Annotated in this window: 73 protein-coding genes, 2 tRNA genes and 2 pseudogenes (2 of these 77 only partly in view); 9 read left to right on the top strand and 68 right to left on the bottom strand. The window is 48.3% G+C overall.

Annotation, left to right across the window (positions count from 1 at the left end; translation table 11 throughout):
- The 51 genes and pseudogenes from N5910_RS02580 to N5910_RS02330 form a co-directional block, all read right to left on the bottom strand.
- A protein-coding gene (locus N5910_RS02580) for an RNase J family beta-CASP ribonuclease (protein WP_074358606.1) crosses the window boundary here: on the bottom strand, window positions 1-901 show its 5' portion. 452 nt of this gene lie to the left of the window's left edge; 901 of the gene's 1,353 nt are visible here — the first part of the coding sequence; its start codon is at window positions 899-901; its stop codon lies beyond the left edge, outside the window.
- Window positions 902-903: 2 nt separating this feature from the next.
- Window positions 904-1,953 carry a type 2 isopentenyl-diphosphate Delta-isomerase gene (gene fni / locus N5910_RS02575; RefSeq protein WP_074358605.1) on the bottom strand — a complete coding sequence of 350 codons (1,050 nt, stop codon included), beginning with the start codon at window positions 1,951-1,953 and terminating at the stop codon, window positions 904-906.
- 114 nt (window positions 1,954-2,067) lie between these two features.
- On the bottom strand, window positions 2,068-2,868 hold the full coding sequence (locus N5910_RS02570; protein ID WP_074358604.1) for an isopentenyl phosphate kinase: 801 nt from the start codon (window positions 2,866-2,868) through the stop codon (window positions 2,068-2,070).
- A gap of 35 nt (window positions 2,869-2,903) precedes the next feature.
- The gene (gene mvk / locus N5910_RS02565) at window positions 2,904-3,830 is read right to left on the bottom strand and encodes a mevalonate kinase (protein ID WP_191216397.1); all 927 of its coding nucleotides are present in this window, start codon (window positions 3,828-3,830) and stop codon (window positions 2,904-2,906) included.
- 15 nt (window positions 3,831-3,845) lie between these two features.
- Complete coding sequence (amrB, locus tag N5910_RS02560; protein ID WP_074358602.1) at window positions 3,846-4,685, bottom strand: AmmeMemoRadiSam system protein B; 840 nt, start codon at window positions 4,683-4,685, stop codon at window positions 3,846-3,848.
- A gap of 9 nt (window positions 4,686-4,694) precedes the next feature.
- Window positions 4,695-5,291 carry a 30S ribosomal protein S2 gene (gene rpsB / locus N5910_RS02555; protein ID WP_074358601.1) on the bottom strand — a complete coding sequence of 199 codons (597 nt, stop codon included), beginning with the start codon at window positions 5,289-5,291 and terminating at the stop codon, window positions 4,695-4,697.
- Between the two features lie 26 nt (window positions 5,292-5,317).
- A complete protein-coding gene (gene eno / locus N5910_RS02550; protein WP_261599725.1) occupies window positions 5,318-6,574 on the bottom strand; it encodes a phosphopyruvate hydratase in 1,257 nt (418 codons plus the stop codon).
- Between the two features lie 51 nt (window positions 6,575-6,625).
- Window positions 6,626-6,805, bottom strand: coding sequence for a DNA-directed RNA polymerase subunit K (locus tag N5910_RS02545; protein WP_074358599.1), 180 nt, complete (start codon window positions 6,803-6,805; stop codon window positions 6,626-6,628).
- 50 nt (window positions 6,806-6,855) lie between these two features.
- A tRNA-Pro gene (locus tag N5910_RS02540) sits at window positions 6,856-6,979 on the bottom strand.
- On the bottom strand, window positions 6,980-7,147 hold the full coding sequence (locus N5910_RS02535) for a DNA-directed RNA polymerase subunit N (protein WP_074358598.1): 168 nt from the start codon (window positions 7,145-7,147) through the stop codon (window positions 6,980-6,982).
- Window positions 7,148-7,205: 58 nt separating this feature from the next.
- Complete coding sequence (locus N5910_RS02530; protein ID WP_074358597.1) at window positions 7,206-7,607, bottom strand: 30S ribosomal protein S9; 402 nt, start codon at window positions 7,605-7,607, stop codon at window positions 7,206-7,208.
- 18 nt (window positions 7,608-7,625) lie between these two features.
- Complete coding sequence (locus N5910_RS02525) at window positions 7,626-8,048, bottom strand: 50S ribosomal protein L13 (protein ID WP_074358596.1); 423 nt, start codon at window positions 8,046-8,048, stop codon at window positions 7,626-7,628.
- 11 nt (window positions 8,049-8,059) lie between these two features.
- Entirely contained in the window at window positions 8,060-8,425 is a 366-nt protein-coding gene (locus N5910_RS02520) for a 50S ribosomal protein L18e (protein WP_074358595.1), read from the bottom strand.
- A gap of 3 nt (window positions 8,426-8,428) precedes the next feature.
- Window positions 8,429-9,223, bottom strand: a complete 795-nt coding sequence (locus N5910_RS02515) for a DNA-directed RNA polymerase subunit D (RefSeq protein WP_074358594.1) — start codon at window positions 9,221-9,223, stop codon at window positions 8,429-8,431.
- A gap of 1 nt (window position 9,224) precedes the next feature.
- Complete coding sequence (locus N5910_RS02510; protein WP_074358593.1) at window positions 9,225-9,617, bottom strand: 30S ribosomal protein S11; 393 nt, start codon at window positions 9,615-9,617, stop codon at window positions 9,225-9,227.
- Between the two features lie 17 nt (window positions 9,618-9,634).
- Window positions 9,635-10,150 (bottom strand): 30S ribosomal protein S4, encoded by a 516-nt coding sequence (locus N5910_RS02505; RefSeq protein ID WP_074358592.1) that lies wholly within the window; start codon window positions 10,148-10,150, stop codon window positions 9,635-9,637.
- Between the two features lie 16 nt (window positions 10,151-10,166).
- Complete coding sequence (locus N5910_RS02500; RefSeq protein WP_191216395.1) at window positions 10,167-10,616, bottom strand: 30S ribosomal protein S13; 450 nt, start codon at window positions 10,614-10,616, stop codon at window positions 10,167-10,169.
- A gap of 99 nt (window positions 10,617-10,715) precedes the next feature.
- Window positions 10,716-10,800: transfer RNA gene (locus tag N5910_RS02495), tRNA-Ser, on the bottom strand.
- Window positions 10,801-10,891: 91 nt separating this feature from the next.
- Window positions 10,892-11,850 (bottom strand): annotated as a pseudogene (locus N5910_RS02490) (RNA-guided pseudouridylation complex pseudouridine synthase subunit Cbf5).
- Window positions 11,851-11,880: 30 nt separating this feature from the next.
- Window positions 11,881-12,108, bottom strand: coding sequence for a 50S ribosomal protein L14e (locus tag N5910_RS02485; RefSeq protein WP_074358590.1), 228 nt, complete (start codon window positions 12,106-12,108; stop codon window positions 11,881-11,883).
- Window positions 12,108-12,626, bottom strand: a complete 519-nt coding sequence (gene cmk / locus N5910_RS02480; RefSeq protein WP_074358589.1) for a (d)CMP kinase — start codon at window positions 12,624-12,626, stop codon at window positions 12,108-12,110. Before cmk ends, N5910_RS02485 begins: the two co-directional genes overlap by 1 nt.
- On the bottom strand, window positions 12,626-12,892 hold the full coding sequence (locus N5910_RS02475) for a 50S ribosomal protein L34e (RefSeq protein WP_074358588.1): 267 nt from the start codon (window positions 12,890-12,892) through the stop codon (window positions 12,626-12,628). Before N5910_RS02475 ends, cmk begins: the two co-directional genes overlap by 1 nt.
- 20 nt (window positions 12,893-12,912) lie before the next feature.
- The gene (locus N5910_RS02470) at window positions 12,913-13,476 is read right to left on the bottom strand and encodes an EMC3/TMCO1 family protein (protein WP_074358587.1); all 564 of its coding nucleotides are present in this window, start codon (window positions 13,474-13,476) and stop codon (window positions 12,913-12,915) included.
- A gap of 21 nt (window positions 13,477-13,497) precedes the next feature.
- A complete protein-coding gene (locus N5910_RS02465) occupies window positions 13,498-14,055 on the bottom strand; it encodes an adenylate kinase (RefSeq protein ID WP_074358586.1) in 558 nt (185 codons plus the stop codon).
- 31 nt (window positions 14,056-14,086) lie between these two features.
- Window positions 14,087-15,457: a preprotein translocase subunit SecY gene (gene secY, locus N5910_RS02460; RefSeq protein WP_084531149.1), complete on the bottom strand. Its 1,371-nt coding sequence runs from the start codon at window positions 15,455-15,457 to the stop codon at window positions 14,087-14,089.
- Window positions 15,458-15,475: 18 nt separating this feature from the next.
- Window positions 15,476-15,916: an uL15m family ribosomal protein gene (locus N5910_RS02455; protein WP_074358584.1), complete on the bottom strand. Its 441-nt coding sequence runs from the start codon at window positions 15,914-15,916 to the stop codon at window positions 15,476-15,478.
- Between the two features lie 16 nt (window positions 15,917-15,932).
- Window positions 15,933-16,391, bottom strand: a complete 459-nt coding sequence (rpmD, locus tag N5910_RS02450; protein ID WP_074358583.1) for a 50S ribosomal protein L30 — start codon at window positions 16,389-16,391, stop codon at window positions 15,933-15,935.
- Window positions 16,392-16,403: 12 nt separating this feature from the next.
- Window positions 16,404-17,048 (bottom strand): 30S ribosomal protein S5, encoded by a 645-nt coding sequence (rpsE, locus tag N5910_RS02445; protein WP_191216392.1) that lies wholly within the window; start codon window positions 17,046-17,048, stop codon window positions 16,404-16,406.
- Window positions 17,049-17,050: 2 nt separating this feature from the next.
- Window positions 17,051-17,629: a 50S ribosomal protein L18 gene (locus tag N5910_RS02440; protein ID WP_074358582.1), complete on the bottom strand. Its 579-nt coding sequence runs from the start codon at window positions 17,627-17,629 to the stop codon at window positions 17,051-17,053.
- 11 nt (window positions 17,630-17,640) lie between these two features.
- Window positions 17,641-18,087 (bottom strand): 50S ribosomal protein L19e, encoded by a 447-nt coding sequence (locus N5910_RS02435; protein ID WP_074358581.1) that lies wholly within the window; start codon window positions 18,085-18,087, stop codon window positions 17,641-17,643.
- 101 nt (window positions 18,088-18,188) lie between these two features.
- The gene (locus N5910_RS02430) at window positions 18,189-18,515 is read right to left on the bottom strand and encodes a 50S ribosomal protein L32e (protein ID WP_074358580.1); all 327 of its coding nucleotides are present in this window, start codon (window positions 18,513-18,515) and stop codon (window positions 18,189-18,191) included.
- A gap of 13 nt (window positions 18,516-18,528) precedes the next feature.
- Window positions 18,529-19,062: a 50S ribosomal protein L6 gene (locus N5910_RS02425; protein WP_074359710.1), complete on the bottom strand. Its 534-nt coding sequence runs from the start codon at window positions 19,060-19,062 to the stop codon at window positions 18,529-18,531.
- A 9-nt stretch (window positions 19,063-19,071) separates the two neighbouring features.
- The gene (locus N5910_RS02420) at window positions 19,072-19,464 is read right to left on the bottom strand and encodes a 30S ribosomal protein S8 (protein ID WP_074358579.1); all 393 of its coding nucleotides are present in this window, start codon (window positions 19,462-19,464) and stop codon (window positions 19,072-19,074) included.
- Between the two features lie 15 nt (window positions 19,465-19,479).
- Complete coding sequence (locus N5910_RS02415) at window positions 19,480-19,632, bottom strand: 30S ribosomal protein S14 (RefSeq protein ID WP_010875659.1); 153 nt, start codon at window positions 19,630-19,632, stop codon at window positions 19,480-19,482.
- 2 nt (window positions 19,633-19,634) lie between these two features.
- Window positions 19,635-20,141, bottom strand: coding sequence for a 50S ribosomal protein L5 (locus N5910_RS02410; RefSeq protein ID WP_074358578.1), 507 nt, complete (start codon window positions 20,139-20,141; stop codon window positions 19,635-19,637).
- Window positions 20,142-20,870, bottom strand: coding sequence for a 30S ribosomal protein S4e (locus N5910_RS02405; protein ID WP_074358577.1), 729 nt, complete (start codon window positions 20,868-20,870; stop codon window positions 20,142-20,144).
- A 3-nt stretch (window positions 20,871-20,873) separates the two neighbouring features.
- The gene (gene rplX / locus N5910_RS02400) at window positions 20,874-21,227 is read right to left on the bottom strand and encodes a 50S ribosomal protein L24 (protein WP_074358576.1); all 354 of its coding nucleotides are present in this window, start codon (window positions 21,225-21,227) and stop codon (window positions 20,874-20,876) included.
- Between the two features lie 10 nt (window positions 21,228-21,237).
- Window positions 21,238-21,636, bottom strand: coding sequence for a 50S ribosomal protein L14 (locus tag N5910_RS02395; protein ID WP_191216391.1), 399 nt, complete (start codon window positions 21,634-21,636; stop codon window positions 21,238-21,240).
- A gap of 1 nt (window position 21,637) precedes the next feature.
- Window positions 21,638-21,958 (bottom strand): 30S ribosomal protein S17, encoded by a 321-nt coding sequence (locus tag N5910_RS02390; protein ID WP_074358574.1) that lies wholly within the window; start codon window positions 21,956-21,958, stop codon window positions 21,638-21,640.
- Window positions 21,959-21,968: 10 nt separating this feature from the next.
- A complete protein-coding gene (gene rnp1, locus N5910_RS02385) occupies window positions 21,969-22,250 on the bottom strand; it encodes a ribonuclease P protein component 1 (protein WP_074358573.1) in 282 nt (93 codons plus the stop codon).
- A 10-nt stretch (window positions 22,251-22,260) separates the two neighbouring features.
- On the bottom strand, window positions 22,261-22,566 hold the full coding sequence (yciH, locus tag N5910_RS02380) for a stress response translation initiation inhibitor YciH (RefSeq protein ID WP_074358572.1): 306 nt from the start codon (window positions 22,564-22,566) through the stop codon (window positions 22,261-22,263).
- A gap of 12 nt (window positions 22,567-22,578) precedes the next feature.
- Window positions 22,579-22,773 carry a 50S ribosomal protein L29 gene (gene rpmC / locus N5910_RS02375; protein ID WP_074358571.1) on the bottom strand — a complete coding sequence of 65 codons (195 nt, stop codon included), beginning with the start codon at window positions 22,771-22,773 and terminating at the stop codon, window positions 22,579-22,581.
- A gap of 45 nt (window positions 22,774-22,818) precedes the next feature.
- Complete coding sequence (locus N5910_RS02370; RefSeq protein ID WP_261599724.1) at window positions 22,819-23,619, bottom strand: 30S ribosomal protein S3; 801 nt, start codon at window positions 23,617-23,619, stop codon at window positions 22,819-22,821.
- A 3-nt stretch (window positions 23,620-23,622) separates the two neighbouring features.
- The gene (rplV, locus tag N5910_RS02365) at window positions 23,623-24,084 is read right to left on the bottom strand and encodes a 50S ribosomal protein L22 (protein WP_074358569.1); all 462 of its coding nucleotides are present in this window, start codon (window positions 24,082-24,084) and stop codon (window positions 23,623-23,625) included.
- A gap of 12 nt (window positions 24,085-24,096) precedes the next feature.
- The gene (gene rpsS / locus N5910_RS02360) at window positions 24,097-24,507 is read right to left on the bottom strand and encodes a 30S ribosomal protein S19 (RefSeq protein WP_074358568.1); all 411 of its coding nucleotides are present in this window, start codon (window positions 24,505-24,507) and stop codon (window positions 24,097-24,099) included.
- A 15-nt stretch (window positions 24,508-24,522) separates the two neighbouring features.
- Complete coding sequence (locus N5910_RS02355) at window positions 24,523-25,248, bottom strand: 50S ribosomal protein L2 (RefSeq protein ID WP_074358567.1); 726 nt, start codon at window positions 25,246-25,248, stop codon at window positions 24,523-24,525.
- 22 nt (window positions 25,249-25,270) lie between these two features.
- The gene (locus tag N5910_RS02350) at window positions 25,271-25,531 is read right to left on the bottom strand and encodes a 50S ribosomal protein L23 (protein ID WP_191216390.1); all 261 of its coding nucleotides are present in this window, start codon (window positions 25,529-25,531) and stop codon (window positions 25,271-25,273) included.
- A gap of 23 nt (window positions 25,532-25,554) precedes the next feature.
- Window positions 25,555-26,319 (bottom strand): 50S ribosomal protein L4, encoded by a 765-nt coding sequence (gene rpl4p, locus N5910_RS02345; RefSeq protein WP_074358565.1) that lies wholly within the window; start codon window positions 26,317-26,319, stop codon window positions 25,555-25,557.
- Window positions 26,320-26,331: 12 nt separating this feature from the next.
- On the bottom strand, window positions 26,332-27,345 hold the full coding sequence (rpl3p, locus tag N5910_RS02340; RefSeq protein ID WP_074358564.1) for a 50S ribosomal protein L3: 1,014 nt from the start codon (window positions 27,343-27,345) through the stop codon (window positions 26,332-26,334).
- A gap of 4 nt (window positions 27,346-27,349) precedes the next feature.
- Window positions 27,350-28,171: a putative RNA uridine N3 methyltransferase gene (locus tag N5910_RS02335; RefSeq protein WP_261599723.1), complete on the bottom strand. Its 822-nt coding sequence runs from the start codon at window positions 28,169-28,171 to the stop codon at window positions 27,350-27,352.
- A gap of 375 nt (window positions 28,172-28,546) precedes the next feature.
- Window positions 28,547-29,182: an METTL5 family protein gene (locus tag N5910_RS02330; protein WP_074358562.1), complete on the bottom strand. Its 636-nt coding sequence runs from the start codon at window positions 29,180-29,182 to the stop codon at window positions 28,547-28,549.
- 159 nt (window positions 29,183-29,341) lie between these two features.
- On the opposite strand from N5910_RS02330, the gene N5910_RS02325 reads away from it, so the two are divergent.
- Both N5910_RS02325 and N5910_RS02320 read left to right on the top strand, forming a co-directional pair.
- Window positions 29,342-30,817: an acetyl-CoA carboxylase biotin carboxylase subunit gene (locus N5910_RS02325; RefSeq protein ID WP_261599722.1), complete on the top strand. Its 1,476-nt coding sequence runs from the start codon at window positions 29,342-29,344 to the stop codon at window positions 30,815-30,817.
- 4 nt (window positions 30,818-30,821) lie between these two features.
- The gene (locus tag N5910_RS02320; protein ID WP_074359709.1) at window positions 30,822-31,604 is read left to right on the top strand and encodes a biotin--[acetyl-CoA-carboxylase] ligase; all 783 of its coding nucleotides are present in this window, start codon (window positions 30,822-30,824) and stop codon (window positions 31,602-31,604) included.
- 158 nt (window positions 31,605-31,762) lie between these two features.
- On the opposite strand, the gene rtcA is transcribed toward N5910_RS02320, so the two are convergent.
- From rtcA to N5910_RS02290, 6 genes are all read right to left on the bottom strand, one after another.
- Window positions 31,763-32,719, bottom strand: coding sequence for an RNA 3'-terminal phosphate cyclase (gene rtcA, locus N5910_RS02315; protein ID WP_315901943.1), 957 nt, complete (start codon window positions 32,717-32,719; stop codon window positions 31,763-31,765).
- A gap of 96 nt (window positions 32,720-32,815) precedes the next feature.
- Entirely contained in the window at window positions 32,816-33,952 is a 1,137-nt protein-coding gene (locus tag N5910_RS02310; protein WP_074358559.1) for a TIGR03576 family pyridoxal phosphate-dependent enzyme, read from the bottom strand.
- A gap of 54 nt (window positions 33,953-34,006) precedes the next feature.
- On the bottom strand, window positions 34,007-34,525 hold the full coding sequence (locus tag N5910_RS02305; protein ID WP_261599721.1) for a TIGR00288 family NYN domain-containing protein: 519 nt from the start codon (window positions 34,523-34,525) through the stop codon (window positions 34,007-34,009).
- Between the two features lie 91 nt (window positions 34,526-34,616).
- Window positions 34,617-34,943 (bottom strand): hypothetical protein, encoded by a 327-nt coding sequence (locus N5910_RS02300; RefSeq protein ID WP_191216388.1) that lies wholly within the window; start codon window positions 34,941-34,943, stop codon window positions 34,617-34,619.
- A gap of 234 nt (window positions 34,944-35,177) precedes the next feature.
- Window positions 35,178-35,957 (bottom strand): DUF6282 family protein, encoded by a 780-nt coding sequence (locus N5910_RS02295; protein ID WP_074358557.1) that lies wholly within the window; start codon window positions 35,955-35,957, stop codon window positions 35,178-35,180.
- Between the two features lie 71 nt (window positions 35,958-36,028).
- Complete coding sequence (locus N5910_RS02290; RefSeq protein WP_074358556.1) at window positions 36,029-36,622, bottom strand: FumA C-terminus/TtdB family hydratase beta subunit; 594 nt, start codon at window positions 36,620-36,622, stop codon at window positions 36,029-36,031.
- Between the two features lie 110 nt (window positions 36,623-36,732).
- Here N5910_RS02290 and N5910_RS02285 point away from each other — a divergent pair, with 110 nt between their 5' ends.
- On the top strand, window positions 36,733-38,541 hold the full coding sequence (locus N5910_RS02285) for a DUF2070 family protein (RefSeq protein WP_315901942.1): 1,809 nt from the start codon (window positions 36,733-36,735) through the stop codon (window positions 38,539-38,541).
- A gap of 148 nt (window positions 38,542-38,689) precedes the next feature.
- Here the strand turns inward: N5910_RS02285 and N5910_RS02280 are convergent, their stop codons facing one another.
- On the bottom strand, window positions 38,690-38,980 hold the full coding sequence (locus N5910_RS02280; RefSeq protein ID WP_074358554.1) for an EMC6-like membrane protein: 291 nt from the start codon (window positions 38,978-38,980) through the stop codon (window positions 38,690-38,692).
- 132 nt (window positions 38,981-39,112) lie between these two features.
- Between N5910_RS02280 and rqcH the strand changes: the two genes are divergently transcribed.
- On the top strand, window positions 39,113-41,068 hold the full coding sequence (gene rqcH / locus N5910_RS02275; protein WP_191216386.1) for a ribosome rescue protein RqcH: 1,956 nt from the start codon (window positions 39,113-39,115) through the stop codon (window positions 41,066-41,068).
- A 129-nt stretch (window positions 41,069-41,197) separates the two neighbouring features.
- Here rqcH and N5910_RS02270 read toward each other — a convergent pair whose 3' ends face one another.
- From N5910_RS02270 to N5910_RS02250, 5 genes are read right to left on the bottom strand one after another with little or no spacing between them, the layout of a single operon-like run.
- On the bottom strand, window positions 41,198-41,473 hold the full coding sequence (locus tag N5910_RS02270) for a Zn-ribbon domain-containing protein (protein WP_074358552.1): 276 nt from the start codon (window positions 41,471-41,473) through the stop codon (window positions 41,198-41,200).
- Window positions 41,457-41,825, bottom strand: coding sequence for a DUF2073 domain-containing protein (locus tag N5910_RS02265; RefSeq protein ID WP_074358551.1), 369 nt, complete (start codon window positions 41,823-41,825; stop codon window positions 41,457-41,459). Before N5910_RS02265 ends, N5910_RS02270 begins: the two co-directional genes overlap by 17 nt.
- A 9-nt stretch (window positions 41,826-41,834) precedes the next feature.
- A complete protein-coding gene (locus tag N5910_RS02260) occupies window positions 41,835-42,455 on the bottom strand; it encodes an Era-like GTP-binding protein (protein WP_074358550.1) in 621 nt (206 codons plus the stop codon).
- Window positions 42,456-42,482: 27 nt separating this feature from the next.
- Complete coding sequence (locus tag N5910_RS02255; protein WP_074358549.1) at window positions 42,483-43,178, bottom strand: metal-dependent hydrolase; 696 nt, start codon at window positions 43,176-43,178, stop codon at window positions 42,483-42,485.
- Entirely contained in the window at window positions 43,178-44,476 is a 1,299-nt protein-coding gene (locus tag N5910_RS02250) for a phospholipase D-like domain-containing protein (RefSeq protein WP_074358548.1), read from the bottom strand. The genes N5910_RS02255 and N5910_RS02250 overlap by 1 nt, the downstream gene beginning before the upstream one ends.
- A 195-nt stretch (window positions 44,477-44,671) precedes the next feature.
- Here N5910_RS02250 and N5910_RS02245 point away from each other — a divergent pair, with 195 nt between their 5' ends.
- A complete protein-coding gene (locus N5910_RS02245) occupies window positions 44,672-44,851 on the top strand; it encodes a class III signal peptide-containing protein (RefSeq protein WP_074358547.1) in 180 nt (59 codons plus the stop codon).
- 27 nt (window positions 44,852-44,878) lie between these two features.
- On the opposite strand, the gene N5910_RS02240 is transcribed toward N5910_RS02245, so the two are convergent.
- The gene (locus N5910_RS02240; protein ID WP_191216383.1) at window positions 44,879-45,427 is read right to left on the bottom strand and encodes a hypothetical protein; all 549 of its coding nucleotides are present in this window, start codon (window positions 45,425-45,427) and stop codon (window positions 44,879-44,881) included.
- A gap of 155 nt (window positions 45,428-45,582) precedes the next feature.
- On the opposite strand from N5910_RS02240, the gene N5910_RS02235 reads away from it, so the two are divergent.
- Together N5910_RS02235 and N5910_RS02230 are read left to right on the top strand one after the other, a co-directional pair.
- Window positions 45,583-45,771, top strand: coding sequence for a Flp family type IVb pilin (locus N5910_RS02235; RefSeq protein ID WP_261599720.1), 189 nt, complete (start codon window positions 45,583-45,585; stop codon window positions 45,769-45,771).
- A gap of 22 nt (window positions 45,772-45,793) precedes the next feature.
- Window positions 45,794-45,967 (top strand): class III signal peptide-containing protein, encoded by a 174-nt coding sequence (locus N5910_RS02230; RefSeq protein WP_084531147.1) that lies wholly within the window; start codon window positions 45,794-45,796, stop codon window positions 45,965-45,967.
- 312 nt (window positions 45,968-46,279) lie between these two features.
- On the opposite strand, the gene N5910_RS02225 is transcribed toward N5910_RS02230, so the two are convergent.
- From N5910_RS02225 to N5910_RS02210, 4 genes and pseudogenes are all read right to left on the bottom strand, one after another.
- Window positions 46,280-48,349, bottom strand: a complete 2,070-nt coding sequence (locus N5910_RS02225) for a dolichyl-diphosphooligosaccharide--protein glycosyltransferase subunit STT3 (protein ID WP_261599719.1) — start codon at window positions 48,347-48,349, stop codon at window positions 46,280-46,282.
- On the bottom strand, window positions 48,349-50,460 hold the full coding sequence (locus N5910_RS02220; RefSeq protein ID WP_261599718.1) for a dolichyl-diphosphooligosaccharide--protein glycosyltransferase subunit STT3: 2,112 nt from the start codon (window positions 50,458-50,460) through the stop codon (window positions 48,349-48,351). The genes N5910_RS02225 and N5910_RS02220 overlap by 1 nt, the downstream gene beginning before the upstream one ends.
- A 16-nt stretch (window positions 50,461-50,476) precedes the next feature.
- Window positions 50,477-51,008: pseudogene (gene yjjX / locus N5910_RS02215) on the bottom strand (inosine/xanthosine triphosphatase).
- Window positions 51,009-51,015: 7 nt separating this feature from the next.
- The gene (locus tag N5910_RS02210; protein ID WP_074358541.1) at window positions 51,016-51,510 is read right to left on the bottom strand and encodes a phosphopantetheine adenylyltransferase; all 495 of its coding nucleotides are present in this window, start codon (window positions 51,508-51,510) and stop codon (window positions 51,016-51,018) included.
- A gap of 203 nt (window positions 51,511-51,713) precedes the next feature.
- Here N5910_RS02210 and N5910_RS02205 point away from each other — a divergent pair, with 203 nt between their 5' ends.
- Both N5910_RS02205 and gntC read left to right on the top strand, forming a co-directional pair.
- A complete protein-coding gene (locus N5910_RS02205) occupies window positions 51,714-53,264 on the top strand; it encodes a radical SAM protein (protein ID WP_074358540.1) in 1,551 nt (516 codons plus the stop codon).
- Window positions 53,265-53,358: 94 nt separating this feature from the next.
- Window positions 53,359-54,069: the 5' portion of a guanitoxin biosynthesis PLP-dependent (S)-gamma-hydroxy-L-arginine cyclodehydratase GntC gene (gene gntC / locus N5910_RS02200; RefSeq protein ID WP_145924508.1), read on the top strand. Its footprint extends 405 nt past the window's final position; 711 of the gene's 1,116 nt are visible here — the first part of the coding sequence; the start codon lies at window positions 53,359-53,361; its stop codon lies beyond the right edge, outside the window.

Raw genomic sequence — 54,069 nt, 5'->3', positions numbered from 1 at the left:
CCTTGGGGCTTCCGTATATGCTTGCATTTTCAGGTAACTTGAGTATGCCCATGGCCTCTGCAAGTCCACAGTAGCGCTCCATTGACCTTCCAAGGAGCAGCATCTGCCTGTCGCTCTTGGCGGCTATGTCACTTATGGCCTGGATACGTTCCATGTGGGAGGAGAAGGTTGTTACGATCATCCCTGTCTTCTCCTCGAGGGGGTTCTTCATTATATCCTCGAGGACTATCCTTGCAACCTTCTCTGAGTGTGTTTTGACCTCCTGCTTCTCTGTCGCCCTTGTGGTCTCAACGATCATTGCAAGGACGCCCTTCCTCCCGAGTTCCCTGAGGCGGTGGTAGTCAGGTGGAGGGGATATCTTCTGGTGATCATCGAATTTGAAGTCAAGGGCGTAGACTATTATACCCTCCGGTGTGTGGAGGGCTGCTATGACTGACTGGGGTATGCTGTGTGTTGACTGGATGAACTCCAGGGTTATGCCCGGGGATATCTGGCACTTCTCCCCTGCGTTAAGGACCTGGAGGGTGTTGAGGACGTTGAACTTCCTCTCGGCCTTTATGGTCCTCTCTATGAGGGCTATGGTGTAGGGCGTTGCGATTATCGGTGCCTGGTATCTGTGGGCAAGTTTTGCAACGGCCCCTATATGGTCAAGGTGTCCGTGGGTGAATACTATGGCCCTTACCTTACCATCAACGTCCTTCATCAGCGTGTCATCGGGTATAACCCCCCTTTCAATGAGGTCAAGACTGTGCATCCTTGCTATGTCCATGTCCTCATGTATATGGACCCTGTCAAGGTGGATCCCCATATCAAATATTACAACATCATCTCCAACTTTAACGGCGGACATGTTCTTTCCAACTTCCTCGTATCCACCGATTGCAATTACTTCAACGCTCAAAATTATGACCTCCTGGCGTATTTTGCTGTTTCAAAGCCCCTTTCATGTAGCCATTCTCTTGTATGACCTCTGATTATGATTGGTGATTTTTTAAGATCTTCAAGTGTCTCTGCACCTGCAAGGTACATGGCTATTCTGAGTGATTCATTGAATCTCTCTATGAGTCTGATAACTGACCGGTAACCGTGGCTGGCGGCCTCGAGGAGGGGCAGGGCTATTCCAACCATCTCGGCGCCGAGGGCTATTGCCTTTGCAGCGTCAAGGCCGCTTCTTATGCCTCCTGATGAGATCACAGGGATGCTGACTGACTGGGTGACCTCCACGGTGCTTGCAGCGGTTGGTATCCCCCAGTCCCAGAATATTTCTCCCTGGTACCTGTCATCTGCCCTGTAGGTTTCAACTGCAGCCCAGCTTGTTCCTCCGGCACCTGCAACGTCAATGGCTGACACTCCACGTTTTTCAAGTTCTATCGCGTCCTCAGAGCATATACCTGCACCTGTCTCCTTCACTATGACCGGCACGTCAACCGATTCAACTATTCCCCCTATTGATTCAAGGGCTCCCTCTGAATTTATGTCTCCTCCTGGCTGGATTGACTCCTGGAGGGGGTTTAGGTGTACTGCAAGGGCATCCGCGTCTATCATTTCAACAGCCCTTTCAGCGTATTCCGTATGGGAGCTTCCAATGTTACCTATGATCATGGCCTCAGGTGCCTCGCTCCTTGCAATGGAGTAGGTCCCGGCTAGTTCAGGGTGTTCAACTCCAGCCCTCTGGCTTCCCAGTGCAAGTGCAACTCCAAGTTCCCTGGCTGCCCTTGCAAGTTCCCTGTTTATTTTGAGGGATGCAGGGTGCCCCCCTGTAATGGCGCCTATCATTACCGGTGATGAAAGTCTCTTGCCAAGGAAATCAAGACTCAGGTCTATCTTCTCCTTGTTGATCTCGGGCACTGCCCGGTGCACTATTTCAATTTCTTCAAATCCTGTTTTCTTCCTGTACTCAACATCACAGTTGGCGCACAGTATAAGATGCTCCAGTTTTCTATCTGAAATCATTTTAACGCCCTTTATTTCCCTTTTTGATTGATAATCGTAAATGAATTAACCCTGGGGACTGTGCCTCCCTCAGTGATACCCATGATCTGCCAGGTCCGCCTGCTGCAGGTAACGCTAACCCTTAAGGGTTATCCTTGTCCCCCTTACCTCACGGCCCATGAGGGCTCCTTCAATGTTCCCCTTAACACTTGCATTGATTATCTCTGACTCCACACCCTTCTCTGCGAGGGCCAGGAGCTCCCTTATCTTTCCAGCCATTCCACCTGTTACATCGGTGTTTACGGTCCCCTCAAGGGCTTCAAGGTCATGGATGGAACCTATGACCTCTAGGAGTTCCGCGTCAGGGTATCTCCTTGGATCCCTTGTGTAGACCCCGTCAACATCGGTGCCGAGTATCACCCTCTCGGGCATGAGTTCCGCCGAGAAGTGGTTTATAAGCTGGTCCCCTGACACCACAGAGAACCTTCTTTTCCTGTTGAGGTCAAGTACAACGTCGCCGTAGCTTACCGGTACGAATCCCTCGTCAAGGTATGATCTTATAAGTGAAAGGTCAGGGTCCTTTATGCGGCCGTCCTCAGCCACCATAAAGGCTGATGGCTGCACCGATACAGCGGGTATTCCCTCATCAAGGAGGGCCTGGCATACATGGGTGTTCAGTCTTTTAACCCAGTTCTGTGTTATGCCGAATCCCATCCTCCTGTACCTGAATTCATCTTCATCCACTATTTCTGATCCTATCGAGTATTTCATTGCGAAGGGGTGTCCGAATGAACCGGCCCCATGAATTATTAAGAGTGATGACGGTGAAGCATTTGCTACTTCGGATGCTATCCTCTGAAGGTTATTCATGTCAATTCTGGGTTCATCAGAGTCCTTTCTGGTAATTACGCTTCCACCGAGTTTAAGAATTATCATTATAAGAGCCCCTTAATCACTGTGGCCAGAAAAACTTAAAGATGTAAAACTCCTTCACTGGAGAATTCCGCCCTGAGGGTGTTCCATTTCCTGCCAAGCGCCTCTGCAACACTCCCTGCAGTGCCGGGACAGAAGGCCACTATGCTGCCGCCTCCACCGGCCCCTGTAATCTTTGCTCCTGCTGCTCCTGCAGCCCTGGCCTCATGGACCATCATGGAGAGCTCGGGTGTTGAGACTCCCATGGCATCCAGCAAGCCATGGTTGATGTTCATGAGTTCACCCAGGGGTTCCAGGTTGTTTTCAAGGATAAACCTGCAGGCTGTCCTTGTTATCATTTCTGTTGCATCCATTATCATTGACATGACCTCAGGCAGCCTCTCATACCGTTCCCTCACCGAGGCAACCATCTCTGCCGTGTTACCTGACCTATGGGTGGATGAGATTACAAGGGAATCTCTGAGGTCGGCTGAGAGCCTCCTCACGGTCCTGTCAGGTGCAAGGTATATGAGGCCGCCGTAGGTGCTCACGGCCGTGTCCAGGGGGCTGGCGGCTCCCTGCACATCCAGCTCCACCCGATGGGCCCTTGAAGCCGTATCATCTGGGCCCGCTTCTCTTCCATGGTAAGCGTCAAGGGCTCCTATGAGGGCCACCGTGAGTGCCGCTGATGATCCGAGACCTGACCCTGCAGGTACCTCCATGTCCACCCTGACCCTGAGAGGTGAGCCGTCATGGTAGAGTTCAAGGGCCCGCATGATGTAATCAAGTATACCCCCCGCAGGGGTCCCTGACTCTCCTGTGAAGCTGATGCCGAGTGATGGTATATCTATCCTCATCTCACCGGAGTCCTCAAGGGTGACGGTGGTCCTCCTGTTGATGGCGACTGCAACTGCTGGTTTGCCGTATACGACTGCGTGTTCACCAAAAAGAATGACCTTGCCGGGTGCAGATGCCGCTGACCTCAAAGTTTCACCCTCAGATCATCTCAGGACCAGTGATGCGTAGCCCACAACTGAACTGTAGTCCCCGGTTATATCCCCGCTTGTGGCATGCTTGAGGAGTCTGCACCCAGCTGCACCCCTCAGCCTTGATGATATTATGTTTGCAGCCACCGGTCCATAACCGCACATGGTGGCGTTGAGTTCACTGATAACAGCATACATCCCTGTATCATCCATGGCCCTTATCCTCTCAATTATAAGGTTATCGTTTCGCACTGCAAGGTCCTGGGGACTGTAATGGGTGAAGTCCGTGCTTGCAACCACCACGGCGTCTATGCCCGTTCTCTCTATGGCTGATGCGACTGCATGCCCCACATCGGCTGCTGTTTCCTGGTCCTGCATCCACATGGTTACGGGTACTATGGAGAAGTCATCTGTGAAGTACTGTATGAAGGGGAGGTGGACCTCACAGCTGTGCTCCCTGCTGTGGGCCAAGGGGTCTGGGTCAATGATGCCCGATTCCCTGATCACCGCATCTGCAAGTTCGGTGTCTATCTCCACGGTGCCCAGGGGTGTCTCCCATGCACCCCTGTGCATGATTGAAACACCTGAACCCATCCCTGTATGGTTTGGGCAGATTATTATAACCGTTTCGGGTATGCCATCTGTGACAAGTTCGTGGTATGCGTGGGCTGCCACGGGTCCAGAGTACATGAAACCTGCGTGGGGGGCGATCACCCCCTTTATGGTTCTGCCGGAGCCCATGGAGGGTATGCTTCCAGGGCCGAGTTCATGGCTGAAGCACCACTCTATCCTCCTCTTCAGGGCCTCAGGGTCTGCCTCATAGAAGGCCCCCGCCACTGCAGGTCTTCTTATCATAGAACCACTCTAGATTTTCAGTTCAAATTCGGTTGGAGGTATATCCAGGTCCTCATCCTCCTTGAGAACACCCTTCTCCCTCAGGAACTGCCTTGCCAGTAACCAGTAGACCAGTGCTATGGCCTTACGTCCCTTGTTGTTCACAGGGATTGAAATGTCAACGTTACCCAGGAGGTTCTCGGTATCGCAGAGGGCGACGACCGGTAACCCTATCTGTTTGGCCTCGATGATTGCCTGTGAATCTGACCTCGGATCGGTTGCAACCAGGACCTCAGGTTCAAGGAACTTTGCATAGTTGGGGTTTGTCAGCGTACCTGGAATGAACCTCCCTGGTATGGTCCTTGCACCTGTAACCTCACCGAATTTCCTTACAGGCTCCTGCCCGTACTGTCTGGTTGAAACTGCAAGTATATCGTCTGGTTCGTACTTTGCAAGGAACTTTGAAGCTGCTATTATCCTTTCATTCGTCTTCCTTATGTCAAGGACGTAGAGTCCGTCTGACCTTACACGGTAGATGTACTTTTCCATGTCAGCTGTCTTCTGCTGTGTTCCTATGTGCAGTCCTGCTGCAAGGTATTTGTCAAGCGGTATGAGTAGTTCTGACAATCTATCACCTCTAATAAGTTTGAGTGTTATTCAGTGAATGGCAGTTCAGCCATCCTTGAGTATGGAATTTCTTCCTGTATACGTATAAGTTCGTTGAGTTTGGCTATCCTTTCACCGCCAATGGCGCCTGTCTTGATGAGGGGTGCTCCGAATGCCACTGCAAGGTGGGCTATTGTCTCATCGGTTGTTTCACCTGACCTGTGGGATACGACGGGTGTGTACTGGTTCTCCCTGGCGAGTTTAACCGTCAGGTAGGTGTCGGTGAGTGTACCTATCTGGTTGGGCTTGATGATTATTGCGTTGGCCGCGCCCATGGCTATGCCCTCGGCGAGTATCTCTCTGTTGGTCACGAATATGTCGTCACCGCAGATTATGCAGCTGTCACCGACTTGTGCTGTGAGCTCGGCGAAGCCCTCAAAGTCCCCTTCATGGAAGGGGTCCTCAACGTAGTACATGTCATAGGTTTCAATTATCTCCCTGACAAAGTCCACCTGTTCACCAGTATCCTTACTGACATTCTCCTGCTTGTAAACGTATTTTTCCTGTTCAGAGTCCCAGAATTCGCTTGCTGCAAGGTCCAGTGATGGTCTCACCCTGACTCCCAGTTCATCGGTGACCTCCTCACAGGCGGTTACCTGTATTTCAAGGGCGTCATGGTTTGAAATGTTTGGCACCCAGCCACCCTCATCACCCTTACCTCCGGTGAATGATGGGTCCTTCTTCTGTATCAGTTCCTTTATCTTCTTATGTACAGCTGCATTCGCGAATACCGCCTCTGATATGTCCTCCGCCCCTGTTGGGACAACAAGGAACTCCTGTATATCGGGGGCGTTTTTTCCTGCATGGGCGCCTCCGTTTATCATGTTACCCAGGGGGTAGGGTATGCATGTTGCAAGGTTTCCGCCCAGGAACCTGTAGAGGGGCATGTTGTATGATGATGCCGCTGCCTTGGCAACTGCCATGGAAACAGCAACCACGGTGTTGCCGCCCAGGGATGACAGGTTTTCTGTGCCGTCGATCTCCTTAAGAACAAGGTCTATGTCCTGGAGGTCCTCCGCGTCCATCCCTATGAGTTCTGAGGAGATTATATCCTCAACCTCTGTTATTATCTCATCCACCCCACCTGATGGGAAGGCAACAACCTCCCTTGAACCTGTACTGGCACCGCTCGGGGCTGCCGCCCTTCCAAAGCCATTCCAGGTTACAACATCAACCTCAACCGTGGAGTTTCCTCTGCTATCAAGGATCTTCCTTACTCTAACATCTTCAATGATACTTTCCACAAAAACACCTCACAATAAACTCTATCCTGAAAAATAGTGGTTTATTAGAGTTTATTTATCTCTTCTAACGTCCAGTGGTATAACCTTCTTTTCAAGTTCCTTCCGGGCTATGTCAACAGGGTCCAGTGACTCCTCAATATCAACGAGGGGCCTTGCACCCATTGATATCTGAAGTGCCCTGGCACCTATCAGCCTTGCCCTTTCAAAACGTGTAAGTTTTTTTGACGCCATATTCTGCCTCCAAGGAAAAACAATAAATTGTTCCTGGATTAAAAGTTTGATGGGACCGCCGAGATTTGAACTCGGGTCTCCAGCGTTCCGGTGCTGACCATCCCCGTTCCAGTTGAAGAGCCATGGAAACTTCTTCAATGGCTGGGAGGATGGACCAAGCTACCCTACGGTCCCCTACCATGTCTCAACGTGTGAAATTAACATTCTCCTGCAACAGTACCTCTTAAGACCCAGGTCATCAAGGACCTTTCCAGGGTCTTCGCCATCAGCCACTCTCTCCTGATACTCATTGAAATAGGCTGATACAGGTTTTCCGCAGCTTAAACATCTTACTGGAATCATACTGAATCATTCTACTCTTTAGTTTGTAAATAAAAAATATATAAAGTTATCGATGGGTTTACCTGTAACTCTTCTGTCTCCTTGCACGGGCTCCCCGGCCACCGTACTTTTTGGGTTCTGAACGCCTTGGATCCCCTACAAGCATTGTCCTGTCATACTGTACGAACCTTTCCTTGAGGTCCATGTCACCTGTCCACTCGACAAGGCCCTTGGCGATGACCATCCTTGCAGCCTCTGCCTGACCAACAACTCCACCGCCAACGACCCTGACGTTTATGTCGACGTCACCGGCAGCTTCGCCTGCAAGTTTGAGTGGCTCCATGATCTTGAGCCTTGCAAGTTCAGGTGTGTAGAGTTCCACAGGGACCTTGTTGATCCTTACCCTACCTTTACCTTCCCTGATGGTCCCCCTTGCAATGGCGGTTTTCCTCTTACCACTTGTATGAATAACCTTTTTCATGATTACACTTCCTAATGTCTAGAATTTTGCGCCCAGGAGCTTTGAGATCTCTCCGAGTTCCATTCCCTTCTTAACGTTACCTGCCTTTGCATCAGGTATCTCTGCAAGTTCTTCATCCTGGAATTCCCTGGGTACACCGACGTATGCCTTCAGACCCTTGAAGGCTTCTCTCCCCTTTGTTTTCCTGTAGGGTAGCATTCCCCTTACCGTTCTCCTGAATATGTCATCCGGTCGTCGGGGGTACTTGGGCCCCATCCTTCGGGGGTTGGATATGCTTGCCCTGTCGATCCTCTGTTTGTACTTCCTGTATGCCCATTCCTTTGAACCGGTTATTATGATCTTCTCTGCGTTTAAGACAACCACTTCCTCTCCCTCGAGGAGTTTCTGGCTGACCACGCTTGCCAGTCTTCCAAGGATATGTCCTTCTCCATTGATAATCATGAGCAACACCCTTATTCTATTATCTTTATGTTCTTTATGGCCTGGTTTTCCTCAACTACGCTTCCGAGGGTCAGGCACTCTCCACCGGCCCTTTCTATTTTATCCCTGGCTGCCTTTGAAAATGACAGGGCAACGACCTGGACACTGTGGTCAAGGCTTCCGCTGCCAAGAACCTTTCCAGGTACAAGTACTGTTTCATTTTCATCTGAGTGCCTGTTTATCTTTGACAGGTTGACTGCAGCCCTTCTGCGTGTAGGCCTCTCAAGCCTTCTGGCAACGTCCTTCCATATGGCTGCGCCTTCCTGGGACGACTTTTTCCTGAGATTACGTATGAGTTTTAGAAGATTGGGATTTGTTTTGGTAATCTGCCTTACCATAAGTTAGCCTCCTTCACAAAATGCTATAATATTCTCTGCCTTTTCCCTTAGGATATCGCATGCCTTTAAGAGAACATCCCTGGGGTCAACTGATCCGTCGGTCTCTATCCTGAATATGAACTTACCTTCCTCGTATCCCACATCTACTGCCCCTTTATCGCACGCCCTCAGACAGCTCTTACACATTGAACAGTTCTCAGTGTCAAGGACCGCTGGTTTACCATCTTCCTCTCCAAGAACTCCCCTTGGACATGCATCGACACATTCAAGGCATTCGTCACAGTTCTCCCTGAAAACTATCCTGGGGTAGTACTTGTATGCGCATGCAGTTGTTGGTTCCCATTTTGCATGTTCCCTTCCTGTTCCAAGCTGTGCGATTGCCTCAAGTTCAACCTCATCTTCATCTCCAAGTTTCACGAGGGGTATGTCCTTGAAGGCGGGTTTGACCGATGGTGTCTCCGGTGAGAGGTCCCCTGAGTAGACCACACCGGGCCCCTCCTTTTTGAGGGTCAGGGAGACGCTGCACTCCGGGCAGTACTCCTCACACTCACATTCCTCAGGCATGTTAAGAGTGTCCATGAGTTCCTGTTCGGCAGCGAGGGGTACGAGTCCAAGCCTGTGGGCAAGTACCTCGTCGAACATTTTGGCGTCGTTTTTGTACATGTTCACGTATTCAATTGCCAGCTTTGGGACCTCCATCATGCAGGTCCTTCTTATGGCATTTATGAATGGAACTGTGACGCCGGTTACCACAAAGACCATTTCGGTGTCAGTTTTTTCCTTAACAGCGATATCCATTTTAGACCCTTCTTCCCCTCTTACCTCCAGGTCTTCCTGTTCCATCGTGAGGTATGGGAGTTACATCCTCAATTTTACCTATCCTCATTCCAGCCCTTGCAAGGGCCCTTATAGCTGCTTGTGCACCGGGTCCGGGTGTCCTTGGACCGTTTCCGCCTGGTGCCCTGACCTTGATGTGTAGGCCAACTATGCCCTCCTCCTTTGCATCATCAGCTGCCCTTGTGGCGGCTTCCATTGCAGCGAAGGGTGATGATTCCTGACGGTCGGCCCTGACAACCTTACCACCTGACCACTGTGTGATGGTCTCTGCACCGGTTATATCTGTTATGGTGATTATGGTGTTGTTGAATGATGAGTAAATGTTTGCTATTCCCCATTTTTCCTTTTCAGCCATTTTATCTCTCCCTGAATTTATTCAGCGTCCTGGGCTGCTTCCATCTGTTTTTTCATTGGGGATGAGGGGTAGAATCCTATCTTATCCTCTTCTCCCCTTTTAACAAGGTAGCCTGGGGCGTCAAGTTTTTTTCCGTTCAGGGTTATGTGGCCATGGACAACCAGCTGCCTTGCCTCATTCACGGTCCTTGCAAGGCCCCTCTTGTGGACGATGGTCTGGAGTCTCCTTCTGAGCACATCCTCAACGGTGAGGTCCAGGACGTCTTCGAGTTTGGCTCCCTCATTGAGTATCCCTGCCCTTACAAGGTGGCCGAGGAGCTGCTCCCTTTCTGTCTTTGTGTGTTCGCCTGATAGACCAAGGAGGTACCTTGCGTCCCTCCTGTATCTCCTCACCATCGTCTCTGCCTTCCAGACTTCCTTCTTGTTTTTAAGGCCGTACTTTGATACAAGCCTGTTTTCTTCCTTTATCCTTTCAGCGTTCCATGGGTGAGGTGGAGTATCATATTTTTTTCTTGCTTTACGTGGATGTCCCATCTTAATCTCTCCTTATCTATCTCTTCTTCCTTCTTACACCGACAGATGAACCCTTCCTGAATGTGGATTTTGTCCTCTGTCCCCTGACAGGCAGGCCCAGTTCGTGCCTTCTTCCCTTGTAGCTCCTTGTTTTCCTCATCCTGTTAAGGTCCTCTCTGAGGCACATGTCAAGGTCTGACTCTATGAGGTGCTTGTCCTCACCGGTCTCATAATCGTTACGCCTGTTAACAATCCATGAGGGGATGTTGTACTTTGCAGGGTTCTTTATAGCCTCTTCAAGTCTTTCTATTTCCTCATCGGAAAGGTAACCTATTCTCTGGTTAAGATCGTATCCTGCTGACATGATTATTGCCCTTGAAAGAGCCTTACCAACACCCTTTACACTTGTAAGGGCATTTTCCATGGTCTTATTACCATCTATGTCCTTCCTGGCAATACGAACCATATGCTTGAATTCTTCTTCCATTCATTAACCTCCAGTAAGAGTGAATTCGCGGGACGGGGGTTCTGCGAATTCATAACATTTCATAAGAGTCGTAGGTGCAACCTCAGTTGCTTCAACCGACGCCGGGACTGGGATTTGAACCCAGGAGGAGCAGAGCTCCACAAGATTTCCAGTCTTGCGCCTTACCTGGCTAGGCTATCCCGGCATATGATGTATTCAGTTAAGTGTGTAATCTGACAGCTATTTAAGTATTGCTGATGGCATGTTTCAAGGGGATGTCTGCATCGATACCAGGGCTATCTCCACATACGGGGATAGGTGCCTGGTTTCATGAAGACTCTCCGGGTTTCAACGACGATGCCCTTCTCCGCCGCGATGATGTCCAGGGAGGACATTGTTGACTCTCCAACAGCCACCAGCTCCCCCTTGAGGGTCAGTACCGCAACTGTACCCCCCTTAACTATGCTGTCATCAAGGCCTGCTACGCCTCCTCGGGCAAGGTCTGCGCCGTGGCAGATGGCGTCGACCGCAGAGTCAAGGATAACCACCCTTGGCAGGTGACCTGCAGCCACCTCCATGGGCAGTATACATTCCCTCAGGAAGCTCTCGTCTCCATCCTCCACCCAGAACTGGTAGGCGTCCTTGAGGTCATGGAGTGTTACAATCCCCTCCTCGGTGAAGGGTCCGACCCGTGTACGTCGAAGTTCCGCCATATGGGCGCCCACACCCAGGCCTCGCCTATATCATGGCAGTACTTACGTACATAGGTCCCTGCCTCGCATGCAATCCTGAAGAGCACATCCTGACCATCCATCTCCAGGATGTCTGCACTGTAGACCGTCCTGACACGGAGCTCCCTTTTAACAGCGGATTTGAGGGGTGGTATCTGGAATATTTTTCCCTGGAACTCCCCGAACACTTCACGTACTCTGTCCTCATCCACCTTCCTGTGCAGTCTCATAAGGCAAACATATTCCTTGGGGGCCTCGAGGAGGAGCTGCATGACCCTTGTTGCCCTGCCTATACCCAGGGGTAGGACACCCGTAACCCCGGGGTCAAGGGTGCCTCCGTGGCCAACCTTCTCTGCATTGAGAATGTCCCGCACCCATGAATCCACCTGGTGGGATGTGGGGCCTGCGGGTTTGTCAAGGTTAATGACACCATGTGATATGTGTGTCTGGATATCCCTTTCATAGGGAGGACATCCATAGTCGGGGTCTGTCCGAGACTCCCTTAACTCGATGAAGTTTGCCATGAAAGATACCTGCAAAAATAAGAGGTGGGTTTATTCAAGGGATTCCAGTTCCTTCTTTATCTCCTCAACATCCTCTGATTTGATTTCAATCTTCTTTTCGGTGGGTTCAAGGTGGTTTATGTTGCACCTTCTGTTTTTAACGTTGACTCCCACCACTTCAACAAAGTTTTTGTCGATGATGTCGAGTATCACACATTTTTCACCGGCTTCTCTTCCTGCGGTTTTTATACATACTCTTCCTACTTCTATTGCTGCCATTAAATCACCTCAGTAACTTTTATTATGATCTCAGCCACCCTATCAGCGTCAAAATGGCTGGTGTTTATTACAATGTCATACACGTCAAGGTCATCCACATCGATTCCATGAATCTCCAGGTACCTCTGGGCTTCACTCTCCTCACGTATGCGGATCTCTTCCTTCACTGTTTCAATGTCCTTGGATTCCCTTACACTTATACGCTGCGCCCTGACATCAAAGGGGGCTATCAGAAGAACCTTGAGGTCCGCCCTGGTGAAGTGTGCCGAGAGCCTTCCCTCAAGGATGAGGTCCTCATTTTCATCTGCAAGTCTGGCCTGCCTGCGATCTATTTCAATATCGATTTCAGGGTTTTCCTCGGCTAGTTTACTGAATTCCAGGAGGTCCATGTTCTTCTCAGCAGCCATCTGCCTGAACACGTCCCCCGCAGAAACGCATGGAATTCCAAGCCTCTCAGAAAGTATCCTGGCAACGGTTGTTGTACCGGTGCCTGCCAGACCACCGATGGTTATGATCATCAGGACCTTGCCTCTCTCTTGAAGACTTTGCGGGCGCAGCTTGAACAGTAGTACCCGCCGTATGGCCTGTTGGGTCTCTTCTTGGATTTGGCGAGTTTCCTTATCTCGTAGGGTCTTCCCCTGGGAACACCATGTAGTGGTTTTCCACATCCGGCACAGACATGCTTTGATGGTTTTTTCCTTCGGTAATGGATAACCGTTCTTCCTCCAGGGGTTTTCTTGAAGATTCTCTTATATGATCTGGATCTGTATCTTAATTCTGGCATTTTTAATCTCTCCTTAGGATTTACATTCCTTTAAGTCCCATGAATTTTCTGAAGATCTGGGACATTGCAAAGGAGCATAATATGTACCATCCCAGCCAGCCGATGGCATAAGCCGGTGCGTTTGGTGGCATGCCATAGAACATGTGCCACAGTGGGACAAGGAGCACATAGTATGCCACCTGGGGCAGTATCACCAGGGTATTCACTATATGGGGCTCCTGCCCCATCCAGTAGAAGACAAGGATTATGGGAAGGAAGGTGACGATCATGGGTTTGAATGACATTGTCATCATTTCGCGCTGCTTATCCATAAACTCCATCTGTTTCTTCTGGATCTCCTCCAGCGCCTGGACGTCATTCTTCTTCCTTGCCTCCATCATTTCCTGCTGGAATTCCTGCATCTCAGCCTTCAGGGATTCCAGTCTCTCCTGATCCACCAGGAGTTTGTTGGCCAGTGTTATGACAAAGGCCACAATGGTGGATATCAGGAAAACCGTGAATATGGGGTTCTGGGGGTTCGGGTCCATTGCGATGAAGGGTCCGAATACAGCGTTCAGCGCCCCATATACAACCTCGAGTACCATCTTAGCTTCCTCGTAGATCTGTTACATCAGAACACTTTTCATCTCACCAACTGCAGACTCAAGCTGGTTGTTATGATTCTTAACTATCTTTACGGTCGCCCCGGTGAGGGTTGCATAGGCCATTGCAGCGGCCCTGTTCATCTGCTGATGGAGGTCTATCTCCTGAAGGGACTCCATGTCCCTGTTCCTTGTTTTATCACTTATTCTCCTTGTGAAGATTTCCTCTGCATCCGCCTCTATAAGTATGAACATGTCCGGTTCCAGTTCCTCAAGAACCCATACCGGAAGCCCTGGTAGAAAACCAGCAGGTGTCTTTATTGTGCAGTGTGTGTCAACGATTATATTATTTTCCCGTGACCTTTCTCTTATACTTTTCGCAGCAGCCCTCTGTATATCCTTCTGGATGTCGGGGGAGAGTGTCCTGATCTCATCCCTGTGTTCAACAAGCCCCTTCTCAATGACTATCTCCAGCATCACGTCCCCGTAATTCACGCTGATGTAATCCAGTTCTTCAAGTGTGTTTTCGAGGACCGTTGTGCTTCCTGAACCCGGTATGCCTGCAACTACAACAACCTTCATGGTACCACTCCCATTAATCATTATTCACTTATCAGTCGCCCAGGAAGCTTCTAAGTACTGGATGCATGTCCATGAGCTGTTCCTGGGCTATCTCCTCATAGAGCCTGTAAACTATACCCACGGTTAGAAGTACCCCTGTTCCTCCACCCAGGGCACCTGTGAGATCAGCCACAAATGCAAGAAGCCCCACGAAGGCCCCTCCAAGGATGGTTATTGCAGGTATGTAACGTTTGAGTATCCTTTCAAAGTGTCCCCTGCTGCTCCTGAAGCCAGGTATCTGCATACCCATCTGGTAGAGCTGTTTTGCAACATCCTTGGATCCTATATTACTTATCTCAACCCAGAGCCATGCGAACAATACGCAGAGCCCTATGAACACGACAGCATAGAATATAACCCTGAAGGGGTCGAGGATTATTGCATCGAAGGACCTTGGTGCCGTAAGCAGGTATGCGAGGCCATTTACTGGCTGCCCATTAACCACGGTTCCCAGTATGGGGTACCCCAGTTTCTGGAATACGTTCGCCATTAACTGGACGTTGAGTAGCAGGGCGCTTGTGAGGATAACCGGCATGTTACTTGCATACACGAACCTCAGGGGGTACTTACCAACAGCACCCCTTGTGAGCCTCTTACCCCCTCCCATAGTGATGGGTATCTCGACGCGCATACTCTCTGCATAGACAACCACAAGGAAGACTGCAATAAGTGCAACCACAGGGAGCACATAGTACTGGAGGTCAGGGGCCTGTCCTGTTGTCAGAAGATATATCAAACCAGGTATCCTACCTGCAGGCACTCCTGGCTGAACCGGTGAAGAAAGCGGGTTGAAGGCACCGACTATGATCTCCTGAGACACCCCCGCTGCGATGAAGAGTCCCACACCACTACCGAAGCCCCACTTGGACACCACCTCATCAAGGAATATTATGAGTATTCCTCCAATGGTGAGCTGTAGTATCAGGATCCAGGTGAATGCAGGGGCTGCCGGTGCAAGTGAACCCGTCACCACAAAGATCAGTGCCTCGAAGAAGGTGAAGACAATGGCAAGGAGTTTCTGCAGTCCCTGGAAAAAGGCCTTATCCTCATGTTTCGAAAGATCCAGTTTAAGGATATTACCACCAACCAGGAGCTGGAGGATAATGGATGCTGAAACGATGGGTCCTATACCAAGGGTCAGTATTGAACCGAAGTTCCCTGCAAGCACCGCCCTCAGCTGGGCGAACTGGTCAACAGCCCCTGGGCTCAGCCCGTAGAGTGGTATCTGGGCCAGGAAGAAGTAGAGGATGAGTATTACTCCTGTCCATTTGAGTTTCTCCCTGAAGGGAACCCTGTAGCCCGGTGACTTGACCTGTGGTATTAATGAGAATATGGGGTCAAATTTTTCCTTCAACTGCTTCACTCCCTGCCTGAATCAGAGTTATTCTATGATTTCAGCCATTCCTCCGGCTTCCTCTATCTTCTCAGCAGCACTCTCTGAGAACTCGTATGCCTTCACATGCACAGGTCTTGTGAGCCTGCCGCTTCCAAGGATCTTTTCAAAGCCGAGCTCTGTAACGTCTATGACGATCATGCCGTTTTCTTCAACTGCAACGCCACTTTCAAGGAGTTCAGGTATCTTCTCATCAAGGTAAGCAAGGTTCACTGTTTCAGGTCTCTTTATGAGTTTCTGAGGCTTCTTGAACCCGTATTTTCCAAAGTGTTTGGGGTCGTACTTGACTATCCAGGACCAGTGGTGCTTGTGTCCGCCCGCCTGTCCTCTACCACCGCGGTGACCTGCTCCCCTTCTCTTCTTGGAGCATCCTCCGCCAACGGTTCGTGAACCCCTCATCCTTGTGATCTTTCGTCTTTTTCTGATCATCGGTAATTCCTCCGGATTAGATCATCCTTTTTAAAAGGTTGTTTATCTCTTCACCACGGTAACCCAGACTTCCACCCTCATTGAAGGCCTTCTTTATTGCTTCATAACCCTTCCTTGGGGGGTGCAGTCTGAATACAGGCTTTATACCTGCGTCTTCCAGTTTAACATCGCCCTGGAAGACTGCTTCCGCGAATTCCTCCACGGAATCGTAGTCTGTCTTTTCCTTTATGTAGTCGTCGGTTATTTTATCTCCGCCGATGATTCTTCCCCTTTTCATTATCATTGCCTTGAGGGTTTCCTGGTCGATTTCACCCCATGTTATGTAGTCCTTGGCCTTCTGGAGCATGCCAAGGTAGCTGGGTGTTTCCTCAACCAAGACGGCGTGGTTGATCCTGTTGAGCCTTAACATTTCCATGGTATCAGCTATGTCCCTTCGGACGCCTGCTGATCCCCTTACCCTTACTACTGCGAACATCTGCCATCACCTTCAGGTACTGCAAACACCAAGGTTTTTAAGGTCCTTTTCGCTTGCCTTTACTTTACTCAGCTGTTTAAGGGCGTCGAAGGTTGCCCTGGCAAAGTTAACCGTTGTCTGTGTCTGTCCACGGGTGTGTGACCATACATCGTCTATGCCTGCAAGCCTCATTATGGTTTTGCCCACGTCACCGATGGCCAGTCCAACACCACCGGGTGCCGGTATGAGGGTTACGCGGACGCTTCCGCTCTTACCTGAGACCTTGAAGGGTACCGTGTGTTCCCTTCCGCAGACACAGCCCCAGTCACCGCAGCCCCTCCTTACCTTTATTATATTGAATTTTGCATCGTCAACTGCCTTTCTGATTGCAGGTCCGACCTCTCTTGCCTTACCCTGGCCAAGTCCAACGTATCCGTCCTTGTTACCCACTGCAACTATGACCCTGAAGTTAACCTTCCTTCCTGATTTGTGCATCCTCTGGACAAGGTTAACATCAATCACTTCCTCTTCAAGGTCAGGAAGCAGGGCGTCAATTATTTCGAGTTCCATTATAGGGTGTCCCTCTTCAAAGATCTCATCGATGCTCGTTATGACACCCTCCTTGACAAGGCGTCCCAGGTTGGTCCTTGGCTCCCATTCCTCCATGTTGAAGTTCATAATCATACCTCTTCATCTATCCTTTTTTTGATTTCATCAAAGTGTTCTGGAAGGTCCACAGGGGAAAGACCCCTCTCAAGGTACCTTGAAAACCTCTTCTGCATCTCTTCATCATCAAGGGATTCCGCGTATTCCTTTATGTGTTCGCCCCTGATCCTGGATTCGTCAGGAAGTATTGCCTCTCCATGCGGCACGTTGAGTCCTGCGTCAACAGCTCCCTTGAGTGCAGCGAATACCTTTGAACCCCTTATGGCAGGTCTCATGCCTATGTCAAGCACAGCCTCTGTTATGCCTGCCTTCAGGGCTCTTTTACCGCACAGGTATCCTGTGAGGTATGCTGCTGCTGTGTTGGCTGTTGCTCCCTTCCATCCCATCTTCTGGAGCTGCTTTGAGTGGGCTGAAACAAGTGTTTCATCGCCCTCCATACCAACATTGATGATCTGTGCAATGACATGATATGTGGTTATCCTGACAACAAGCCTGGGCTTGCCTGTTTCTATCATCTTGTAACGGGCCCGGTAATCAGTTTTACCTTCCCTTCGTCTTCTGAATGCCATCTTATATCTTGGTCCATGTGCCAATCAAATCCCTCCTACCTCAGCATGTCATGGTCCCGGGCGTAGGTTTTCATGTAAGATTTGCTCTTAAATGCTCCACCCTTCGCCATCTTGTAGAGTTTACGGTAGGTGCTCCTGTTTATTTCACGGTTGTCCCTCATCTCCTTGAGGTCCTTCCTCAGGGCCCTTATGGTTGTCATCCATTCCTCTTTTTTAGGCCTTCTTGCGCCCTTGGCACCCTTTATGCTGCCCGGTCCTTTTCTTCTACCTTTCTTTTTCTGCTGGGCTATCTTCTTGGATCTGTAACTGCTTATACCCTTTTTTAGTTTAGCCCTTATAGCTCCGTCTTTTATTAGCTGCTTGACACCATCCCTTGTTATGGCCCCTGAAACCTCATCGATCCTTTCAGGGTCTATCCATATCCTGTTAACCCCTACTTTGAGTATGTCTGCAGCTAATCTTTTCTGAGTAGTAAGATTCATTCAAGAAACCTCCTTGTATTCAGCATTTTGCTGATAAACCTGAAAAAATTCAGGTTTCCCCTTAAATTTTTTTAGCCTGGTCTGTGAACCCTTTGACCAGATTATGGGTTGAGTACATTGATGCCGAGTTCCCTTGCCTTTTCAAGCATCAGGGTCTTTTTTCTGGCCCCTACTGTTGAGGCTATCCTCGCTGCCTGTTTCTCAGGTTCCAGTGCCTCAAGTTCGCTGAGGCTGGATATCAGGACATCCTCATACCCTGATGGATGGAGACCCCTGCCTGCCCGGGGTTTTCTGTAGCCTATTGCAGGCATTGCTGGTTTTCCCTTTTCGTATCTCCTCATTTTGCTTGTTCTTCCCCTGGGCCTCCTCCATTTTTCCCCTAGTTTTTTGTATCGGGCGTATTCCTGTCTTTTAAATTTTTTCTTCATTGAATCACCATCCCTATTCCTTGCTCACAAGGTATATGCCGTCCTGGAATACCCTTGGGTCCCTTCCCTTAATCCTTGTGGCCTGTTCGATGTTTGCCATTGTCTGACCAACGTCTTCCTTGTTGATGCCGCTTACTTCAACCTCATCTCCCTTGACCTGGACCTTTGTATCTCCAACTATCCTGGCCCTTCTTGGGTGGCGCTCACCAAGGAAGTTTTCTATTACAACACTATCCCCTGCCACCTTCACGCTCATCGGGAAGTGGGCGTAGACTATCTTCATACGGTAGGTGAAGCCCTCGGTAACACCCTTTATCATGTTGTTTATGTGGGCCTTCACCGTTCCCACCATTGCCTTGTCCTTCTTCTTTGGGAAGTTAACTTCAAGGACAATCTTATCGTCTTCCATTGACATTGAAATCTCTGAATGGTTGAATTTTCGGGAAAGTTCACCCATGGGTCCCTTAACACGGACTTCACCATCAATGGTGACGTCTACATCCTCAGGGATAGGGATTTCCTCCCGAATTAGAGCTGCTAGAACCATGTTTATCACCTAGTAGACGTATGCCAGCAGTCTGCCGCCGATGCCCCTGTCCTTTGCTTCCTTGTGGGTCATTATACCCTCAGGGGTTGATACTATTATTATACCGAAGTTCTTGGCTGGCAAGTACCTTTTTTCAAATTTCTCAAATTCGTCCTTTTTAACAGCGTGCCTGGGCTTTATAACTCCGCACTGGTTTATGTTTCCTTCCAGTTCAACGATGAATTTCCCTGCTCTGCCATCATCAACGTATTCGAATTCCCCGATGTAGCCTTCCTTCTGCATTGTCCTTAACACACGCCCTATCAGCTTTGAGGCAGGGGTTATCCTGCACCTGACGTTACCCCTTATCTCATTGTTCCTTATGTTTGTCAGGGCGTTTGCAAGAGGATCCATAAGAGTCACGGTAAACACCTCTGATTAGTTATACTTTTTAAATCCGATCTTCGGGGCAAGTTCCCTGAAGCACTGCCTGCACAGCATTAACCCGTATCTTCTGACCAGGGCAGAGTGGTCCCCGCATCTTGAGCATTTCCTTGATGCCTTTCCATATTTCCTTGGCAATACAATCACCTTCAAACTATTTTAACCTGGAATCTGTTCTTCATGAATTCCATTGCCTCTTCACGGCTGACCCTGTGCTTTTCAGGAACCTTCCTGCGCTGTATTCGTCTCCTCTTTATCCTGTGACCTGGTTTTTCAAATGTCACAGAGAGGTTCATACCGAATATCCCTATTTCCGGGTCGTACTTCATCCCAGGTATGTCAATGTGTTCATCAATTCCCATTGAAACATTACCGTACTCATCAAACTGTCTGGCCTTTAACTTGTTCCCTATTCCTTCAAGGAACATTTTAAGTATCCTTTCGGCCTTTTCACCACGGAGAGTGACCTTACATGCAATGGGCTGTTTCTTCCTTATACCGAACTCGGGGTTTGTGACCTTTGAGTGTGTCCTCACGGGTTTCTGGCCTGTCATCTCCTCGAGGAGTCTCTCAGCCCTTGCAAGCCTTTCACCCCCTTCACCTACACCTATGTTGAGGGTGACCTTGAATATCCTTACTTCCTCCATCGGGTTCATCTATTTCCCTCCTGGAAGTGAAATCACTGATTCATCCCTTCCGATGACAAAGACGTAATCCTTGAGTGTTAGGAATGTCTTCTTATCAGCTGTCTCAATAACGGTGGTATTTGGCATGGATGACCTTGTTATGTTTATCTTCTTGATCCTGCCGATCTCACCTGTGTGCCTACCGCCTGTAACAAGTCCTAGGCTGCCCTTCTCGAAGGGTATCCTTTCAAGGATCTCCTGGTCAGGTATGGATAGTTTAACAACATCTCCAACCCTGAATTCATTCTCTGAAAGGCAGTTTCGACCGTCGTGCATGTTCAGCTGTGTCCTACCACCCTTGAGGGTTGTCTTGTTGATTATCTTGCACAGTTTAAAGGAAGCCTTCTCCTCGTCGATCTCATGGAGAACCAGCCTTCCCCTCTCATCAGGCAGGACCCTGTACATTCCACCTGTTTTAGGTATGGTCACAACGTCCATGAACCCGACCGGGAACTTGTAGTTCTTCCTTGGCCTTCCATCCACCAGGATCTCACCGCTGTTTATGATCTTCCTTGCTTCCCTGGCATTGTCTGCAATTCCAAGAATATCCCTTACAATCACAAGGAGGGGCAGTGAGCTTTCAATGGCGTGGGGCCCGGGTGATGGTTTAACCGTCCATTTGTACTCCTTGGGATGAATGGGCCAGTGACTTGGTGCTTTGAAACGTTTAAGATGTTTTCGTGATGCCATTATTGCCATTTTTTATCCCTTCCGTTCTAAGATTTGAATCCTCTTTTCATCATCAAGGTTAAGATCCACTATCCTCAGGTTTGAGGGGTGTATCGGAAAGTAAACTGATGTCCCGTCAACCTTCTGGATTGTTGCTCCCTCAACATAAACCCTGTATCTCTTGAGATCCACCTTTTCCACTTTGCCTTCGTGTCCCTTGAAGTCGCCGCGGAGGACTTCAACCTTGTCCCCCTTCCTCAGTGGCAGGGACCTTCTACCGTATTCTTCCCTCAGTTCCCTGCTGAGGTTAGCGCTCATCATCTTGCGGCGAGCATGTAACGGTGCTTCATAAATATATTTCCTCTGTTTTCTGGGCTGTTTTGACATTATATCACCCTTACACTATTATGCTGGCTGCGCTTCCCACACTGGGCCACCTGTCTGCTGCCTCCTTTGCAACAGGACCCCTTATCTCTGAACCCTTAAGGACACCCTCAGGGCTCACTATAACTGCAGCGTTGTCCTCGAATTTCACCCTTAAACCATCAGGTCTCCTGTATTCCTTTTTCTGTCTTACGACAACAGCGTTGAGGACTTCTCTCCTCATGTCAACCGTTCCCTTCTTTACAGAGACCACAACCATGTCACCTACACCGGCTGCTGCCAGTCTTCTGCGGACACCCTTGTATCCCCTGACAGATATTATCTCAACTTCCCTTGCACCGGTGTTGTCAACGCACTGAAGTCTGGCGCCTACAGGTAATGCACGGGTAACCTTGGATGTAATTGCCTTCATTTCAGTCTTCCCCCTTAACCTCAACAACCACAAAGTTCTTTGTCTTGCTCAGGGGTCTGCACTCAGCAATCTTTACTGTGTCCCCCAGGTTAACCTCTATACAGTCAGGTTTGTGGGCTTTAATCTTGGATTTTCTCTTTTCGTATCTCTCATATTTGCGTATAAATTTGTAGAAACTCCTTTCAACCGTAACTGTCCTTTCTGCCTTGTCACTGACTACAGTTCCTTCCAGTATCTGACCCCTCAGAGGGAGGTCCCCATGGAAAGGACAGTTAGGATCACTACATTTAGATTTAGGTTCTGGAACATCAATGCCAACCATCATATCACCACTATGGTTTTCTAAATTTCTTCTTTATTCTCTCCTCAGGACGAGCCACCAGAGCTCTACCATCAATTTCAACCACTTCACCCTGCGGTGTTATGAAATGGAAGATGGCTATTTTCTTTGGAACCGTTATTTCCCTGCCATCCCCCATCTCAATTCTAAGGGTATTCCTGGTTTCATCCACGACTCTTCCAGATATCCCCTGAATGTCCCTGTGAACACTTCTAGCTACCGTAACAGAAAGGCCAATAAGTTCATGTCTGAAAATATTCCGGGGGGTTATCAAAGGGGACCCCCTACCTTATCTCGATTGTATCTGATGAAAAGCCCATTTCAGCAAGAACTTCCTTGACCTTCTTCTTATGGTCCCCCTGAAGTTCTATCTGGCCCTTCTTGGCGGTGCCGCCACAGGCACATTTTGCCTTGAGTATCTTTGTAAGTTCCCTTATGTCTATATCGTGTTCGTCGATGCCCTCGATGATGGTCATCAATTTACCGAATCTTCGTCTTACTGTGTAAACCTTCAGTGTCTGAACTTCGCGTGCTATTTCCTCGCATACGCAAAGTTCTTCCGGAAGACCGCATACATCGCAGATTTTCATTTATTTCTCCTTCTATTTTTCATTCATGATGGTGAGAACACGGGCTATTGTTCTTCGGATTTCCCTCATCTTGCCGGGGTTCTCATGAACACCGGCGGCGGCGCTCTTGGAAATGTATCGGGCGTATTCTGCTTTGAGTTCATCCAGTTTCTTCTGGATTTCCTCCCTTTCCATTTCCCTTATCTCTTCGCTCCTAAGTATTGCCATTTCAATCCCTTTCTATTATCATTGATATGAATCTGCAGATATATATTATTTTTCAGATTCTTCACCATCTTCGTCCTGTGTCTCTGCTTCCTCTTCGGCCTCAAGTTCCTCTTCAAGTTCCTCAATGTCCTCAAGCTCTTCAAGTTCCTCAATGTCCTCAAGCTCTTCAAGTTCCTCGATATCCTCAAGCTCATAGACCTCTTCAAGGTCCTGGATCTCATCCACAGGTTCCTCTGAAGGAGCTTCCTGAACCTTTGGGGCTTCTATGTCCACCTTGTCTGGAAGAACAACATCTGGAGGCATTATGCGTACGTATACTCCAAGAACTCCTGGTTTAAGCTGCACAGTGGCGAATCCTTCCCTTACATGCTTTGTTGATGGTTCACCGCATTTCTTTATGTATCCATCAGTGAACTTTGCTGTTGCTGAACGGGCGCCCCTTATCTTACCTGAAATGGTCACTTCAACTCCCTGGGCGCCTGCGGCCATTATCCTCCTCATTGTGGTGTAGGCAACCCTCCTGAAGTGCATTCCCCTCTGGAGCATGGCTGCTATCTTGTGGGCCATTATCTTGGGGTTGAGTTCAGGGACATCAACCTCCTTGACCTCAACCTGGGGGTTTTCGAGGTCGAACTTGTTTTTGAGTTTCTGGGTTATGGTCCTCACTGTCTTACCTCCACGACCTATGACCATACCAGGCCTTTCAGCGTAGACCACGACCATGGTACCCATGGGTGTGACCTGGACGTCCATGCCACCGTAGCCGGCCCTTTCAAGCTCCTTTTCCAGGAATTCATCTATCCTTGTTCTTCTGAGACCCTCGACGACAAAATCCTTTTCTATCAAAATCTACGCCTCCCCCAGAACTATCTGAACGTGTGTTGTTGGTGTGTTGAATGGTGTTGCTCTTCCAAAGGCCCTCGGTATCCAGCCCCTTATCACAGGTCCTCTGTGGCTGGATATGTGGATTATCCTTAGCTTCTCTGTGTCAAGTCCCTTGTACTCTGCATTTGCCTCGGCATTTTCCAGGACCTTCAGTATATGGGTCGCTGCCTTTACAGGGTAGCGGCCGCTGGCCCATCCTGTAAGGCCCCTCCTGTGGCCCACCTTCCGGTTGTATCTCTTGAATGCCACCGGTCGCTCCATGTTGATGACCTCTTCAAGGTACTTCCTTGCCTTCTCCACTTCCATTCCTCTGATCTCCCTGCAGATCTCCACTGCGTGCTTTGGTGAAATTTTAAGCTGAGTTGCTGACGCCCTGGCTGTTCTGGACTTATCTTCATCTTTATAAGCGTATTTAACCTTAGCCATTGTCTAGTCTCCTTATTTAAGAGGCACGAACATTGATGATCTGGTAGCTCCCATACCGGGATCTCCGTGCTCAACCTTCTTCCTTGTGGGTGCGAATTCACCGAAGTAACAGCCGATCATTTCAGGCTGGATTGTGACCTCAACGAATTCATTGCCGTTGTGGATTCCAAAGGTCATGCCAACCATTTCAGGCAACACTATCATGTCCCTGCAGTGTGTCCTGATTACAGGGGGTCTTCCCTCGGTTTTTCCTTCCTTCTTTATTTTCCTTATCTTCTCGAGTACCTTCTTCTGCCTTGGCAGGAATCCCCTTTTAAGGGACCTTCTCTGCCTTGATGGGAACAATTTTATAACATCGTCAAGTGGCATCTCCTGCAGTTCTTCCAGGGTGTAGCCACGATACCTGAATTCTTTACGTGCCAATAGGTCACCTCCTATTTATCTCCTTTTCCCTGTTCTTCTGGCAGCTATTGAACCAACCTTTCTTCCTGGAGGAGCATGCCTTGAAACAGTTGTTGGCCTTCCTGGGTGCTGTCTGTTTCCACCACCATGAGGATGGTCGACTGCGTTCATTGCAACACCCCTGACCCTGACAGACTTCTTACCCTTTGCCCTGAGGGCATGGTACTTCTTACCGGCCTTCAGGAATGGTTTCTCCCTTCGTCCTCCTCCAGCAACAACACCAACGGTGGCCCTGCACTGGGGGTTCAGTGCCTTGAGTTCACCTGATGGGAGTTCAATCACTGCCTTGTCAGCATCATGGGTGATTAGAGAAGCATATGTACCTGAGGACCTCACAAGTTTTCCTCCGTCCCCTGGCCTGTTCTCAATATTGTATATGGGTGTCCCCTCAGGGATCTGGCTGAGTGGAAGTGAGTTCCCGGGTTTTACCTTTGCCCCGGCACCGCATTCAACTTCATCCTTGAGTACAAGTCCTTCAGGGGCAAGTATAAGGTTCTTCTCACCATTCTCAAATTTAACAAGGGCTACAGGGGCTGTTCGGCCCGGGTCGTGCATTATGTCAACAACACTCCCCTTAAGGCTTCCCTCACTCTCAAGGGAGTCGTAGGCCCTGTATTTTATTTTCCCCTTGAAACGGTGGGATGCGCTTCTGTAAGTAGGAGTCCCCCTTCCTCTCCTCTGTGATATTAATCTTTTTCCCATTCAAATATCCTCCAGATAGTTTTTAGAATACTCCCAGTTTAACGGCTATGTCCTCTGCACTGTGTTCCTTTGCCAGTTTTATGTAGGCGAGTTTATGGCCCTTGGGGGTTACCTGTGTGTTAACCCTCTCAACCTTAACCGCGAAGAGTTCCTCAAAGGCCCTTCTTATGTCCTTCTTTGTGCTTTTCCTCATAACCACGAATGCCAGTTCATTGTTCTGATCTATAAGGTTCATGCTCTTTTCTGTGACATGTGGTTTTACAATAACAGCATATGGATCCATATTTACACCCGTAATCTAATTTTTTACTGGAACAGTCCCTCAAGTTTTTCTATCGCTGATCTTGTAAAGATGGTGAGCCTTCCAGGGTGGGTTCCGGGGGCAAGGAGTTCTGCATTGAGGTTTTCAACCGTTACAACATCGACGCCGGGGTGGTTTCTTGCACCGAGTGCTATACCCCTATCCTCACCGACCACTATGAGGGGTCCTTTTGGTGACCTGTATTTCCTTCCCCTCATCTTTCCCTTACCTGCGCGGATCTTTTTACCTTCCTTTGCCTTTACTATGTCATCCATGATGCCCAGCTTCCTGAAGACTTCCCTTGTATCAGCTGTCCTTTTAATCTTTGAGAGTTCATCGTTAACCACCAGGGGGACCTGGGGCAGGTTCTCTATCCTGTGACCCCTTGCCTCAACAAGGTCCCTTCGTGCTGTTGCGGCTATTGCTGATCTTATGGCCAGTCTCCTTTCCTTCCTGTTTATCCTTTCATGGTAGTTCTTCTGTGGTCTTGGTGGATGGGCCCTTCTACCTCCAACGGCCTGCGGGACGAACGCTGCCCTTGAACCGTTCTTTATACGTGGAACCATGGCAACACCGCGTCCGGCACCGTAGGACTTTGCTGAAGTCCTTTTACCTGCCATCGGGTCAGGTCCCCAGGGCTGTACCCTTGCTGTCTGTGCCGAGATAACAGCCCTCTTTATCACGTCTGGTCTGAACTCTTCATTGAATATTTCAGGAAGTTCCATTTCGTCTATGGCTTCACCTTCCAGGGAATAAACCTTGATCTTCATTTTAAACCACTCTTATACTCCTTGTTTTGATGCTGTGCTGATGTAGTTGATCTGGGGTGCCTCCTCCTGTTTACCGGCAGCCCTTATTGCCTTCCTGAGTACCACAAGCCTCTTGGTCGGGCCCGGTACTGACCCCTTAACCATAATATAATCGTTCTTCACAAGACCGTACCTTACAAAGCCTCCCTTCGGGTTTACATGGTCTGCTTCTTCAGCATCTCCTATCTTGAGTATCTGTTTGTTGTACTCTGTCCTTCTGTGGTAACCCATCTGACCGGCCTGGGGGACGGTCCACATTGTCCTTGATGGTGTCCATGGACTCAATGAACCTATGTGTCTTCCCTTACTGCTCCTTGCAGCCTTACCGTACTGTATCCTTATACCCCATCTCTTAACAGGGCCCTGGAATCCTTTACCCTTTGTGACTGCTATTGCATCAACAAAGGCTCCCTCTGTGAATATCTCTGATGCCCTGATGTCCTTTCCAAGGACTTCGAGGGCGTATTCAAATTTCTCTTCAGGTGTCTTTCCTCCGAGACCGCATTCGAATACTTCGGGTTTCTTTTTAGGCACGCTTGCAAGCCTGGGGTTTGTGTGAACTATAACCCTTACGTCTGCCACGTGTTCCATGTTTGACCTTATCTTCTCAATTGCAGCTTCCTGGTCATAGTCCTCTGCAGGCGGGGTGAGTTTCCTCCTGAGATCATCCTTGGTACTCTTTGCAAGGACTTCCCCGAGGGTTTTAAGTCCTCTGCTTGTCTTTTCATAGGCCCTTACAGCCATGACGGTAAGTGGCGGTACCTCAAGGATGGTTACAGGTGTGGAGACTTCCATTCCCTCTGTGGGGGAATTCTTTCTGTTGTCAATCATCATGACATGGGTCATCCCTGCCTTGTAGCCTGCCAGGGCAAGCAATCCCGGCTCATCCACACTGGGCCATGACTTGACCCTAGGGGTTTCCCTTGCCGCCCTTTTTCTTGGACTGAATGCAACTGATCCTTTTCTTGGTTGATGATGTCTAGCCATAACTTTACCTCCTTACATCATTTCCTATGGGTTCATCAATCTGAGTTAGCATGTTAAATATTGAAAGAGTAGCCATAACGGCCTCTTCAGTCCTTACAGTCTCCGTGCACTGTCCTGGAATGGTGTTGACATTTATGTCTGCCCTGACCTCTGGTAATCCCCTGTAAGGACCGCCAAACAGGATGGTCACTTTCCGCGCCCCATCCATCTTTGACTTTACTTCATTAAGAATAGAAGTAATGGGCGAAGCATACCTGGATGTTGCGATCACAACATCCGCGTCTACTGTTTTAAGGCTTTTTGCGATATCCCTGCGGGTATCCAGTACCTCATATCCCCAGTAGGTGTCCTCTGGTTCATCTGGCTCTATCTGTATTTCCTTACCCATCCTGGTGATCCGGAAACTCATTACCCTGTTTACGCTGAGTTTTTCTCTGCACAGTGCAAGTTTATCTGCGCCGATATCCACAAGAGTTCCTTTTTTTACCCTTTTAACTGTGAGACCCTGTCTGTACTCTCCCGTAACCGGCTTTCCAGTTGGGTGATGAGGAGTTCTCAGAGGTGGGAGTATCCCCACATGTTTCAACTCCTTCATTATCGGGAAAACCTTCCTTCGAAGGTATTGAGGTGTATCCATATAAGATAGGATATCCCTAATAAACCTTGCCTCTCCATCTGCACCATCGCGATAGATCACAATGCGCTTAACCCCGAATATTGAAGCGGCCCTTGCAATAAGACCCACCTTGTAGGTCTTAAGTTTAAGATCCTTTGTTTCCGCTGTCAGTGAATCCGGGATGAATATGGACAAATCTAATTCATTCATTTATTAATCTTTGTCCCGATCTTTTATAAATATTTTCATAATGCAGACTGGGCAAGTAAAGCCACAGACCACATCATATACTCCTGTATACAATGCGAGCGGATTCACCGCAAATTTGCAATAGGTACTAAAAATTGTACGGTGGGGGTATTTAAAGTTTCCGTTATCATGTCACATGCGGATGGAAGGGAGCAGACATCTCCACGGCAGGGAACCATCCGTGACCGTAGAGGGTTCATGGTGTGTAAAGAGGGAGTTATGGAATCATATAGGATGATATGGTTTATCCACATTTTCTAGGAGTTATGGAATCATATACGATGATATGGTCCAAATAAGAGGGAAGCCCCCATGATGATCTAATATCTTATGAAATCATATACTCTCAATCCTGAGAACAACCACATTAACAGTGGAAACTTCCTCCCTGTGGAAGCTGTAGGTCCTCGGTATCGGGAACCTGAGGGGCATCCTGTGGGTGACCCTGCCTCCAAGCTTCTCATAGTATCGGCATACAAAGTCCTCTGCCCCTGCCATGTGAAATGAGTATATCACCCTGCCAAGGGACAGCGCAGTCTCCATGAAGACCCTGTCAGCACCCCTCTCAGCCCTCTCCTGGGAACCGAAGGGAGGGTTCTGAATTACGGTATCTGCCGGTTCAATGCCCGGAATGTCCTGGCCCATAGACCGGATGTCCGCAGCGATGAAGGTCATGTTCTCAAGTCCAAGATCATCTGCCATTGCCCGGGCCACTTTCAGGGCCTCCTCATCAATATCAACACAGTAAACATGTTCTGCACCCAGAAGGGCCGCTCCGATCCCCAGCATCCCTGTACCGCAGCCAAGGTCAATCAGGCGCCTCTTCTCAATATCCCCCATGCTCCTTGCCGACCACAGAACCTCAGCGGCGATGGGGGCTGGAGTCAGGTACTGTTCAAGTTCAGGATCGGGTCCAGGATGTGGGGGGATTTTTTCAAGAAGCATCTCAAGGTGTCTTTTCCTCTTTATCATACAGTCACCATCTCCAATAAGACCATATCATACAACAAAGCAGATCAACCCCCTCCAGGCATAGAACCCCCGTATATATAATATAATAACTGGCTTTACAGTTAAAAAGAGGTAGCTCCATATATACTTGTATGATATCCAACTACAGGATGCGGTCACATGTTCAGTAAAATCCTTGTTGCAAACCGTGGTGAGATAGCGATAAGAGTTATGCGTGCATGCAGAGAGCTGGGAGTCAAGAGTGTGGCGGTCTACTCAGAGGCAGATAAGAACGCCCTCTTCACCAGATATGCTGATGAGGCCTATGAAATAGGAAAACCCGCCCCCTCCCAGAGTTACCTCCGTGTGGACAGGATCATTGAGGTTGCTGAAAAAAGCGGTGCAGAGGCAATACACCCCGGTTACGGTTTCCTTGCAGAGAACCCCTCCCTGGGTGAGGAATGTGAAAAACATGGCATCAAACTCATAGGGCCAAGGAGTTCAGTTATAGAGGCTATGGGTGATAAGATAACCTCAAAGAAGCTCATGGAAAAGGCCGGGGTTCCGGTGATCCCCGGGACAGAGAAGGGTGTTGACAGCCCCGACGATGCTGCCAGGATAGCTGATTCCATCGGCTACCCGGTCATCATAAAGGCCTCTGCCGGTGGAGGGGGTATAGGTATGAGGGCCGTCTATGAGGAGGACGAACTTGTAAGGGCCTTTAAGTCCACAAGATCAGTTGCTGAATCCGCCTTCGGAGACCCCACCATCTACATAGAAAAGTACCTTGAAAAACCAAGGCACATCGAATTCCAGGTAATGGCAGATGAATCAGGTAAAGTTATACACCTGGCGGACAGGGAGTGCTCAATACAGAGGAGGCACCAGAAACTCATAGAGGAGGCACCATCACCCATCATGACCCCTGAACTGAGGGAGAGGATGGGTTCAGCAGCTGTCAGGGCAGCTGAATACATCGGGTATGAGAATGCTGGAACCGTTGAGTTCCTCTACTCAAAGGGGGACTTCTATTTCCTGGAGATGAACACAAGGATACAGGTGGAGCACCCCATAACCGAGGTGATAACCGGTGTTGATCTTGTTAAGGAACAGATAAAGGTTGCTGCCGGTGAGGAGCTGGAGTTCTCACAGGAGGATGTGAGTATAAGGGGCCATGCCATTGAATGCAGGATAAACGCAGAGAACCCCCTTGCAGACTTCGCCCCGAATCCTGGTAAGATCACGGGTTACAGGTCCCCCGGGGGTATAGGTGTCAGGGTTGACAGTGGGGTTTACATGAACTATGAGATACCCCCATTCTATGACTCCATGATATCAAAACTCATAGTCTGGGGCATGACCCGTGATGAGGCAATAAACAGGATGAAAAGGGCCCTCAGCGAGTACATAATCCTGGGGGTTAAGACAACCATACCATTCCATAAGGCGATAATGAGGAATGAAGCCTTCAGAAGGGGGGAACTCCACACCCACTTCGTCGATGAGCACCGGAGAGGAATAGACGCTGAGATGGAAAAAATCGTTAAGGAGGATCAGGAGATGGTTGAACGCCTCCAGTCAACATTCCTGCCATCAAAGAAGGTGGCTGCCATATCCGCAGCCATAGGAACATACATGCATGCCCGGAGGGGGTGATGTTATGGGAGATTATGATCCATGCAGCGTTAAGGCAAAAACGAGTTACATAGGTCATAGAATTGAATGCTTTGATGAGGTTGACTCCACAAACAACGTGGCGAAGCGCCTGGCTGAGGAGGGTGCCTCTGAGGGCACGGTTGTAATTGCAAAGACCCAGTCCCGTGGTCGTGGCAGGAGGGGGAAACCCTGGATATCACCAGAGGGCGGTATCTGGATGTCAATCATCCTGAGGCCTGAGGTACATCCATCAAGGGCCCTCCTCCTCACCCTTGTAACCGGAGTTGCAGTTGCAAGGACCCTGCAGGATGAATGTGGCCTTGAAGTTGGTATAAAATGGCCCAATGACATCCTTATAGGGGACAAAAAGGTCTGCGGAATACTTACAGAGGCCCATGTCCGTTTCAACACCCTGGAATATGTTGTTGTGGGCATCGGTATAGATACCAATGTGGATGTGAAGGCATTCCCTGATGACCTCAGGGAAGGGGCGACTTCACTTAAAAATGAGCTCAAAAGGGACATAGAATCCGGTGCATTGATAGAAAAGTTCCTTGAAAACTTTGAGGATGTCTATAACTCATTTAAAGATGGTGAAATTGATGAGATTCTATCCGAATGGAGGAAACTGTCCAAAACCATCGGCAGTAGAGTTGAAATAAGAAAACAGCTCGGTGAGATTGTATATGGTGAGGCTGTTGGTATAAACAGTGAGGGGGCCCTTATCCTTGAACTCGATGATGGTACCCTGAGGAAGATAATATCAGGGGAGTGCATACACCACTGATAAACAATTACTTCTATTTTTTAAGAGGCAGAGCTGCCCATTAAATCTAATTAAGTAAATTACAGCCTAATAAATACCTCCGGAATCTTGCAGCACGCCTTAATAAAATCTAATTCTAAATTAGGCATTTAATCAGTTAAAACGAAATTTTGAGGACCTTATGCTGTTTCTATGATGGCGGGCTTTCCAGACGCCCCCTGTACTTTGAAGGGCCTTCCAGTTATCCTCTCGGCCAGGAATATGTTGGTCTCTGCGTGAAGGGTTAATTCATATGTCCCCACCCTTGAAGATCCGGCCATTGCAATGTAGGGTACTATCTGATCACCCATGTACCTGTCAAGGGGGCTTCCAGCTTCAATAAACCCCAGGAGCTCCTTTGCGGCTTCTGATCCTACCAGCTCAGCCCTTTTACCCGGCCTCCCAAGTGATGTTGCGCCAAGTCTCGTGTTACCCCCCGCCCAGAGGGTTATCCCCGAGCCCCTGCCCAGGGGACAGTCGGCTTCCTCTACAGCTATATCAACATCAAGACCCGTCTTCCTTAAAACCCTGAGGGCTTCATCTGCCTGTCTTTCAGCCACATGGAGCGGCAGGTTTCCTGCGTGGGAGATACCGGCTATGAAGTCAATTTCTGCATCCTCAAGGATGATGGGTTTTAGTTCTGACGGTTCTATAGTTGCCCTCACCCTTCCGCCGCCGCGGGGATAGTAGCCCCTCTGAATGAGTTCCAGCCTGGCACAGTAACCCATCTTCTCCAGTAGTGGCAGGGTTACCTCTGAAAGGTAATCGATTGTGGGGGCCCAGAGAACATCGGTACCCCCTGATACCGTGACATCAAGTCTGCCATCAGCTGCCGCCCCTGCAATCAGGATGGCCTGGAGTACCAGGCCCGTGCTTCCTGCTGTTTTAACGTCGAAGGTGAAGTTCCCGCCGCCTATGGTTCCCGGTGAAAATTCAAGTTCCTGGGATCCGAGTTCATCCCCCCTAAGGGTTCCATCACTGATTTCTGCAATGGCCCTTACAGCTGTAAGGTGCTGATGTGAAAGGCCTTTACGGGGCCTTCTGGCCCTTATACTGTGTATCCGTATCCTCCTGGAGGTTACCGCTGCAAGTGCCACCGATACCCTTACAACGGCACCCCCTCCCTCACCGTAGGATCCATCAATAACTATCAGATAAGATACCTCCCAATTAAGCTACCAGGAGATGGAAAATCAGCCGAATATGGTTCTCCTCATTGCCGAAGCATCATCGATGATCCCTGCAAGCTTCCTCATTGAATCAGTGAGCGCAGACTTTATGGCCTCTGCTCCAAGTCTTCCTGCATCCGCGGCTGCAAGGTCCAGCCTGATGGTCATTGATGCCCCCGGCATTCCAGCCGCAGGTATTGTGATTATCCCATGGTCCTCAAGGAGTATCATTGCAAGGGCCGCGGAGAGATCCTCACCGCTCCATGTTGAGCCGTATCTCCTCCTTAGGGACTCTGTTCTGATCATGATACCTGTCGGTGTCTCCTCAATGTCAGGGTCATCCATCATCTCAAGGAGCTCCCCTTTCCTTTCAAGGGCTTCAAGGATATCTGAAGGATCAAAATCCTCAAGGGCCCTTACCATTGCAGCTATAAGGGGGGGCTGCGCCTCAAGTCCAAACTGATACGCCTTTGACTTCACCCTGTCAATGAGGTCAGCCCTGCCTGCCATCAATCCTCCCCGCGGACCATGCATGAGTTTATCCGTGCTTGTAACTGCAAGGTCAGCGCCCAGGTCGCAGGCCCTCCTCTGATTAAATATAACCGTCCTCAGCCTGGCTCCCGATGCATCGTCCACGAGGACAGGAATGCCTGCATCACCGGCCCTCCCTATGATGTCCTTGAGAAGTGATTCTGAGATGACCCGGTGGTCCATTGTGGAGCCTGTTACAACAACAAGGCTGGTGTCTTCAGGGAAGGGTTCTCTGAAATCATCGGTTTCATGGTACCTTACAGATGCAAGCTCGGCGCTCAGAGGGACCGATGGATGGGATGGCATCTCAGGGAGATAGTGTATCAGCGCTGAACCTGGCTCTGTGATTGCAAGTACGGCTGCAAGTATTGCGCTGCTTGTCCTGTTGAATGCAGCAACCTTCTCCCCTCCAAGGTGCCTTACACCCGCCTCCTGGAGTCTTTCCTCGAAGACTGCCGGCCCCACATAGGTTTCAAGGAGGGCCATGTCATCCTCATCAAGGGAGAATCCGCCTGAGAGCCCTGTAAGGTCATAGATGCCGCTGCGGCCATGATCACCTATACGTTTCCTTATTATTTCAAGGGCGTGTTCCCTGCGTTTAACCTCATCCATGATGTCTTCAGTAAGCATCCCTTCACCTTTTAAAGTTCACACACAGCAGTTCCAGTATATGTCCATCTGTTCCTAATGTTCCTCAGATGGCCGGGGTCTTTTTGCCCTGCTGTTCTCTGATTTCAGGATTATTGCATGGTCTGCAGAATTCTGAAGTGCAGCGCTGAATCCTGGTTCAGCCCCTATAACAAGGGTGTTCTTGCCATTTTCCTTTGCCTTGTTGATTATGGGGAGGAAATCAGCATCACGGGTCATGAGGGCTATTATATCAATATTAGGGTTGTAAATCAATTCCATGGCTTCAACAGCCATGTAAACATCGGTATCTCCTGCAACAACAATAGGTGTAAAGCCCTGGTTAACGATTGCCTCTATAAGTTTATCAGAGGCGTACTGGTTTAAAAGAACCTTTCCAACCCGCATGTTTCCGTATTCAGATAATATTTTCCTTACAAGGTCAAGGTTGAGGCTGAACTCCTTCCTCAGCATGTTAGGTCCATCAACAAGGAGGCCTATGTTTTTCTCCCCGCCCTCCTTCTTCTTTATAGGGATGTATTCCTTAAGGAAAGTCAGTTTCTCAAAACTTCGCATGGTATTGAATCCTCCACTAAAAAAATTCAGTCATGATAATTATCGAACTCATTATAAATAAAGTTAAGTAATAGGGGAAGGAAGGCGCCAGTTACTCTATTTCAAGGGACAGCTCATCCTCAAAGAGATCCTTCACAAGCATGAGGGAATCTTCATCCAGCTGTTTAACCGCAGCATCACCGCCCTCATTGTAGTAGTACTCGGCATTAACTATTTTACCCTCATCATTGAGGTAGAGGAAAAGACCATCATAGTATTTATCAGGATTGGCTGATGGAAGAAATATTTCAATCCTCACAAGGATCTCTGAACCGCATATGCTGTTATAGAAGTTTTCTCTTTCTTCATCATTCTTCAAAAGTTTTTTAAAATGATTTATCCTCTTTTTAAGTTCCCTTTCAATCTTTTTATCAGACATTATATCACTCGCAGAGTTAATCCCAAGAATGAGTTGTTTTTACCCTTAATTTGATTTCTCATATATAATTTTTGCATGCCTTGGAGGCATCAGATAAACCATCAGGGATGTATCGTTCCATGCCCTGATGAAGACCGCTGGGAGGATTTCAAAGACCTGAAAAGAAATGGGGCGACCATCCACTGCCTCATCCGCCATTTAATATGTATCGGATGCTCCCATCAGGACAGTGCCTCAGGATATCAGTTCCAGGGGGTTGTCCCTGCACATCCTGATAATATCCTCATCCCTGAACCCCTCCATCCTCATGAGGTGTATGAATTGCTTCAGACCATCCATGGGTGATGGGTTGTGTCTCTGTCCAAAGTCAGTGGCTAGGATGCACCTCTCCGGTCCAACATACCTCACGGCTTCAGTAATCCTCCGGAAGTCGAGTCCATCATGCCGTGGCATGCAGGCGACAAGGCAGTGCTCAAGGTAGGCCCTTCCTGACATCTCCTTCTGCTCCTCAAGGCTGGCTCCAACCACTCCGGTGAGGGGATGATTGACTATAACCTTCCTGATACGGTACTCTGCTGCAATGTCAAGTACATGGAATATCTCATCCGGTTTGAGGTGTCCTGTCCCCAGGACCATGTCATGTTCCCCTATTATTCCCATTATCTCATGGAGGTCCCCTGTCACGTTTCCGGCTGAAACCGTTGGGAGCCAGACAAACCTGCCCCCCATCCGGGCCGCTGCCCTTACCGCATCAGGGTTCAGTCCCCCCACAGAATCATTGAGGGTGACACCGCCAAGAACCCTCATACCGGTTGCCTCCGATGCCAGCCTGGCCCTTCCTGCAGTTGACTCAACATGGCTCTTGATCACAACAGCCTCCATGCCCTCCCTGAGGGCTGCCGATGCAAGCTCAAGGTCATTCAGAAGCCTCTCCCTTACATCGGGGGCTGTGTGGATGTGGGTGTCCACAAGGCCATCCAGTTTAATATGGAAAGAAGATTCGAAATCAAACATGGATCCACGTCCCGAACAGTGCACATGATGGTTAAGACTTCAGTGAAGGATTTTTGATGGTTCTTGGCTTCCTAAAGTATCTTCTGGACTTCAAGATCAGGTTCGCTGACTGTATCACTGTAAAGGCTCCTCCCCCTTGAGTCCATTGCAACCACCAGGGGTCCAAAGTCCTCCACCTCAAGTTCCCATATGGCCTCGGGGACTCCCAGGTCAAGCCAGTGAACAGCCTCTATCCCCTTAACCGCGGCACCGTAAAGGGCTGCGCATCCACCAACCGCTGCAAGGTAGACGGCCCCGTGCTTCATGAGGGCCCTTCTTGTATCTTCATCCATCCCCCCCTTACCTATAACCGCCTTCACACCCATCCCTATAACCTCCGCCTGGAATGGGTTCATCCTGCTGCTTGTGGTTGGACCCACAACAACCATCCTGGCAGGGGGCTTCTCTATGGTCCCTTCAGGGTTTTCTATTTCACCCTCAAACCTTATGATGGGGCCCGCATGGAATATCACGGATCCCTCAATATCGAAGGGCGCACCCCTCTCGATTATCCTTTTATGGGCTCTGTCACGTGCTGTGAATATCTTTCCTGTGATGTAAACAACATCCCCTGCTTTGAGTTGGGCTGTCTCATCTGCAAGTGGTGTTTCAAGTTTAAGCTCCATGAGAAACATCTCCATAACGTATAAATGATCCTGAATAAATTAATAGTGAGCATCTCTAATTAAATTTTCCAGGATACCCAGAATCATGATAGAGGTAGAACATGTCAAGTATGAAGAATGTTACGGATCTCTCAAAGTACATCATGACACTCCCTGAAACCAGGGTGTCGCTCCTCTCAATGATTTTTATAAGTTTCATTGTTGGTTCCCTTGGTTTTCTCATTGACCTTGTGCCCGGGACCAGCGCCCTCCATGACATACTCTATGGTGGTGCCAACGGTGTCCTTGTGCTGGGCTTCAGTTCAATAATGGCCGGTGCCATCACACAGCCCTGGGTGAACTCCCTTGGCGGCAGAAGGATGAAGATGAAGCAGTCCATGTTCCTTGCATTCTTCTCAATGATGATATTCTCCCTAATCTATCTTGCAGGGTGCATCATTTCATCCCTGGTGAAGAGTGACCTCATACTTGACTCAATAATACTTGGCTCCGCGGTTATATTCGCATTCCGCCTCCTGGTCATCTGGGGCACATCAAACATAAGCTTCATGAATTCAACCCTGGTGTCCTCGGTTCAGCCGTTACTCATCGTAAGCATGAACATAGTTGTGGCCTTTCTCAGTTTAACCACGAATATTGGCTACTTCAGTGTCATCGGATTCCTGCTGAAGATAATCATAGCCTCGGCGATACTCATCCTTGCAATCTACTCCTTTGTAATGGTTGTAGAGTCCCCCATGAGGAGGAACCTGGGGGTTGGTTCGCTGGAATTCCTGAGCCTCTTCCTCTCACATATAACCGAGGACTCACCGGAACTTGAGGGAATCTTCACTGAGATAGGTGAACCCGTGGACACCCTTGCAGGTGTTGTGTCCTTTAAAACAGCTTCGGGATTAAAGGCCCTCCTCATAAGCCCCTCGGTGCACCCTGGACCCATCGGGACCATCGGCGGGGCTAACATGCCAACCATCCTTGGAGAGAGGTTCGGTGTATTCACCATGGTTGCCCATGGACCCTCAACCCATGACTTCAACCCTGTATCTTCAAGGGAACTGGTGAAGGTTGAAAATGCCGTTAAAGGCGCCCTTAAAGACATGGAGTATACTGATGAGGTGAGTGAGTTCAGGCGTTCGGTGAAGAACCATGCCACCGTGGGTTTCCAGTTCTTTGGAGAGGACCTTCTGCTCCTTGCAACCATGGCCCCAGAGGGTTTTGATGATATAGAATTCGGGGTGGGGCTTTCAATGATGAACCTTGCAAGGAGCCGGTGCGGGTCACGGAACGTGGTTATGATTGACTGCCATAACTCCTTCAGGGGCGAATCAGGCCGCATACTCCCTGGGAACCCAGAGGTCTTTGACTTCCTTGACGCTGTTGAGTCAATTGAATGCCCACCCGAAAGGTACTCTCTGAGGGTGGGGTGCGCCCACAGGCCAATGGATGGGCTTTCAAAGGAGGATGGTGTTGGCAGGAGCGGTGTCAAGGTCCTGGTGGTTGAAGCGGGTCCGCAGAGAACCGCCTACGTGCTCCTTGACTCCAACAATATGGTGATGGGGTTTCGTGATGAGATCATATCCGCGGTGAAGGGGCTTGGAGTCAGTGATGTGGAGGTTATGACAACTGACACCCACTTTGTGAACACGCTGGCAGGTGGCCACAACCCTGTTGGTAGGAGAAAAAGGGAGGAGATTATAGGGGAGATATCCCTTGCTGTTGAGGAGGCCCTGGATGACCTTGAGGATGCCATGGCAGGTTGCAGGGTTGTCAGGATAAACGGCCTGAACACTCTTGGCCCTACAAATTCAACAGAGCTTGTCTCGACCATAAGCTCAATAGTCGCGGTGAGCCGGGTGATAGCTCCACTGATATTCGTACTTGCCATCATATTTGTCCTCGTATGGATCTTCTACTGGGCATGAATCTGATCAGCAGCAAGCCTTCTGAAAACCTGAAAAAAGATTTTTTCCTGTCCTGAAATAAGCATACAGGATTGGGTGGAATAAAAAACTAAGTTATGGTCACCGAGGTTATCAGCACAGACTTACTGCAGGAAAAAAATAAAAAAGACTAAGTTATGGTCACCGAGGTTATCAGCATGGCCCATACGACAAACCATATAAAGAGAAATGGGACTATGCCACTCCAGAGCCACCCCTTGAATCCTCCGGCTTCCTCCTTTCCAATTATTCTCTCAGCAATGTTTCCTGTGATCAGAAGGATCACAAGACCTAAAAATGTTCCCATCGCCTGATTTTCGCCTAAGGTAGGTATTGAACCGTTTGAAACATAAAATGAAGCCACAGCCGCGATTATACCTGCAGGAACGTGAATTGCAGTCATCTTAGCATCAGCATCCATATTGAAACCTCCATGGTTTAATCTGCCCCGATAATTCATCATAAACTGAGGACAGCACAAGATATTAATTAGCCATTTGTACCATATTATATTTAAGCTTATAAATTGCTGATTCTAGGAGAGGTGTTGGAAATGAAGACAATGTCAAACGTTGATGTATTCGCGGTCACCAATGAACTCAATGAGCTCCTCACCGGCGCCAGGGTCGATAAGGCCTACCAGCCCCTTAAGGATACGGTGATAGTCAGGTTCCATGTACCAGGGGAGGGAAGGGTTGATATTGTTATGCAGGCAGGTGTAAGGATTCACAGGACGCGCTACCCCCCGGAGAACCCCCGGACCCCGCCATCATTTCCAATGCTCCTCCGGAAATACCTCAAGGGAGGTATAGTAAGGTCCGTCAGGCAGCATGGATTTGACAGGATAGTTGAGATAAAGGTTGAAAGGGACCAGGAGTACACCCTGGTTGTTGAACTATTCTCAAAGGGAAACATCATACTCCTCAACCAAGAGGGTGAAATAATCCTCCCCCTTAAAAGGAAAACCTGGAGTGACAGGAGGATAGCCTCCCATGAAAAATACGCCTACCCCCCATCAAGGGGCTTGAACCCCCTGAAATATGAACTCCATGAGCTCACAGAGATCCTGAAAAATTCAGATACTGACCTTATAAGAACCCTTGCAAGGAGCGGCTTCGGGGGTCTCTATGCCGAGGAGATAGTGCTGAGAACAGGCCTCGATAAGGAGACTCCAGCCAGTGACCTGTCCTCCGAGGATATTCAAAGGATCCATGAAGCAATAAGGGAAACATTCAGTCCACTTGAAAGCCTGGACCTCAAACCCCACATCATCAAAGACGGGGAAGAAGACGTGCTCCCCATTGAACTCAGAATATACAAAAAAAGGCCAAGGGAATACTTTGAAAGTTTTAATGATGCTGCAGATGAATTCTTCAGCTCAGTATTCAGGGAGGAGATAAAAAGGATCCATGAAGAGCGGTGGGCAAAGGAGGTTGGCAGATTTGAAAAGAGGCTCAGAATACAGAAAGAAACCCTTGAAAAGTTCAGGAAAACAATTGAAACATCAACAAGGAAGGGGGAACTCATCTACGCCAATTATCAGAGGATCCAGGAGATACTGGACAGCATAAGGGATGCCCGTGAAAGGTACTCATGGAAGGAAATAAGGAAGATAATAGCCGACGCCCGGAAAAGGGGGCTCCCTGAGGCCCAAGATATAATTGAAATTGACCCCATGGGGAGGATAACCCTTGAGATTGAGGGTGAAAGGATACAGATTGACTCAAAACTTAGCATCCCCGAAAATGCAGAGGTCTACTATGAAAAGGCAAAGAAGGCCCGGAAAAAGATAGAAGGGGTCCTGATGGCCATAGAAAGGACAGAAAAGGAAATAGAGAAGATCACCAGACGGAAGGACGAGGCGCTGAGGAACATTACGGTCCCAAGGAAGAGGGTTAAAAGGGAAATGAAGTGGTTTGAAAAGTTCAGATGGTTCCTCTCCTCAGACGGTTTCCTTGTCCTAGGAGGCCGGGACGCCGGGACCAACGAGATTGTTGTTAAGAGACACATGGAACCCAGGGACATATACCTCCACTCTGACATACATGGAGCGCCATCTGTCATCATCAAGAGCCAGGGAAAGGAGATCCCCGAGACAACCATACAGGAGGCTGCGGTATTCGCTGCATCATTCTCAAGTGCATGGACCCGCGGATTCAGTTCCCTTGACGTCTACTGGGTCCATCCTGAGCAGGTGTCAAAGACACCAAAATCCGGGGAATTCGTTGCCAGGGGAGCCTTCATAATACGCGGTTCAAGGAATTATATAAGGGGCGTCCCCCTCAAGATAGCCGTCGGCATCGTGGACTATGATGGAGAAAGACTCATGAGCGGTCCCCAGTCAGCGGTTGAGAAGAGAACAGATAACTACGTGGTTATAAAGCCAGGTTATACAAAGAAAGAAGCCCTTGCAAGGGAGATAAAGTCAAGAATTGATAAAGAAAACATTTTAACCCTAGAGGACTTTATAAGGGTCCTTCCGCCGGGTAAAGGGGATATAGTTCAGTGATGTCCCTCAGGATTACTGAAGTCCCTTAAACTCTCCCCCTGGTTAGGGTATCAGTTAACCTCCTTAAGGTTGAAAATCTCCAAGGTTTAATCCAGGCATTCGAGGATAAGGTATCACTTAACCTTCCTTTTAAGGTTTTTTTTTAAGTAAAAAGTTGAGGTCTATGAAGTACTTGCCCTCCTCATCTGAGACTATGATGGAGTCATCCTCAAGGAGGGATGTGAGGTTAACCTCATAGATACCGTTCTTTTTAACCATTATGGTTTCAATAGCCTCACCGGAAGTTCGGACCTCATCCTTCTTCTCTGCAATGTACCTGAAGTATCTGCTCCCACAGTTAGGGCAGCCATCTGCCAGTTCATCTGAAGACCTGAACGTTGCACCGCAGTTAATGCACTGATGCACCGGAATCACCAATCTCTGCAATCATTGAAAGGAAGTTTGACTTCTTCTTAACAGTCCTCATAACGTTTGCAGGTCCGATTATGGTGAGGCCAACAGTCCTCCTTTTTGAGAGGCCGAGGAAGGCCTTTTCATCCTTCTCAAGGGTGTATATGTCTATACCTACAAAGTTATCGACATCAATTTCCCTCATTGTTGTCTCTATCAGCTCCGCCTCCTCCGATGGTGAAAGGCTGCCCTCGAGTACAAGTATGTCCCCGTCCTTCACACGATCTATGATGAGTGAAATCTTTTCCATGCTGCTTTTATCTTCAAGAGCCTTTGATGAAAGGAAATCCATTTTTAAGCCATCCATTTTAACCCCCTACCTGAATTTTTTAACCATTTCCCTGTAAAGCTCGTCTGTTTTTTCCCCATGAAGGGCTGAGATAGGGACAACCGTGTGCTGCGGGAACACCGATATTATCCGTTCAGCCGATGAATCTGGAAGGTCTATCTTGTTGGCGACTATGATGAATGGTATCTTCCTTGCCTCAAGGTTACCTATTATGGTTATGTTTGCCTGGGTAAGGGGGTCCTCTGTTGAGTCCATGACAAGGAGAACACCGGTGACATCGTCAAGCCATTTTATTGCCTCTATTATACCCTTTGTAGCCTCCTTAGCCCTTTCCTTGGCCTCCTGCTCGGATAATCCAAATTCCAGGAAGTTCTTGTAGTCCACCTTGGTCGCTATACCTGGTGTGTCGATGATGTCAAAGTCCAGCTCCGCCCCATCCTTCTTTATGGTGACCTTCTCCTTCCTGTAGACTGTTCTTGTCTCATGGGGTATCTCTGATGTAAGGCCAAGGGGCTTTCCAAGCCAGTCCTCGCACATCCTGTTTGCAAGGGTTGTTTTACCTGAGTTTGGGTGTCCATAGAGCCCTATCTTAACCTTTCTGTTCCTTCCAAGGAGTTTGTCCAGAAAATTTGTGAAAAAGTTCGCCATCCTACCACTTCTTACCTGCTTTCAATGTTATTCCTCATAGATGCCTCCGACCTCAAGCATAACAACCTCCGTGCCCGGGGAGGACCTCTTCACCAGTTCAGCGAATATCTGCGGGTCCTGTTCAATAACAGGGAATGTGTTGTAGTGCATGGGGAGCACCTTCTCGGGCCTTAACCAGGAAGCTGCAATGGCCGCATCCTCCGGCCCCATGGTGTACCTGTCACCGATGGGGAGAAGTGCAATGTCAGGCCGGTATATCTCACCGATAACATCCCTCATATCAATGAAGAGCCCTGTGTCTCCTGCATGGTATATGCTTCTCCCCTTTCCTGTCTCAATGATGAATCCACAGGCACTACCCCCTGAGGTCACCTCCTCTGTAAAATCTATATCCGAGGAGTGCTTAGCATCAACCATCCTTATCCTGATGTCGTCAAGGTTTACTGTGCCGCCGATGTTCATTCCGTTGCTTTCAAGGCCCTGCCTTGAGAAGAATACTGAGAGTTCATGGTTTGCTATTAAAAGTGCGCCGCTCCTATCAGCGATCTCCATTGCATCTCCAAGGTGATCTGCATGTCCGTGGGTTACACAGATCACGTCAGGTTCAAACTCCTCAACTGCCGTGCTACAGACAGGGTTGTTGCTTATGAACGGGTCTATAAGTATCCTCGTGTCACCGGATTCTATCTCAAAGGCTGAGTGTCCAAACCATTTTATCCTCATTAAGTCCCCTCCAGGTTGATTTCATCTGAAAGGTTCCATGCCTCTTCAAAGAGTTTCTTTATCTCTGAAATTGATTTCTTGTCCTTGTAGATAACTCCCACTTCAAAGCTCTCATATATTGGGTCCGTGGAGATTATGAGGCCGTTCTTATCATCTGAAACAGCTGCAACGGTGTGTATATGAGGCATTGTCCTTATCCTGACATTGTTGTCAAGGAGAACCTTTATAAGTTCAACCGATGCCTCATCATCAAGGCTGGCCTCCTGGATTATGAGGCGACTGTCTGTATCCATGAATTTTTTTAGAACAGAAACATCTATATTCTTTATCCATGGATACATGAGCATTACCTTCTCCTCTGCACTGTTTATTGTCTCCTTCATTGCATCCTGAACATCCGATGCATCAAATGACCATATTATGCTGGGTTCACTTGTCTCAGCCCTTATCCTGTTTATTGCGCCCTTGAATGAATCAAGGCGGTCCTCGAGGAGGTCCTCAACATCATCCACGTTCTCAATGTATTCCTGTTTAAGTTTCTTCAATCTTTCAGTGACATAGCTGTTATCTGCGGGTGGAGTTTTAAGGGTCTTTGCAGTTCTCTGAGGAGCAACCTTACTCTTAGCGGGTTTGGGTTTTTCCTTTGACTCAGGAGTCTTCTTTCTTCCCAGTTTTGGTAGTTTGAAGAGTTTTTTCCTGGTTTGAGATGGTCTTCTGGGTGCAGTTTCTTTCACTGCTTCTTTTAGTGGGACTTCAGGTTCCTTCTTCCGGGGTGATACCCGGGAAGGTGTTATTTCCATTTTTCTGGATGAAGGTTCTGGAGTTGCAGGTTCAGGCACCTTAACCCTTGAGGTAACCCCTCTTCCAGGTTCCTTCTCAGCCGATGCATCTGCAGACTCTCCTTCAACCCCGGAAACAGACCTAACCCCACCAGAAGAAACACCAGCAGATTCATCCTTTGTCTCAGGAAGAGGTTTTTTTATCTGCCTGAAGCTTTTCTCTGTTTTGAAAGTCTGTTTAGGTTTAACTTCTTCTGGAAGCCTTTTCATCCTTCTTGCTGGTCTTACAGTAGCCTTTGATTTTTTATCCCTGGAAGTCCTGGCTTTTGATGCCTTAGTTATGGATTCAAGATCGATTTTTCCTGCGAAGAGGAGTGTTATTATAAGTCCCGGGACAAAGAGAAGGAGACCAAGCATGAACATGAAGATATCAGGTGGTGTGGCAAAACCAAGGGACATGAAGTAAAGACCTGCAAATATCATAACAATTCCTGCGAATGTGATTAACAAGTATATCATTGAATGCCTCCCGCTCCCAGGGTACTACTAACTGGTTTTAATTATTTATTTCTGCTTCCCTTTATAAAATGTTTTGATTTATTGCGGAGGAGTTACTCACAGCTGCAGAAGAAGAGTCCCCTTCCATGAAACCAGAAAATATATAATCTTTGAATTTATCATAATTAATGATCATAATTTTGTGGAGCGATTTCAATGATAATATCTGATGAAAGAGGCCAGGGAGCCGCGGAGTATATACTTCTATTTGGTGGTGTAATTGTAATAGCGATAGCAACCCTCATGATCTATACGAATTACATAAAAAGTACAAATCCCCTGAACGTGGCAGCAGACATGGAAACCGTAAGAAGTAATGTAAACTCTACGTTGTAGGTCCTAGAACAAAAGAAAAAATTTGAGTTACAGTGTCCCCGCCCTGATCTCAAAGTAGGTGATGAGGTGCTTCAGCTGTTCTGCTGCTTCTTCATCATCACTCAGGGCCACCGCAAGTTTCTGTGTGATCACTCTTCTCTGGTCAGGTTCAAGGGAGAGTATTTCATTTATTATCATCCTGAATATCCCCTCAGCATCAACACCCATCTCAGCAGTCTTTGCCATGAATATCTTTTTAAGTCTTTTAAGGGCTGATTCAGATTCATGGAGATTTTCAGACTCAAGTTTCCTTATTAGGATGTTCATCTCAATTGGGTCCCTCTGCACGATACCGAAAACTATGCCGTCAGGTTTAAGTGACTGGACCCTTTCAACACCATCATATATGCTGAGGTCATACCCGGTAACGGTTATTCTGTTGTTCTTAAGGAGCTTGAATATCGCCTCATTCACTGTTTTATCGGTTACATTAAACCCGTGCTCTGACCTTATTTTATTCCCTATTTCAGATCTGCTGAGATCCCCATCCTGAAGGATCTCAAGTATCACCCTATCAATGTTGTACTTCCGCGGCATACTCATCCCTTTGTGACATTATGAACAACAGTACTTAAATATGTTCATATGGTTGTGAAGAGGATATCATGTCCAGGGAAGGTGTCCATTAACTTTATATGTGGGTGCCCTCATAAAGAATAAACACAGCATGTTATAATGGGAGGTGTAAATGTATGAAGTTCTTAAAAGATGAAGCTGGACAGGGAGCAGCTGAATACATACTGCTTTTCGGTGGTGTGATCGTAATAGCCATAGTAGCACTACTGATCTACAGAGCATACTTCAGCAGATCAAACCTGGACGCAGCAAAGGACATAGACGAAGTAAGAACCAACGTCAACACAGGCGTCCAGGAAATCTGACTGAACTTAAGAGTAGGTTGAATTGTTAATCGAGGAAGAGGCACAGATAAGCGCTGAAATGATACTCATAGTAGGAGCCATCCTAGTAATAGTCATAGCCGTGGGCTCCTACATTTTCAGCATTTCCGGATCAATAGCAGGAAACATCAGCGAAGTAATCAACACCGCCCGTGACTCCACGATTAACAAACTCTAAACTCTATAAACATAAAATGTTCCAGTAATACAAAAACCTTCTTTTTTTATGAAACTGTTCTTCTCTGGTGTGATCGTAACAGCCATATTATATAAAATATTCTCTCATTTTCACCCCATCAAAGTTCATGATGGCCATATAATTAGATGGCCCTATTAGGTTATTATTTAATTAACCTCTTATCATGGCTTATGGCAAATAATTTCACCTATCACTCCTATAATCCTTCAGAAGAAGACATACCGCATCCATAATAGCAGGAAACATCAGCGAAGTAATCAACACCGCCCGTGACTCCACGACTAACAAACTTTAAACCCTATAAACATTTATAAATCTGTTTCTATAACACGGGATGAAGCCATCCTCTTTTTCACCCATCAAGAGCTTCAAGATCACTGAATCAGTATAATTCCTGTCCATAAGATATTCTCTACCGTGAATGCTCACCACTGATAGATTTCCGGATGCATTCAGTATCCGCTCAGTGACTCCGTCATCAGGATCAAACTCAATGACAGAATAAATCTCATTATTTAACGTTCCATTAAATCTGCAGAACACTGGACTGGATTCTGATGGATAATAAATTGCCTTGAACATGCCTGATGCGATTCCAATCATCTTCCAGGGCACAACCACGATTATCTCCCGTGAACTGACCGGATGGCTTTTATTGAGGATGCTGGATGCTTCAGTCTCTGAGAACCCATAATCCTTAATTAACACTCCACGAGCCTCTTCCCTGTCAAGTGCAAGGATCCTCTTCAGTATCCTGAACGAAAGATCCCTGTCCCCGGTATAGTTTTCAAGGGTGAGGTATGCGTCATCACCTGAATTTCCAAGCATCCTGAATATGTTTGTCGAGAGCTTCGGGTTGCTGGTTCCCAGGGCAAGGTTCACCCAGTAGTCCCTGGCTGTTGACGGAATCTCCGGATTTAGGGAGTCATCATACCATAATTCCCTTGCAGGCAGGGTTTCAATGTAGGCCAGCCTCCCATCATATAGGACTGGTCTTCCGGCCTCGGATGCATAGAAATGACCGTAACTCCAGTCTGTTATTATGACAGCATCAGGGGATGTGTTCTCAGCGATCCAGCGGGCTGAATCCTCAAAGCAATCATCATATCCCGGTTTCAGATTATCAATGATCATGTATGATGCTGCTACTTGAGTGAATACTGTTAAAATGAGTATGATTGAGAATAACGGTCTGATCCAACCCCTACTGTAACTCCCAGTATAATCCAGGAATATGCCCATGAATAAACCAGCAAGGACAGACATTGGAGGCACCGAAAACATCAGGAACCTTCCACCCGTAAGTGAAAGTAAAATAAATGAAACTGTCCATACCGAGATGAATATCTGCATAAGACGTGACCACCCTGCAGAACGTGACCTTAAATTCATTAAAATGAACCCTGAAAACCCCATCAAGATCAAAACAGGGGATAAGATTATTAGCGTGTCCTCAGGGGATGTCCTCTGAAGTTCAGCCACATTCAGGTATGAATCAGGGAAAGGATACCAGACATCGGTGTTTCCTGCAAGATCAGAGAGATGAAAGGGTGCTGTGATGAACTTGAGGAATTCCAGACGATTGAATATTATGAGAAACATGAATAGAACCGCGAATGCTGGTAGAAAGGTTCGAAGGACTTTTCCCATGTCAGTAGATTTCATGTGTATTAACATGATAAAGAAGGTTATGAATGTCATGTAAAATATTATCTGCCATCCGCTCCATGAAATGGAGTAGGTGAACATTATAAAACCTGCGATTGATGAAAGGATAATCCTGTGTCTTTCCACCTTCACAGAGTCAGCTTCAGCAAGTACAAGCAGAAATGCGAGTGGAAAGATGAGATTGAACATGTCAGTATCATAGAAACCATAATTGGTTCTTAAAAGGTACAGGGGTGCTGATACCATCAGTATCCCTGCAAGAAATGCTGGTAGCCAGTCCTGAGACCTTCTGACGAGCAGAAAGACAAGGATCCCTGCAGCTGGAGCTATCAGTGCGGGGAGAACCATGCAGATACTCCTCAGACTAATTGATGCGAATAGGTCAACCATGTGATAAATGAAGACCGTTACGAAGGGTAGTGCCGGGGGGTAATCAAGGGGGACACCTGGAGGGTAATATGAATGGAGATCCCATTCAAGTCCATTGATGATGGCATCACCCGGATGACCCCTCATGAGCACATTACATGTCAGGCGATAGTTGTAGTAGGAGTCACTCTCCTGGAAGTACTGGAGGCCCTCACTATCCAAGTATGCAGGGTCTGTAAGATCAGCGTTGGCCATCCTTAGGAAAACTCCAGTGAAGAATATGATCATGATGAGGATGAAGGTCCCCCTGGATCCCCTCAACATCACCTGACACCCCACACGGTTACATCACCCTTCTGGTAGATCTTCCTGAAGTGTTCTGTCTCCTCTCCAAGTAAAACAAGTTTTACAAACAGGGAATCATTGAATGAGCTGTCAATGATGAACGCTTTCCCTTCAGCAGGAAGAAATATTACGGAGAACTTGCTACTGTTATCCACGCTGATGGTCTCAATCCCCCTATCATCGCTTATAATAAAACTGTGGGGCCTCTTACCATCCCATAATCCCCTTTTCAGTGAACGATCGATCTGTGACACGTCAACGGTTTCCACATGATAAACGGGTATGGTGTTCTTTGAGGTGAAGTTCCAGTCCCCAAAATAGAAGTACCAGTAACCTGCATACTTCATACCTTCAGTTGTGAGGATTATGAAGGGTCTTCTCTCAGCGTAGGTGGCTGAGAGCAGCTCATCCGTGAATTCATGGCCCATACCATATTCATCAGTGAGTAACCCTGCTGCAGTCTCCCGGTCCACACAGAGTATACCGTTAAGTATCTCTGCCGTATCTGCAGTGTTTCCAGTGTAATTTTCAAGGAGATCGATGGCCCTGTCCCCTGATGCCGTCAGCATTGTAAGTATGCCCAGGGACAGTGTTTCATTATCGGTGGCGAATGCCTTGAAGATCCAGTAGGCCCTTTTAGTGTTCTGAGAGCCCCCGTCAAATAATACAGGCCTCCCTGAGGCTGCAGTAAAATAGTGTCCATAACTCCAGTCAGTCACAATTACGGTTTCAGGGGGTGTTTCATCATGTATCCATGCTGCAGCAGATTCATAGTCATCATTTATGAAGGGTTTCATCGTGATCTCAGATGCCTGCACCACGGAGACTGAAAGAACAAGTAATGATATGATGGCCACCATAATGGTTCCTGCCCCATGTCCCATGAGAGACATCCAGGACTCAACCTCACCCATATAGGAGAAGACCAGTCCAAGGAATACTCTTGAAATAAATGTTAAGGGAGGGATTGCAAGAATGCTGAATCTGACGCTTGAATAATAAGCCAGTAAACTCACGGCCATCCACAAAATTGAAAAGATAAAAATGAAGACATTAAACCCTCCAAGGTGTTTATCCCTCATTGGGGGTCTGAGCATAACCGATGTTATCATTATCAACCCCAGAACCCCGAATCCGAGATTAAGGGGTCCTGCAGCGGATACAAATATCTCAAAGGATGGTCTGCTAAGTTCAGAGACAGATAGGTATACATCAGGCCATCCTCCAGTGGCTGAAGTTGAATTCATTATGTTCAGGGGGTTAATGATGTGAATGACATCACTCCACGCGTTCAGAAGCCCGCAAAATGTTATGGATAGCAGGAAAAGCACTGAAAACATAATAGCAGGAAATGACCAGTCTTTACCTCCAATGGCCCTCCATGAAAGATAAAGTATGCAAGAAACTGCAATGATGTAGAGGATGTATGGCCAGCCCCTCCATGACAGTGAGAACAAAAGAATTAAAAGGGAACTCAGAACAATGCAGAACAAACTCCTCTTCCTATCCTCGGCCTCAACGGCCTCTGTAAGGAAAAATACAATCATTACAGGTATCAGGATGTTAAACATATCCGTGTCAAAGAACCCGGGGAGGGTCCTTGAAAAGTAAAGCGGAGCTGTTACTGTCATAACACCTCCGATGAATCCTGCAAGATCCCCTGAATACTTCCTGAGTAAAAAGAACATTGCTATTCCTGCAAAGGGTGCGATGACGGCCGGTAACCAGAAACAGGTCTCATAGAAACTTATATCCATGAATATGCTGAGCACCCGGTAAACCCTTGTGGAAACCCACGCAATGACTGGAGGATAACTGGCGGGTCTTCCCGGGGGGTAGTATGAGTAGGAGTCCCATGGGACACCATCCCTCAATGAATCCCCAAGGTGACCGTTCATCAAATAGTTCCTGCTTACACGGTAATTGTAGTAGGAGTCAAGTTCATACATGTAGGGGAGTCCATGCTCATCTGTAAGATAGGCCTTCTCATCGACACTGAGGTCGTGGAGCTTTGATGTCTCGACCCTGAAAAGGAAACCCGTTAAAAATATGATAAGAACGATGCTAAAAATCCTAAGACGCTCATCCAAACTACCGTCTCCTGATTCAGTCAATACCGTAAAGTGATGGGTTCATCCTAGGTATCATAGCCATCAGGACGCACTGCTCCGTATTACCAGTCCTGTCCAAGAGCCCATGTGACAGAAAACTGACAGCACCCCTCTTTTTACCCAACTCATCAACACCCGTGAGTTCATCCATGACCTCACCAACCTCCCTGCCAGCCAGCACATCCCTTATAACGGAGGGGGTACTCAAAGCCCGCACTGACACCAATGGTTATCCTGGATCCGTCATAGATGGCACACCACTGGAGGTCAATGAATCCTGTTATTGTTTCAGGGGCCCTGTGAAGTCCTGATTCAATCCCTACACTGAGGTCACAGTCCATGAATGCATTCTTTGCCCTGTTGACGGCTCCCCTGATTGTGAGCTCCATCCCCACGGGCTGGTCAGGGACCCCTGAGTCAACCTCAACACCCCTTACATGGACACTCCCGAGTATTCTTCCAAGGACATTCTCTGTGGCTCTGATCTTCACAGGATTTTTTGATCCGACATTAACCCTCGTGGACATCTTCAAATCACCTTTTTCTTTTAAGTGCACCCCTTATCCTCCTGATGAGATGGCCCATCCTGTCTATCTCACCCCTACGTATCCTTGTGGATGATATGGGGATCCCATCATCTGCAGGGACCATGTCAATGACTACGACATCCATCTCCCTGAAGCCCCTCTCCCTCCTTATCCTGTTTATCTCATGGGCCACCGGCTCTGTTTCCCTGCTGACAACTATGGCATCGAACCTTTCATCGGTTACCGTTGTCCCGTAGGGGTCGTCCAGTCTCATTATCCTGTAATGAGAATCCTTCTTTGAGAGGTACTCCTCAAGGTTCTTCATCCGGCTCCTGCATGGCTCAATATCCTCACCCTTACGTGAAGCGAACTCATCAGAGGTCACCCCAATCATAACGGTTTCTCCCACCCGGAATGCCTCATCAAGGAGTCTCCTGTGGCCCCTGTGAAACCTGTCGAATGTGCCGCCAACAGCTACCAGCGAGTATCTTTTCCTCTTCATCCTATCATCTTCAGGTCGATACTTTAAATTATGCGCGATTAATTATATAGATTGCGCACTACCCCCCCCCCTGAGTACCTCCATGAGATTAAAAACCTCCCATCATATAGAATTTGCAACCAGCATGAAGAGAGGCCTGCTTAAACCCCTCAACCCTTACCGTAGGGATATAGATAAAGAGCAGGAGCTACAATATATTAGTTATGCAGCTTAGGGAGTACAACACAGTCATAAAAAACCCGCGGAACATTGACCTGAGGGTTGCATCATGTTACCCTGGGCCCTACAGGACTGCCATGTCCTCGCTGGGTTACCATATAATCTACCACCTTCTCAACTCAAGGGAGGACGTGTGGTGTGAGAGGGTCATACACCCCTACCCGAGGAGTTTTGAATCCGGCAGTCCTCTCAGGGACTTTGACCTGCTGAGCTTCACCATACACTATGAGGAGGACTACCTGCGGGTCCTCCAGATGCTGAAGGATGGGGGTCTCGGCGTGCGGAAGGATGAACGTTCAGGGCCCCTGGTGATTGCAGGCGGTCCCTGCATAACATCCAATCCCCTGCCGGTATCGGATTTCATAGACCTCTTCATAATAGGCGAGGCTGAACCTGTCCTTGACCAGGTTGCTGACCTCTGCATTGAGCTGGATGACCCCCGAAGTGATATAGAGGAATTCATGGATATAAGGGGGGTTTATGTGCCTGATAACCCTGCAGAGAGGGTTATCGTTGAGGACATGGACAGGGCCTGTCACCCTGTAAGGCAGATTGTCCCTGAAACAACCGAAAAATCCCTTACACCCTCCCTTGGAAGATCATTCCTTCTTGGAGTGTCAAGGGGATGCTCAAGGGGGTGCAGGTTCTGCATGTCAGGTTACCTTTACAGGCCAAAACGTGAAACATCCCTTGAAAGGCTCCTTGAAATCGCTGCAGAAGGCAGGAGGGCCACAGGATATGATAGAATATCCCTTATAGGTGCGGCTGCATCCGACTACTCCCGCATAGAGGAACTCTGCAGTGAACTCACAGATATGGGGTTCATGGTCTCGATGCCATCCCTGAGGATAGAATCCCTTACAGAAACCCTCCTGGATACACTTGCAGGTGGTGGTCTGAGGACGGTGACTGTGGCCCCCGAGTCCACCATGAAGATAAGAAGAAGTCTCAACAAGCCCATTGAGGATTCAATGGTCCTTGAAAAAACAGGCATGGCCCTTGAGATGGGCTTGAGGGTTAAAATGTACTTCCTGATAGGGGTCCCGGGTGAAACATCAGAGGACCTCAGGGAACTGGCATCCTTCATGAAGAAGCTCTCAGACATGAGAAGGGGTGCTGTGAGCTTCAGCGTGAATCCACTCATACCAAAGCCACACACACCCATGCAGTGGGAAGGCTATGATTCGAAGACCCTGAAAAAGAAGATAAGATTCATGAGAAATCTACTTAAGGGGCTTCCGGTTAAATTCGCAGGCCCCAGGAATGGCCTCATACAGTACGTGCTCTCCTGTGGTGGCCCTGATGTGGGGAAGCTGCTGGAGATGGCTGCCTCCTCACGGGTGCCATTCAGGGAATGGGAGCGTCACACACCCGGATGGCGGCCCGGGGACAGGCTACCCTGGAATAATATAGACCTTGGTTTCAGGGAAGATTTCCTTATGGAGGAATACATAAAAATGAAAAGGGGCATACTAACAGATTGGTGTGATGAATCAGGATGCCATGGATGCATGAGGAAAGGGTGCCGGGGGTAGTATAAATTCCCAGTTCTGTTCTGATTTAAAGGAAGCATTATAATCATAATTCAGGGGATCCTGCGAGATTTAAGAGCAGTTAAGGGTTGAGATCATGGAGTTTGCATCAAGAGTAAGGGATATAAGACTTTCAGAGATCAGGAAGATGTTTAAAGTTGCAGGCGAGGACACCATCAACCTTGGTATAGGTGAGCCTGACTTCAGTGTGCCTGAACACGTCAGCAGGGCTGTGAAGGACGCCCTTGACGAGGGATTCACCCATTACACCTCCAACATGGGGCTGGAGGAGCTGAGGGAGGCCATAGCAGAGAAACTTAAAGCTGAAAACAGGATTAAAGCCGACCCTGATTCAATAATAGTGACCGTGGGTGCCAGTGAAGCAATATTCATGTGCACGCAGGCACTTGTTGAGACGGGTGGCAGTGTCCTCATACCCGACCCCGGATTTCTTTCCTATGAAGCCTGTGTGAGGCTTGCAGGGGGACGCGGGATACCGGTACCCCTCAGCATGGAGGACGGCTTTGCCATGAAGCCCGAAACCGTTGAGGCACTTATAACCGAGGATACAGCTGCAATAATCATGAATTCCCCCTCAAATCCCACCGGAAGCGTCATGGAGAAGGATGATGTCAGGGGTATTGCTGAGATAGCAGAGGACCGTGACCTCATAATAATATCCGATGAGATATATGAGAAGATAATATATGATGGGAAACATTACAGTCCTGCCAGATTCACGGATAACGCCCTTGTAATAAATGGTTTTTCCAAGACATACGCCATGACAGGCCTCAGGGTGGGTTAT

It is taken from the genome of Methanothermobacter wolfeii (assembly GCF_025397995.1).
Classification (GTDB): Archaea; Methanobacteriota; Methanobacteria; order Methanobacteriales; family Methanothermobacteraceae; genus Methanothermobacter; species Methanothermobacter wolfei.
This window is presented reverse-complemented; position numbering and strand designations above follow the sequence as displayed.

Bases quoted from the DNA above. Each gene is read 5' to 3' on its own strand.
- fni (WP_074358605.1), bottom strand. From the start codon at position 1,953: ATGATTTCAGATAGAAAACTGGAGCATCTTATACTGTGCGCCAACTGT.
- N5910_RS02570 (WP_074358604.1), bottom strand. From the start codon at position 2,868: ATGATAATTCTTAAACTCGGTGGAAGCGTAATTACCAGAAAGGACTCT.
- amrB (WP_074358602.1), bottom strand. From the start codon at position 4,685: ATGATAAGAAGACCTGCAGTGGCGGGGGCCTTCTATGAGGCAGACCCT.
- N5910_RS02545 (WP_074358599.1), bottom strand. From the start codon at position 6,805: ATGGCGTCAAAAAAACTTACACGTTTTGAAAGGGCAAGGCTGATAGGT.
- N5910_RS02535 (WP_074358598.1), bottom strand. From the start codon at position 7,147: ATGATTCCAGTAAGATGTTTAAGCTGCGGAAAACCTGTATCAGCCTAT.
- N5910_RS02530 (WP_074358597.1), bottom strand. From the start codon at position 7,607: ATGAAAAAGGTTATTCATACAAGTGGTAAGAGGAAAACCGCCATTGCA.
- N5910_RS02525 (WP_074358596.1), bottom strand. From the start codon at position 8,048: ATGATTATCAATGGAGAAGGACATATCCTTGGAAGACTGGCAAGCGTG.
- N5910_RS02520 (WP_074358595.1), bottom strand. From the start codon at position 8,425: ATGGTAAGGCAGATTACCAAAACAAATCCCAATCTTCTAAAACTCATA.
- N5910_RS02515 (WP_074358594.1), bottom strand. From the start codon at position 9,223: ATGGATATCGCTGTTAAGGAAAAAACTGACACCGAAATGGTCTTTGTG.
- N5910_RS02510 (WP_074358593.1), bottom strand. From the start codon at position 9,617: ATGGCTGAAAAGGAAAAATGGGGAATAGCAAACATTTACTCATCATTC.
- N5910_RS02505 (WP_074358592.1), bottom strand. From the start codon at position 10,150: ATGGGACATCCACGTAAAGCAAGAAAAAAATATGATACTCCACCTCAC.
- N5910_RS02500 (WP_191216395.1), bottom strand. From the start codon at position 10,616: ATGGAAGAAGAATTCAAGCATATGGTTCGTATTGCCAGGAAGGACATA.
- N5910_RS02485 (WP_074358590.1), bottom strand. From the start codon at position 12,108: ATGGCAGCAATAGAAGTAGGAAGAGTATGTATAAAAACCGCAGGAAGA.
- cmk (WP_074358589.1), bottom strand. From the start codon at position 12,626: ATGATCATAACCATCGGTGGTCTGGCAGGCACCGGTACAACAACCGTT.
- N5910_RS02475 (WP_074358588.1), bottom strand. From the start codon at position 12,892: ATGCCAGAATTAAGATACAGATCCAGATCATATAAGAGAATCTTCAAG.
- N5910_RS02470 (WP_074358587.1), bottom strand. From the start codon at position 13,476: ATGGTACTCGAGGTTGTATATGGGGCGCTGAACGCTGTATTCGGACCC.
- N5910_RS02465 (WP_074358586.1), bottom strand. From the start codon at position 14,055: ATGAAGGTTGTTGTAGTTGCAGGCATACCGGGTTCAGGAAGCACAACG.
- N5910_RS02455 (WP_074358584.1), bottom strand. From the start codon at position 15,916: ATGATCAGAAAAAGACGAAAGATCACAAGGATGAGGGGTTCACGAACC.
- rpmD (WP_074358583.1), bottom strand. From the start codon at position 16,391: ATGTTCGCAGTAGTAAGGGTAAGGGGATCAGCAGGCGTCCGAAGGGAC.
- rpsE (WP_191216392.1), bottom strand. From the start codon at position 17,048: ATGAACTTCAACATGGAGGAATGGGAGCCAAGGACCAACCTGGGACGC.
- N5910_RS02435 (WP_074358581.1), bottom strand. From the start codon at position 18,087: ATGAATCTTACTACTCAGAAAAGATTAGCTGCAGACATACTCAAAGTA.
- N5910_RS02430 (WP_074358580.1), bottom strand. From the start codon at position 18,515: ATGAAGAAAAAATTTAAAAGACAGGAATACGCCCGATACAAAAAACTA.
- N5910_RS02425 (WP_074359710.1), bottom strand. From the start codon at position 19,062: ATGGTTCTAGCAGCTCTAATTCGGGAGGAAATCCCTATCCCTGAGGAT.
- N5910_RS02410 (WP_074358578.1), bottom strand. From the start codon at position 20,141: ATGAACCCGATGGAGGAAGTAAGGATATTCAAGGTCACCCTCAACATA.
- N5910_RS02405 (WP_074358577.1), bottom strand. From the start codon at position 20,870: ATGGCAATAATGGCATCACGAAAACATCTTAAACGTTTCAAAGCACCA.
- rplX (WP_074358576.1), bottom strand. From the start codon at position 21,227: ATGTCAAAACAGCCCAGAAAACAGAGGAAATATATTTATGAAGCACCG.
- N5910_RS02395 (WP_191216391.1), bottom strand. From the start codon at position 21,636: ATGAAGGCAATTACATCCAAGGTTACCCGTGCATTACCTGTAGGCGCC.
- N5910_RS02390 (WP_074358574.1), bottom strand. From the start codon at position 21,958: ATGGTTGGCATTGATGTTCCAGAACCTAAATCTAAATGTAGTGATCCT.
- yciH (WP_074358572.1), bottom strand. From the start codon at position 22,566: ATGAAAATCTGCGATGTATGCGGTCTTCCGGAAGAACTTTGCGTATGC.
- rpmC (WP_074358571.1), bottom strand. From the start codon at position 22,773: ATGGCAATACTTAGGAGCGAAGAGATAAGGGAAATGGAAAGGGAGGAA.
- rplV (WP_074358569.1), bottom strand. From the start codon at position 24,084: ATGGCTAAGGTTAAATACGCTTATAAAGATGAAGATAAGTCCAGAACA.
- N5910_RS02355 (WP_074358567.1), bottom strand. From the start codon at position 25,248: ATGGGAAAAAGATTAATATCACAGAGGAGAGGAAGGGGGACTCCTACT.
- N5910_RS02350 (WP_191216390.1), bottom strand. From the start codon at position 25,531: ATGGATCCATATGCTGTTATTGTAAAACCACATGTCACAGAAAAGAGC.
- rpl4p (WP_074358565.1), bottom strand. From the start codon at position 26,319: ATGAAGATCAAGGTTTATTCCCTGGAAGGTGAAGCCATAGACGAAATG.
- rpl3p (WP_074358564.1), bottom strand. From the start codon at position 27,345: ATGGCTAGACATCATCAACCAAGAAAAGGATCAGTTGCATTCAGTCCA.
- N5910_RS02335 (WP_261599723.1), bottom strand. From the start codon at position 28,171: ATGAATGAATTAGATTTGTCCATATTCATCCCGGATTCACTGACAGCG.
- N5910_RS02330 (WP_074358562.1), bottom strand. From the start codon at position 29,182: ATGATAAAGAGGAAAAGACACCTTGAGATGCTTCTTGAAAAAATCCCC.
- N5910_RS02325 (WP_261599722.1), top strand. From the start codon at position 29,342: ATGTTCAGTAAAATCCTTGTTGCAAACCGTGGTGAGATAGCGATAAGA.
- N5910_RS02320 (WP_074359709.1), top strand. From the start codon at position 30,822: ATGGGAGATTATGATCCATGCAGCGTTAAGGCAAAAACGAGTTACATA.
- N5910_RS02310 (WP_074358559.1), bottom strand. From the start codon at position 33,952: ATGCTTACTGAAGACATCATGGATGAGGTTAAACGCAGGGAACACGCC.
- N5910_RS02305 (WP_261599721.1), bottom strand. From the start codon at position 34,525: ATGCGAAGTTTTGAGAAACTGACTTTCCTTAAGGAATACATCCCTATA.
- N5910_RS02300 (WP_191216388.1), bottom strand. From the start codon at position 34,943: ATGTCTGATAAAAAGATTGAAAGGGAACTTAAAAAGAGGATAAATCAT.
- N5910_RS02295 (WP_074358557.1), bottom strand. From the start codon at position 35,957: ATGTTTGATTTCGAATCTTCTTTCCATATTAAACTGGATGGCCTTGTG.
- N5910_RS02290 (WP_074358556.1), bottom strand. From the start codon at position 36,622: ATGGAGCTTAAACTTGAAACACCACTTGCAGATGAGACAGCCCAACTC.
- N5910_RS02285 (WP_315901942.1), top strand. From the start codon at position 36,733: ATGAAGAATGTTACGGATCTCTCAAAGTACATCATGACACTCCCTGAA.
- N5910_RS02280 (WP_074358554.1), bottom strand. From the start codon at position 38,980: ATGGATGCTGATGCTAAGATGACTGCAATTCACGTTCCTGCAGGTATA.
- rqcH (WP_191216386.1), top strand. From the start codon at position 39,113: ATGAAGACAATGTCAAACGTTGATGTATTCGCGGTCACCAATGAACTC.
- N5910_RS02265 (WP_074358551.1), bottom strand. From the start codon at position 41,825: ATGGATGGCTTAAAAATGGATTTCCTTTCATCAAAGGCTCTTGAAGAT.
- N5910_RS02260 (WP_074358550.1), bottom strand. From the start codon at position 42,455: ATGGCGAACTTTTTCACAAATTTTCTGGACAAACTCCTTGGAAGGAAC.
- N5910_RS02255 (WP_074358549.1), bottom strand. From the start codon at position 43,178: ATGAGGATAAAATGGTTTGGACACTCAGCCTTTGAGATAGAATCCGGT.
- N5910_RS02250 (WP_074358548.1), bottom strand. From the start codon at position 44,476: ATGATATACTTGTTAATCACATTCGCAGGAATTGTTATGATATTTGCA.
- N5910_RS02245 (WP_074358547.1), top strand. From the start codon at position 44,672: ATGATAATATCTGATGAAAGAGGCCAGGGAGCCGCGGAGTATATACTT.
- N5910_RS02240 (WP_191216383.1), bottom strand. From the start codon at position 45,427: ATGCCGCGGAAGTACAACATTGATAGGGTGATACTTGAGATCCTTCAG.
- N5910_RS02235 (WP_261599720.1), top strand. From the start codon at position 45,583: ATGAAGTTCTTAAAAGATGAAGCTGGACAGGGAGCAGCTGAATACATA.
- N5910_RS02225 (WP_261599719.1), bottom strand. From the start codon at position 48,349: ATGTTGAGGGGATCCAGGGGGACCTTCATCCTCATCATGATCATATTC.
- N5910_RS02210 (WP_074358541.1), bottom strand. From the start codon at position 51,510: ATGAAGAGGAAAAGATACTCGCTGGTAGCTGTTGGCGGCACATTCGAC.
- N5910_RS02205 (WP_074358540.1), top strand. From the start codon at position 51,714: ATGCAGCTTAGGGAGTACAACACAGTCATAAAAAACCCGCGGAACATT.